General features: G+C 71.7%; 45 protein-coding genes and 1 pseudogene (1 of these 46 cut by a window edge). 24 read left to right on the forward strand and 22 right to left on the reverse strand.

All coding sequences use genetic code 11. The features are described 5' to 3' along the window. Positions 1–179 precede the first annotated feature (179 nt). From AC07CM_RS00315 to AC07CM_RS00325, 3 genes are all read left to right on the forward strand, one after another. A complete protein-coding gene (locus AC07CM_RS00315; RefSeq protein WP_478874051.1) occupies positions 180–1,544 on the forward strand; it encodes an MFS transporter in 1,365 nt (454 codons plus the stop codon). 1 nt (position 1,545) lies between these two features. Further along, positions 1,546–2,958, forward strand: a complete 1,413-nt coding sequence (locus AC07CM_RS00320) for an OFA family MFS transporter (protein WP_478874052.1) — start codon at positions 1,546–1,548, stop codon at positions 2,956–2,958. A gap of 74 nt (positions 2,959–3,032) precedes the next feature. After that, a complete protein-coding gene (locus AC07CM_RS00325; RefSeq protein WP_478874053.1) occupies positions 3,033–4,220 on the forward strand; it encodes a low temperature requirement protein A in 1,188 nt (395 codons plus the stop codon). A 34-nt stretch (positions 4,221–4,254) separates the two neighbouring features. Here AC07CM_RS00325 and AC07CM_RS00330 read toward each other — a convergent pair whose 3' ends face one another. From AC07CM_RS00330 to AC07CM_RS00345, 4 genes are all read right to left on the reverse strand, one after another. After that, a complete protein-coding gene (locus tag AC07CM_RS00330) occupies positions 4,255–4,932 on the reverse strand; it encodes a GntR family transcriptional regulator (RefSeq protein ID WP_478874054.1) in 678 nt (225 codons plus the stop codon). A gap of 166 nt (positions 4,933–5,098) precedes the next feature. After that, on the reverse strand, positions 5,099–6,046 hold the full coding sequence (locus AC07CM_RS00335) for a beta-ketoacyl-ACP synthase III (protein WP_478874055.1): 948 nt from the start codon (positions 6,044–6,046) through the stop codon (positions 5,099–5,101). 138 nt (positions 6,047–6,184) lie between these two features. Next, on the reverse strand, positions 6,185–6,313 hold the full coding sequence (locus tag AC07CM_RS00340; protein WP_478874056.1) for an MFS transporter small subunit: 129 nt from the start codon (positions 6,311–6,313) through the stop codon (positions 6,185–6,187). Next, on the reverse strand, positions 6,288–7,616 hold the full coding sequence (locus tag AC07CM_RS00345) for an OFA family MFS transporter (protein ID WP_478874057.1): 1,329 nt from the start codon (positions 7,614–7,616) through the stop codon (positions 6,288–6,290). Before AC07CM_RS00345 ends, AC07CM_RS00340 begins: the two co-directional genes overlap by 26 nt. Before the next feature lie 257 nt (positions 7,617–7,873). On the opposite strand from AC07CM_RS00345, the gene AC07CM_RS00350 reads away from it, so the two are divergent. From AC07CM_RS00350 to fdhD, 5 genes are read left to right on the forward strand one after another with little or no spacing between them, the layout of a single operon-like run. After that, positions 7,874–8,845 (forward strand): 2-dehydropantoate 2-reductase, encoded by a 972-nt coding sequence (locus AC07CM_RS00350; protein ID WP_478874058.1) that lies wholly within the window; start codon positions 7,874–7,876, stop codon positions 8,843–8,845. Continuing rightward, the gene (locus tag AC07CM_RS00355; RefSeq protein ID WP_478874059.1) at positions 8,842–10,761 is read left to right on the forward strand and encodes a molybdopterin oxidoreductase family protein; all 1,920 of its coding nucleotides are present in this window, start codon (positions 8,842–8,844) and stop codon (positions 10,759–10,761) included. The genes AC07CM_RS00350 and AC07CM_RS00355 overlap by 4 nt, the downstream gene beginning before the upstream one ends. A 4-nt stretch (positions 10,762–10,765) precedes the next feature. Next, on the forward strand, positions 10,766–12,589 hold the full coding sequence (locus AC07CM_RS00360; RefSeq protein WP_478874060.1) for an NADH-ubiquinone oxidoreductase-F iron-sulfur binding region domain-containing protein: 1,824 nt from the start codon (positions 10,766–10,768) through the stop codon (positions 12,587–12,589). Continuing rightward, positions 12,586–13,446: a 2Fe-2S iron-sulfur cluster-binding protein gene (locus AC07CM_RS00365; RefSeq protein WP_478874061.1), complete on the forward strand. Its 861-nt coding sequence runs from the start codon at positions 12,586–12,588 to the stop codon at positions 13,444–13,446. Before AC07CM_RS00360 ends, AC07CM_RS00365 begins: the two co-directional genes overlap by 4 nt. Before the next feature lie 7 nt (positions 13,447–13,453). Continuing rightward, a complete protein-coding gene (gene fdhD / locus AC07CM_RS00370) occupies positions 13,454–14,302 on the forward strand; it encodes a formate dehydrogenase accessory sulfurtransferase FdhD (RefSeq protein WP_478874062.1) in 849 nt (282 codons plus the stop codon). Between the two features lie 189 nt (positions 14,303–14,491). On the opposite strand, the gene AC07CM_RS00375 is transcribed toward fdhD, so the two are convergent. Both AC07CM_RS00375 and AC07CM_RS00380 read right to left on the reverse strand, forming a co-directional pair. After that, positions 14,492–15,019: an isochorismatase family protein gene (locus AC07CM_RS00375; protein WP_478874063.1), complete on the reverse strand. Its 528-nt coding sequence runs from the start codon at positions 15,017–15,019 to the stop codon at positions 14,492–14,494. 19 nt (positions 15,020–15,038) lie between these two features. Next, positions 15,039–15,476, reverse strand: coding sequence for a MarR family winged helix-turn-helix transcriptional regulator (locus tag AC07CM_RS00380; protein WP_478874064.1), 438 nt, complete (start codon positions 15,474–15,476; stop codon positions 15,039–15,041). A gap of 121 nt (positions 15,477–15,597) precedes the next feature. Between AC07CM_RS00380 and AC07CM_RS00385 the strand changes: the two genes are divergently transcribed. Both AC07CM_RS00385 and AC07CM_RS00390 read left to right on the forward strand, forming a co-directional pair. Continuing rightward, entirely contained in the window at positions 15,598–16,512 is a 915-nt protein-coding gene (locus tag AC07CM_RS00385) for a quinone oxidoreductase family protein (RefSeq protein ID WP_478874065.1), read from the forward strand. 129 nt (positions 16,513–16,641) lie between these two features. Further along, positions 16,642–18,519, forward strand: a complete 1,878-nt coding sequence (locus tag AC07CM_RS00390) for an exo-alpha-sialidase (RefSeq protein WP_478874066.1) — start codon at positions 16,642–16,644, stop codon at positions 18,517–18,519. 201 nt (positions 18,520–18,720) lie between these two features. On the opposite strand, the gene AC07CM_RS00395 is transcribed toward AC07CM_RS00390, so the two are convergent. Further along, on the reverse strand, positions 18,721–19,755 hold the full coding sequence (locus AC07CM_RS00395; RefSeq protein WP_478874067.1) for a bile acid:sodium symporter family protein: 1,035 nt from the start codon (positions 19,753–19,755) through the stop codon (positions 18,721–18,723). 142 nt (positions 19,756–19,897) lie between these two features. Between AC07CM_RS00395 and AC07CM_RS00400 the strand changes: the two genes are divergently transcribed. Continuing rightward, complete coding sequence (locus AC07CM_RS00400; protein ID WP_478874068.1) at positions 19,898–20,776, forward strand: LysR substrate-binding domain-containing protein; 879 nt, start codon at positions 19,898–19,900, stop codon at positions 20,774–20,776. Positions 20,777–21,255: 479 nt separating this feature from the next. After that, complete coding sequence (locus AC07CM_RS00405; RefSeq protein ID WP_478874442.1) at positions 21,256–23,082, forward strand: AMP-dependent synthetase/ligase; 1,827 nt, start codon at positions 21,256–21,258, stop codon at positions 23,080–23,082. Between the two features lie 3 nt (positions 23,083–23,085). Here the strand turns inward: AC07CM_RS00405 and AC07CM_RS00410 are convergent, their stop codons facing one another. The 7 genes from AC07CM_RS00410 to pqqA are packed head-to-tail and all read right to left on the reverse strand — an operon-like array spanning position 23,086 to position 33,164. Further along, positions 23,086–25,116, reverse strand: a complete 2,031-nt coding sequence (locus AC07CM_RS00410; protein WP_478874069.1) for a PQQ-dependent sugar dehydrogenase — start codon at positions 25,114–25,116, stop codon at positions 23,086–23,088. Next, on the reverse strand, positions 25,113–29,648 hold the full coding sequence (locus AC07CM_RS00415; RefSeq protein WP_478874070.1) for a glycosyl hydrolase family 28 protein: 4,536 nt from the start codon (positions 29,646–29,648) through the stop codon (positions 25,113–25,115). Before AC07CM_RS00415 ends, AC07CM_RS00410 begins: the two co-directional genes overlap by 4 nt. Before the next feature lie 4 nt (positions 29,649–29,652). After that, positions 29,653–30,837: a glycoside hydrolase family 88/105 protein gene (locus AC07CM_RS00420; RefSeq protein ID WP_478874071.1), complete on the reverse strand. Its 1,185-nt coding sequence runs from the start codon at positions 30,835–30,837 to the stop codon at positions 29,653–29,655. Beyond that, on the reverse strand, positions 30,834–31,922 hold the full coding sequence (gene pqqE / locus AC07CM_RS00425) for a pyrroloquinoline quinone biosynthesis protein PqqE (protein WP_478874072.1): 1,089 nt from the start codon (positions 31,920–31,922) through the stop codon (positions 30,834–30,836). The genes AC07CM_RS00420 and pqqE overlap by 4 nt, the downstream gene beginning before the upstream one ends. Further along, a complete protein-coding gene (pqqD, locus tag AC07CM_RS00430) occupies positions 31,919–32,209 on the reverse strand; it encodes a pyrroloquinoline quinone biosynthesis peptide chaperone PqqD (RefSeq protein WP_478874073.1) in 291 nt (96 codons plus the stop codon). Before pqqD ends, pqqE begins: the two co-directional genes overlap by 4 nt. Further along, positions 32,206–33,000, reverse strand: a complete 795-nt coding sequence (gene pqqC, locus AC07CM_RS00435) for a pyrroloquinoline-quinone synthase PqqC (RefSeq protein WP_478874074.1) — start codon at positions 32,998–33,000, stop codon at positions 32,206–32,208. Before pqqC ends, pqqD begins: the two co-directional genes overlap by 4 nt. Further along, entirely contained in the window at positions 32,997–33,164 is a 168-nt protein-coding gene (gene pqqA, locus AC07CM_RS00440) for a pyrroloquinoline quinone precursor peptide PqqA (RefSeq protein WP_478874075.1), read from the reverse strand. The genes pqqC and pqqA overlap by 4 nt, the downstream gene beginning before the upstream one ends. Positions 33,165–33,471: 307 nt before the next feature. Here pqqA and AC07CM_RS00445 point away from each other — a divergent pair, with 307 nt between their 5' ends. Beyond that, positions 33,472–34,308 (forward strand): aldo/keto reductase, encoded by an 837-nt coding sequence (locus AC07CM_RS00445; protein ID WP_478874076.1) that lies wholly within the window; start codon positions 33,472–33,474, stop codon positions 34,306–34,308. A gap of 100 nt (positions 34,309–34,408) precedes the next feature. Here the strand turns inward: AC07CM_RS00445 and AC07CM_RS00450 are convergent, their stop codons facing one another. Beyond that, positions 34,409–35,020, reverse strand: a complete 612-nt coding sequence (locus AC07CM_RS00450) for a hypothetical protein (RefSeq protein ID WP_478874077.1) — start codon at positions 35,018–35,020, stop codon at positions 34,409–34,411. Between the two features lie 167 nt (positions 35,021–35,187). On the opposite strand from AC07CM_RS00450, the gene AC07CM_RS00455 reads away from it, so the two are divergent. Then, the gene (locus AC07CM_RS00455) at positions 35,188–35,883 is read left to right on the forward strand and encodes a glycoside hydrolase family 75 protein (RefSeq protein WP_478874078.1); all 696 of its coding nucleotides are present in this window, start codon (positions 35,188–35,190) and stop codon (positions 35,881–35,883) included. 13 nt (positions 35,884–35,896) lie between these two features. Here AC07CM_RS00455 and AC07CM_RS00460 read toward each other — a convergent pair whose 3' ends face one another. The 3 genes and pseudogenes from AC07CM_RS00460 to AC07CM_RS00470 form a co-directional block, all read right to left on the reverse strand. Next, positions 35,897–36,598 carry an SDR family oxidoreductase gene (locus AC07CM_RS00460; RefSeq protein WP_478874079.1) on the reverse strand — a complete coding sequence of 234 codons (702 nt, stop codon included), beginning with the start codon at positions 36,596–36,598 and terminating at the stop codon, positions 35,897–35,899. 805 nt (positions 36,599–37,403) lie between these two features. Then, the gene (locus AC07CM_RS00465) at positions 37,404–38,318 is read right to left on the reverse strand and encodes a class I SAM-dependent methyltransferase (RefSeq protein ID WP_478874080.1); all 915 of its coding nucleotides are present in this window, start codon (positions 38,316–38,318) and stop codon (positions 37,404–37,406) included. A gap of 190 nt (positions 38,319–38,508) precedes the next feature. Continuing rightward, positions 38,509–39,099: pseudogene (locus tag AC07CM_RS00470) on the reverse strand (glycoside hydrolase family 6 protein); the annotation flags it as partial. Positions 39,100–39,241: 142 nt separating this feature from the next. On the opposite strand from AC07CM_RS00470, the gene AC07CM_RS00475 reads away from it, so the two are divergent. The 3 genes from AC07CM_RS00475 to AC07CM_RS00485 all read left to right on the forward strand — a co-directional run bounded on the left by AC07CM_RS00475 (position 39,242) and on the right by AC07CM_RS00485 (position 45,063). Next, positions 39,242–39,586, forward strand: a complete 345-nt coding sequence (locus AC07CM_RS00475) for a hypothetical protein (protein ID WP_478874081.1) — start codon at positions 39,242–39,244, stop codon at positions 39,584–39,586. A 198-nt stretch (positions 39,587–39,784) separates the two neighbouring features. Next, the gene (locus AC07CM_RS00480) at positions 39,785–44,044 is read left to right on the forward strand and encodes a molybdopterin-dependent oxidoreductase (protein ID WP_478874082.1); all 4,260 of its coding nucleotides are present in this window, start codon (positions 39,785–39,787) and stop codon (positions 44,042–44,044) included. A 56-nt stretch (positions 44,045–44,100) separates the two neighbouring features. Next, entirely contained in the window at positions 44,101–45,063 is a 963-nt protein-coding gene (locus tag AC07CM_RS00485; RefSeq protein WP_478874083.1) for an alpha/beta fold hydrolase, read from the forward strand. 39 nt (positions 45,064–45,102) lie between these two features. On the opposite strand, the gene AC07CM_RS00490 is transcribed toward AC07CM_RS00485, so the two are convergent. The 3 genes from AC07CM_RS00490 to AC07CM_RS00500 are packed head-to-tail and all read right to left on the reverse strand — an operon-like array spanning position 45,103 to position 47,295. Beyond that, the gene (locus AC07CM_RS00490) at positions 45,103–45,852 is read right to left on the reverse strand and encodes a class I SAM-dependent methyltransferase (RefSeq protein ID WP_478874084.1); all 750 of its coding nucleotides are present in this window, start codon (positions 45,850–45,852) and stop codon (positions 45,103–45,105) included. A gap of 5 nt (positions 45,853–45,857) precedes the next feature. After that, positions 45,858–46,163, reverse strand: a complete 306-nt coding sequence (locus tag AC07CM_RS00495) for a 4a-hydroxytetrahydrobiopterin dehydratase (protein ID WP_478874085.1) — start codon at positions 46,161–46,163, stop codon at positions 45,858–45,860. Between the two features lie 49 nt (positions 46,164–46,212). Continuing rightward, positions 46,213–47,295 carry an ADP-ribosylglycohydrolase family protein gene (locus AC07CM_RS00500; protein WP_478874086.1) on the reverse strand — a complete coding sequence of 361 codons (1,083 nt, stop codon included), beginning with the start codon at positions 47,293–47,295 and terminating at the stop codon, positions 46,213–46,215. A 68-nt stretch (positions 47,296–47,363) separates the two neighbouring features. Between AC07CM_RS00500 and AC07CM_RS00505 the strand changes: the two genes are divergently transcribed. The 7 genes from AC07CM_RS00505 to narI all read left to right on the forward strand — a co-directional run bounded on the left by AC07CM_RS00505 (position 47,364) and on the right by narI (position 56,612). Continuing rightward, positions 47,364–48,194, forward strand: coding sequence for a helix-turn-helix domain-containing protein (locus AC07CM_RS00505; RefSeq protein ID WP_478874087.1), 831 nt, complete (start codon positions 47,364–47,366; stop codon positions 48,192–48,194). 100 nt (positions 48,195–48,294) lie between these two features. Continuing rightward, positions 48,295–49,158 carry a helix-turn-helix domain-containing protein gene (locus AC07CM_RS00510; protein ID WP_478874088.1) on the forward strand — a complete coding sequence of 288 codons (864 nt, stop codon included), beginning with the start codon at positions 48,295–48,297 and terminating at the stop codon, positions 49,156–49,158. 33 nt (positions 49,159–49,191) lie between these two features. Next, on the forward strand, positions 49,192–50,019 hold the full coding sequence (locus tag AC07CM_RS00515) for an SAM-dependent methyltransferase (RefSeq protein WP_478874089.1): 828 nt from the start codon (positions 49,192–49,194) through the stop codon (positions 50,017–50,019). 80 nt (positions 50,020–50,099) lie between these two features. Then, positions 50,100–53,795: a nitrate reductase subunit alpha gene (locus tag AC07CM_RS00520; protein WP_478874090.1), complete on the forward strand. Its 3,696-nt coding sequence runs from the start codon at positions 50,100–50,102 to the stop codon at positions 53,793–53,795. After that, positions 53,795–55,399: a nitrate reductase subunit beta gene (gene narH / locus AC07CM_RS00525; RefSeq protein WP_478874091.1), complete on the forward strand. Its 1,605-nt coding sequence runs from the start codon at positions 53,795–53,797 to the stop codon at positions 55,397–55,399. Before AC07CM_RS00520 ends, narH begins: the two co-directional genes overlap by 1 nt. Continuing rightward, positions 55,399–55,893 (forward strand): nitrate reductase molybdenum cofactor assembly chaperone, encoded by a 495-nt coding sequence (gene narJ / locus AC07CM_RS00530; protein ID WP_478874092.1) that lies wholly within the window; start codon positions 55,399–55,401, stop codon positions 55,891–55,893. Before narH ends, narJ begins: the two co-directional genes overlap by 1 nt. Then, entirely contained in the window at positions 55,890–56,612 is a 723-nt protein-coding gene (gene narI, locus AC07CM_RS00535; RefSeq protein WP_478874093.1) for a respiratory nitrate reductase subunit gamma, read from the forward strand. The genes narJ and narI overlap by 4 nt, the downstream gene beginning before the upstream one ends. Before the next feature lie 30 nt (positions 56,613–56,642). Here narI and dnaK read toward each other — a convergent pair whose 3' ends face one another. After that, positions 56,643–57,671, reverse strand: partial view of a molecular chaperone DnaK gene (gene dnaK / locus AC07CM_RS00540; protein ID WP_478874094.1) — the 3' portion only. It continues 852 nt past the right edge of the window; only the last 1,029 of its 1,881 coding nucleotides appear in the window; its start codon lies beyond the right edge, outside the window — the gene reads right to left on this strand; the stop codon is at positions 56,643–56,645.

Here is a 57,671-nt window from a genome sequence, read left to right on the forward strand (position 1 = left end):
TGGGGGGGGGGGAGGTGGGGGGGGGGGGGGGGGGGGGGGGGGGGGGGGGTGGGGGGGGTGGGGGGGGGGGGGGGGGGGGGGGGGCGCCCCCCCCCCCCCCCCCGGGACCCGTGCGCGCACGAAAGGCATTGGACAGGGGGCGCTGGCCAGAACTTTCGACGCAAGGGGTGCAGCCGCGTATGGAAACCATCGATCCACCCGCCTTCCCGCTGTGCAGGGAGGTGAGGGACCGCAGGGGCCGCGTCTACAGGGTCGGCGAGAGCGACGTCGAGCTCATGGGCCGTGGCCGGATCTGGATGGCCGTCCTGCCCTGGGTGGGCATGACGGGCATCGGTTGTGCCGCGTACGCGTTCGTCGCGGCGCGGAACGGTCTCGGTGACGCCCACCCGTGGGGCGGAGACCACTACTGGCCGGCGGGGCTGTGGGCGCTGTCCCAGGCGGCCGTCGCCTTCCCGGCCGGGCGGCTGCGGGAGAGCGGCCGGCTCTCCGCCCGCGCGGCCATGACGGCCGGAGCGTCCGGCACCCTGCTGGGGTGGCTCGCGCTCGCCTGGGCGCCGGGTCTCGTGGCCGCCTGGCTCTGGTTCGGGGTGATCGGCGGTGCCGGGGCCGGACTGGTGCACGCGACCTGTCTGACGCTGCCGGGCAAGTGGTATCCGGAGCGCCGGGGCGGCCCGACGGGGCTCGTGGCGAGCGGCCTCGCGTTCGGGGCCGTGCCTTTCCTGTTCGGTCCGGTCGCGGGAGCCGATCCACGGACCCTGCTCGCGGCGACGGGTGCCGGGGCGAGCCTGGCCGCGGCGGGGGCCGGGTGGTTCTTCCGGGATCCGCCGAGGAACTGGTGGCCGCCGCGCCCCGACCCGCTGGCGGTGCCGCTAGGTCCCGTGGCCCGGCGCGCGCGGGCCAAGAATCCGCCCGCCGTACGCCAGTACGGCGCCGAAGAGGCCGCCCGTACGCCGGTGCTGTGGTCGCTGTGGCTCCTCGTACTGTGCTCGGCCGGCGTCACCGTGCTCGGCGTCCGCCTGGCGGCGCCGTACGGCCGGGAGCTGGGGCTCACCCACGGCTCGGTGATGTCCGCGACGGTCGCGGGCGGCGCGGTGTCGGCCGCGGCCGGCGTGCTCTCGGACCGTCTGGGGCGGCGTGCCGTCCTGATCGCGGCCGGTTCGGTGCTGGGCGCCGCCCAGTTCGGGGTGCTGCTGGCCGGCCGGACGGGCAGCGGTCCGCTCCTGCTCGGCTGTGCCGCGGCCGGCGGAGCCGCCGGCGTGGCGGTCCTCGGGCTGGTCACCGCGCTGACCGCCGACCACTTCGGTGAGAACCACAGTGCGAGCGTCCACGGGCTGCTCGCCGCCGCCTGGCTCCTCCCGGTCGCCGTCGGCTGCGGCACGACAGCCGCCGCTGCCGCCGTCCGGGACCCCCACGGAGCCTCCCTCCTGGCGGGCTGCACCGGGCTCGTCTGCGCCGTGCTGGCGCTGTTCCTCAGGGCTCCGGGCCGACCGAGCGCCCGGCGCATCGTTCCCAATCCCCACCCTCTCGGCGAGGAGATGGCCTGACATGACGGCTGATCCCATGGCAACAAGGAACACGCCGGCCGATCCCGGCGCGGCGAACCCTTCCTACCGCGAAGTCACCGACGCCCGGGGCCGGGTGTACCGCATCGGTGAGACGGACCGCGACATACTGGGCCACTCACGCAGGTTCATGGTGTATCTGCCGTGGATATCCATGATGGCCATCAGCGTCTCGGAGTACGCCTACGGCTCCGCCGAGGACACCCTGTCCGAGGCGCACGGCTGGACGCAGAGCAACACCTTCTGGATCCTCAGCGTCTGGGTGTTCTTCCAGGCGGGCATCGCCTTCCCGGCGGGCTGGCTGCGCGAGCGCGGGCATCTCACGGCGCGGCGGGCCATGTACCTGGGGTCCGCGATGTGCCTGCTCGGCTTCCTGGCCCTCTCCCATCTCGACAACGTGCTGCTGGCCGTCGTCGGCTTCGGTGTCGTGGGCGGTGTCGGCTCGGGGCTGATCTACGCGACGTGCATCAACATGGTCGGCAAGTGGTTCCCGGAGCGGCGCGGCGCGAAGACGGGCTTCGTCAACGGCGGCTTCGCCTACGGCTCGCTGCCCTTCATCTTCATCTTCAACTACGCCTTCGACACCGGGAACTACAACGAGGTGCTCGACCTGATCGGCGTCTACGTGCTGGTCGTGGTCGCGGTGTGCGCGTTCTTCTTCAAGGACCCGCCGAAGAACTGGTGGCCGGCCGACATCGACCCGCTGTCGCACTCCGGGAACGGCAAGAGCGCCGCGAGCCTGGCGAAGAACCCCCCGGCGGTACGTCAGTTCACGCCCAGGGAGGCCATCCGCACCGGCATGCTGCCGCTTATGTGGATCACGGTCGTCATGACCGCCGGTGTGTCGATCTTCGGGATCTCCTTCCAGGTCGACTTCGCCAAGGACATCGGCTTCGGCCCGCTGGTCGCGGCGTCCTCGATGGGTGTCATGGCCGTCATCAACGGCGTCGGCCGCGCGGTGGTCGGCTGGCTGTCGGACCTGTGGGGCCGCAAGTCGACGCTGGTGTTCGTCATCGTGGTCCTGGGGCTCGCCCAGTTCGGCGTCATCTGGGCCGGTGACATGAAGAACGAGTGGCTGTTCCTGTTCTTCGCCTTCCTCTCCGGCTTCGGCGGCGGCGCCTTCTACCCGATGTTCGCGGCACTGACCCCGGACTACTTCGGGGAGAACTACAACGCCACCAACTACGGCCTCGTCTACAGCGGCAAGCTGATCAGCGGGCTGTTCGGCGGCGGTCTCGGCTCCATGGTGGTGGGCGCCTGGGGCTACAACGGCGCCTACGCGCTGGCGGGCGGCGTGTCGATGGTGGCGGCGGCACTCGCGCTGCTGCTGCGCCAGCCGGGGCGGCACGGACGGACCGAGGCGGCACCGGCCACGGCCCCGCAACCCGTCGCCTGAGAGCAACTGCTCACCGTCCGTGCGGTGTTCCCCCTCTACGATCGGCTCACCGATCACCGGAGGGGGAACACCGCATGGACACCGCACCCGAGGACGGAGCGGCCGAGGAGCCCGGGCGCCGGGTCACCACCCTGGAACTCTTCTTCGACCTGGTCTTCGTCTTCACGCTGACCCAGCTCACCGTGCTGCTCGCGCACGACCTGTCGTTCGCCACGGCCGGCCGGGTCGCGCTGATCCTCGTCGTGCTGTTCTGGATGTACGGCGCCTACGCCTACCTCACCAACCAGGTGCCGCCCGACCGACCTTCGCGGCGGCTGCTGCTGATGCTCGGCATGACCGGGTTCCTGGTGTGCGCGCTGGCGATCCCGCGGGTCTTCGACGACTCCGGCGTGGTCTTCGGGCTGGGATTCCTGCTCGTGGTGATCGTGCACACGGCGCTGTACACGCGCAGCCACGGCTGGGACTCCGTCTGGTACGGCGTTCCGAACGCGTCGGCGGCACTGGCCGTGACGGCCGCGGGCGGCATCGACGGGATCGCGGCGGACGGGCTGTGGCTGCTCGCGATCGCCCTGCAGTTCGTGACCCCGTTCGTCGCCGAGCACGGCCCCGGCCGCCGGGACGGGCGCAGCGCGGCGACGCTCAGGGTGCAGTTGGGCACCCTGGACCCGGCGCACTTCGTGGAGCGGCACGGGCTGCTGCTGATCATCGCCTTCGGCGAGTCCGTGATCTCCATCGGTGTCGGCATCGGCGATCTGCCGCTCACCGTGGGGCTGTTCGGCGGTGCGTTCCTGGCGCTCGCCCTCGCGGTCGCCCTGTGGTGGACGTACTTCGTGCGCGACGAGGAGGGCGCGGAGGCCGCGTTCCGCGCCACCCCGGCGCCGCGGCGGTGGCGGCTGGCGATGAACGCGTACTACTACGCCTTCCTGCCCATGCTGCTCGGCATCGCCTACCTCGCCGCCGGCGTGAAGAAGACCCTCGGCCACCTCGGCGCCCCTCCGCACGCGGGCCCGGCGCTGGCCCTGGCGGGCGGCGTGGCCCTCTTCCTGGCGGGCGACGCCGCCTTTCGGACCGCCCTGGCGCTGCGTCCGGTCCGCTACCGGGCCGGCACGGCGGCACTGGCCCTGCTCACGGCCGGGCCGGCCGTCCGGCTGCCCGCGTACGCCGAACTGCTGTCGCTGGTGGCCCTGTTGACGGCCATGCTGGCGGTGGAGGCGCGGTTCCGCACGACGGCACCGGCCGCCCGGGAACTGGCCGAGGCGTAGCGGGCGCCGGCCGGAAGCCGCTCGGGGGCCCGGCTCAGCCGGTGTTCCGCTCGTGGTACGAGCGGCGTGTGTGCTCGGTGTGTTCGCGCATCAGGCGGGTTGCCCGCTGCTCGTCGCGGGCCGCGATCGCGGCGATCAGCTCACGGTGCTCGATCCACGACTGCCGGCCGCGCTGGCGGGCCACCGGCGTGTAGTACCAGCGCACCCGGCGGTCGACCTGGGCCGCCAGTTCGGCGAGGACCGCGTTGCCGGCCAGTTCCATGACCTTGGCGTGGAAGGCCGCGTTGAGGGCGACCGCGTGGTCCACGTCCTCGGCCTCGACCGCCTTCTCGCCCTCGGCGCACAGCTCCTCCAGCGCGGCGATGCCGGGGCTGCCCGCGTGGGCGGCGGCCAGCCGGGCCGCCTCCGCCTCCAGGAGGGTGCGGACCGTCAGGAGCTGGTCGGCCTCCTCCTCGGTGGGCTCGTGGACGAACGCGCCCTGCGCGGGCCGCAGATCGACCCAGCCCTCGGTGTTCAGCCGCTGCAGCGCCTCGCGCACCGGCTGCCGGGAGACGCCGAGGTGCCCGGCGAGTTCGCTCTCCACCAGGTGCTGGCCGGGCTGCAGGGCGCGGGTCGTGATCAGCTCCAGCAGCGCCTCGTAGACCCGGTCGCGCAGCGGCCCGGGCCGTTCCAGCTTGGGCACGGCTCCCTGTGGCAGTCCGGTCGACAGCATGACGGTCCCCCTCCTGGGCGGGCAGCCGTGACACGGCGGTCTGGGTGCGGTGCACGGTGGACTGCCCACTATGGATTGTTTTTCGTCTACAGTCTACGGCGCACAATGGCTGGAGGAGGCGGGAGTTGGACGTGTCACGTCGTCCCGCGCGCCCGGACGGAGGGCCTCACGGGCACCGTACGACCTGCCCCGCGTACGACAGGTTGCCGCCGAAGCCGAACAGCAGGACCGGGTCGCCGCTGCGGACCGCGCCCTGTTCGATCAGCTTGGACAGGGCCAGGGGAATGCTCGCCGCGGAGGTGTTGCCGGACTCGACGACGTCGCGCGCGATCACCGCGTCGACGGCGCCGATCTTCTCGGCGAGGGGCTCGATGATGCGCAGGTTGGCCTGGTGCAGGACGACGCCCGCGAGGTCGGCGGGGTCGATGCCGGCCTTCTCGCAGGCGCGCCGGGCGATGGGCGGCAGCTGGGTGGTGGCCCAGCGGTAGACGCTCTGCCCCTCCTGCGCGAACCGGGGCGGCGTGCCCTCGATGCGCACAGCGTTGCCCATCTCCGGCACCGATCCCCACAGCACCGGCCCGATCCCCGGCTCCTGGCCCGCTGCGCACGCCTCGACCACGGCGGCCCCGGCCCCGTCGCCGACCAGGACACAGGTGGTGCGGTCGCTCCAGTCGGCGACCTCGGACATCTTGTCGGCGCCGATGACCAGCGCCCTGGTCGCCGCGCCCGCCCGGACCGTGTGGTCGGCGGTGGCGAGGGCATGGGTGAAGCCGGCGCAGACGACGTTGACGTCCATGGCGGCGGGCCGCGGGATCCCGAGGCGGGCCGCCACCCGGGCGGCGGTGTTCGGGGAGCGGTCGATCGCGGTGGAGGTGGCCACCAGCACGAGGTCGATGTCCTGGGGCGTGAGCCCGGCCCCGGCGAGGGCCTTGGCGGCGGCGTGCGCGGCGAGCTCGTCGACCGGTTCGTCGGGGCCGGCGATGTGCCGGGTTCTGATGCCCACCCGGCTGCGGATCCACGCGTCACTGGTGTCGACCAGGCCGGCCAGGTCGTCGTTGGTGAGCACCTGCGCGGGCTGGTAGTGACCGATGGCGGCGATGCGCGAGCCGTTCATGGCGGGGTCCCCCTCGTTGCCGTGGGTAGCGGGATCCACCAGTCTGATCAGTGACTCGCGGGTACGGCGGCAGGTGAAGCCACAGGATTCGGGCGCCCGAGTTGTCGGCTTCCCTCAGACCCTCGGACGCCCGAGTACTCATCCGGTGAACAGCTGAGTCGCCTTCTGGACGAGTTCGTAGACGCCGTACGCCAGCGGTGCTCCCACCCACAGCCAGGCGAGGGCGATGAGGGGGCGGCGGCTAGGCGGGCTGCTGTCGCTGGTCATCGGCGGCCTCCCTCTGGGGCAGGACGTGGTGTCGGGTGTGGACGGGGCGGACGAGTTCGTTGGCGGCGAATCCGACGACGAGCAGGCCAATCATGATGCCGAACGACAGCCCGTACAGCGCCGGGCCGTGCTTGCCGGCCGCCTCCTGCCGGTCGGCGATCCAGTTGACGATCAGCGGGCCGAGGACGCCGGCCGTGGACCAGGCGGTGAGCAGCCGGCCGTGGATCGCGCCGACCTGGTACGCGCCGAAGAGGTCCTTCAGGTAGGCGGGGACCGTGGCGAAGCCGCCGCCGTAGAAGGAGAGGATCACCAGCGCGCACAGCACGAACAGGGGCTTCGCCGAGTCCCCGAACAGTGCGATCAGCAGGTACATCAGGGCGCCGACGCCGAGGTAGACGCGGTAGATGTTCTTGCGCCCGATCAGGTCGGAGGTGGACGACCAGCCGATCCGGCCGGCCATGTTGGCGGCCGACAGCAGCGCGACGAATCCGGCGGCCGCGGAGGCCGAGACGGGGGTGGAGCTGTCGGCGAAGAAGTCCGTGATCATCGGTGCGGCCTTCTCCAGGATTCCGATGCCCGCGGTCACGTTCGTGCAGAGCACAACCCACAGGCACCAGAACTGCGGGGTGCGCACCGCGCTGCGGGCGGACACCTGCACGCCGTCGACGGCGCTCGGCCCGCTGTCCACCGGCTTCTCGGTGCGGGGCACGCGCACCAGCAGGACGCCGAGCGCCATGAAGACGGCGTACGACAGACCGTGCACGAGGAAGGCGAGGGCGATCCCGGAGTGGTCGGTACCGAAGGACTCGAGCATCTGCGCCGACCAGGGCGAGGCGATCAGCGCGCCGCCGCCGAAGCCCATGATGGCGATGCCGGTGGCCATGCCGGGCCGGTCGGGGAACCACTTGATCAGGGTGGAGACGGGCGAGATGTAGCCGATGCCCAGGCCGATCCCGCCGACGAAGCCGTAGCCGAGAACGATCAGCCAGTACTGCTTCGTCTGTGCGCCGAGCGCTGAGATCAGGAAGCCGGAGGCGAAGCAGACGAGGGCCACGGTCATCGCCCAGCGCGGCCCGTTGCGCTCGACGAGCGTGCCGCCGAAAGCGGCCGACAGCCCGAGCATCACGATCGCCAGCTGGAAGGGCAGGGCGCTCTGGGTGCCGTCGAGGTGCAGGGCGGACTCGAGGGGCGGCTTGAAGACGCTCCAGGCGTAGGCCTGGCCGATGGACAGGTGGACGGAGAGGGCGGCGGGCGGAACGAGCCAGCGGCTCCAGCCCGGGGGTGCGAGAGGGGGGCTGCTCATGCTGCCGGACGGTAGGGCGGGGCACGGGAGTTGAGAAGGCGGCGGGTCGACCGTATGCGGTGAACGGTATGCGGGATGCGACGGACGGTCGACGCGGGAAGTCGTCGCCGCGCGAACCCTTGCTGAGGATTCCTCCATACTGTAGACAATATTTCGTCGACAGGATTCAACCCGTCAGGATCCAGCCCGGCCGGTTCCGGCTCCCTCCTTTCCTCCCCCACCTCCGCGGTATCCCTCAAACCGAACGGAGCGTTGCCTTGAAAGTCGCAGTCCTCGGCGCCGGTGCGATCGGCGCCTACGTCGGTGCCGCGCTCCACCGCGCGGGCGCCGATGTGCACCTCATCGCCCGTGGACCGCATCTGGCGGCCATGAGGCAGTACGGGGTACGGGTGCTCACCCCGCGCGGCGACTTCACCGCGCACCCCCACGCCACCGACGACCCGGCCGAGGTCGGCCCGGCGGACTTCGTCTTCCTGGGCCTGAAGGCCAACGCGTACGCGGCGTGCGGGCCGCTGATCGAGCCGCTGCTGCACGAGCGCACGGCGGTGGTGGCCGCCCAGAACGGCATCCCGTGGTGGTACTTCCACCGGCACGGCGGCCCCTACGACGGCCACCGCGTCGAGAGCGTGGATCCGGGCGGCGCGGTCAGCGCCGTCCTCGCGCCCGAACGGGCCGTCGGGTGTGTCGTCTACGCCGCGACCGAACTCCAGGCCCCCGGCGTCGTACGGCACTTGGAGGGCACCCGGTTCTCCGTCGGCGAGCCCGACCGCAGCGTCTCCGCCCGCTGTCTCGACTTCAGCGAGGCCATGAGGACCGGCGGTCTGAAGTGCCCGGTGGAGCGGGACCTGCGCGGCGACATCTGGGTCAAGCTGCTCGGCAACATCTCCTTCAACCCGATCAGCGCGCTCGCCCGGGCCACGATGCGGCAGATGTGCCTGCACGGCGGCACCCGCCGGGTCATCGAGACCATGATGCGCGAGACCCTCGCCGTCGCCGAGGCGCTCGGCTGCGAGGTCGGCGTCTCCGTCGAACGGCGGCTCGCGGGCGCGGAACGCGTCGGCGACCACCGCACCTCCACGCTCCAGGATCTGGAGCGCGGCAAGCCGCTGGAACTCGACGTGCTGCTCGCGGCCGTCGTGGAGCTGGCGGAGATCACCGGCGTCGAGGTGCCCACCCTGCGCACCGTGCACGCCATCTCGGACCTGCTCGCGCTGAGGAGCGCCGCATGAGGAAACGGCAACCGAGGACCTACACCCGGCTCACCCGTCCGCTCGTCAGGGACGGCCGCGACGAGCCGTTGCGGCCCGCGAGCTGGCAGGAGGCACTGGACCGCGCCGCGCGGGGACTGCGGCGCAACCGGGGCGCGTTCGGGATGTTCTCCTGCGCCCGCGCCACGAACGAGATGAACTACGTGGCGCAGAAGTTCGCCCGGGTGGTGATGGGCACCAACAACGTCGACTCCTGCAACCGGACGTGTCACGCGCCCAGCGTCGCCGGTCTGTCGGCCGCCTTCGGCTCCGGCGGCGGCACCTCGTCGTACGAGGAGGTCGAGCACACCGACCTCATCGTGATGTGGGGCTCCAACGCCCGCTTCGCGCACCCGATCTTCTTCCAGCACGTGCTCAGGGGGATCAGGAACGGCGCCCGGATGTACGCCGTCGACCCGCGCCGCACCTCCACCGCCGAGTGGGCGGAGAGCTGGCTCGGGCTGAACGTCGGCACCGACATCCCGATGGCGCACGCGATCGGCCGGGAGATCATCCACGCGGGCCTGGTCAACGAGGCGTTCGTCGAGCGGGCGACCTCGGGCTTCGAGGAGTACCGCAAGCTGGTCGAGCCGTGGACGTTGTCCCTGGCGGAGAAGGTGACGGGCGTACCGGCCCGGGCGATACGGGAGTTGGCGCACGCCTACGCCCGCGCGGAACGTGCCCAGCTGTGCTGGACGCTCGGCATCACCGAGCACCACAACGGCACCGACAACGTGCGGTCGCTGATCAACCTGTCCCTGCTCACCGGTCATGTCGGCCGCTACGGCTCCGGGCTGCAGCCGCTGCGCGGGCAGAACAACGTGCAGGGCGGCGGCGACATGGGCGCGATCCCCAACCGGCTGCCCGGCTTCCAGGACATCCTCGACCCCGAGATCCGGCTGAAGTTCGAGTCGGCCTGGGACACCGTCGTCCAGCCGCACTACGGGCTGAACCTGACGGAGATGTTCGAGGCGATGGAGGAGGGCTCACTGCGGGCCGTGTACTGCGTCGGGGAGAACCCGGCACAGTCGGAGGCCGACAGCGAGCAGGCCGTACGGCGGCTGAGGGCGCTGGACTTCCTCGTCGTGCAGGACATCTTTCTGACGAAGACGGCCGAGCTGGCGGACGTGGTGCTGCCGGCGACCGCCGGGTGGGCGGAGACGGAGGGCACGACCACCAACAGCGAACGCCGGGTGCAGCGGGTGCGCCGGGCCGTCACCCCGCCCGGCGAGGCCCGTGAGGACATCGACATCATCTGCGAGCTGGCCGCCCGGCTCGGCCACGACTGGAAGTACGCGGACGCGGAGGCCGTCTGGAACGAGCTGCGCTCGGTGTCGCCGGACCACTACGGGATGACGTACGAGCGGCTGGCGGAGCACCAGGGCATCCAGTGGCCCTGCCCCAGCACCGATCGGCTCGAACCCACGTACCTGCACGGGAGGTTGTGGGACACCGACCCGGAAAGGCGGGGCCTGCGAGCGCCGTTCGGGCTGGTCCAGCACGACCCGCCGGTGGACCTCACGGACGAGGAGTACCCGATCCGGCTCACCACCGGCCGGCGTCTGGACTCGTACAACACCGGTGTGCAGAGCGGGGGTTTCGCCTCACCGCTGCGCCGGGGCGAGTACGTCGAGCTGTGCCCGGAGGACGCCGAGCGGTTCGGGGTCGTGGTCGGCGAGGAGGTGCGGGTGTCCTCGCGGCGCGGGTCGGTGGTGGCGCCGGTGTGGGTCGACACCGCGCTGAGGCCCGGGCTGGCCTTCATGACCATGCACTTTCCCGACGAGGTGGACACCAACCGGCTGACGATCGAGGCGAACTGCCCGATCGCGGGGACGGCGGAGTTCAAGGCCTCGGCGATCCGCATCGAGAAGCTCCCGGTAACGACGTACGTGAGGTGAGGGCGTGGATCTGCACTTCGGCGACAGCAAGCCCACCGACGAGGAACGCGCGGCCGTCGACGCGCTGTTGGGTCCCCCGGAGTCCTCCTGGGAGGGCGCCGACCGTACGGACGCCGACCTCAGGTGGGCGCGCGGCGGCCGTGCGGCCCGCGACCGGCGCGACCTGCTGCTGCCGGGGCTGCACGCCGTCAACGACCGCGTCGGCTGGATCAGCGAGGGAGCCCTCGGCTACCTGTGCCGGCGGCTGACCGTGCCGCCGGCGGAGGCGTACGGCGTGGCCACGTTCTACGCCATGTTCTCGCTCCGGCCGCGCCCGGCGACCGTGCTGCACGTCTGCACGGATCTGGCCTGCACGGCCGCCGGGGCGGGCGAGTTGTGCGCGGGGATCGAGGCGCGGCTCGGCCCCGCCGGCGGGGTGGGCGTCGAGCGCAGCCCCTGCCTGGGGCTGTGCGAGCGCGCCCCGGCGACGCTCGCGGTCAGGGCCGGGGACCCGGTGCGTACGGCCGTGGCGGCGCCGGCCACCGTCGAGTCGGCCGTGGGCGCCGCGAGCGCGCCCGACTCGGCGCCCGAGGAGCCGTCGGCCGCCGGGGCCGTGCCACAGGCGGGGCAGGAGGACCTCGTCCTGTTGCGCCGGGTCGGAGTCGTCGATCCCGAGTCGCTGGACGACTACCGTGCCCACGGCGGCTACACGGCCCTGCGCCGCGCCTTCGAGCTGGGCCCCGCGGGGGTGATCCGGGAGGTCACCGAGTCGGGTCTGGTCGGGCGCGGCGGCGCCGCCTTCCCGACCGGCCGCAAGTGGCAGGCGACCGCGTCCCAGCCGGACCGTCCGCACTACCTGGTGTGCAACGCGGACGAGTCGGAGCCGGGCACCTTCAAGGACCGGGTGCTGATGGAGGGCGACCCCTACGCGCTCGTGGAGGCGATCACGATCGCCTCGTACGCGACATCGGCACGCCGCGCCTTCGTCTACCTCCGCGGTGAGTATCCGCGTGCCCTGCGGCGGCTGCGGCACGCGATCGAGCAGGCCCGCGCCCGCGGGCTGCTCGGCGACGACATCCTCGGCCAGGGCTACAGCCTGGACATCGAGATCCGGCGCGGCGCGGGCGCGTACGTATGCGGTGAGGAGACGGCCCTGTTCAACTCCATCGAGGGCTACCGGGGCGAGCCCCGCTCCAAGCCGCCGTTCCCGGTGGAGAAGGGGCTGTTCGGCAAGCCGACGGCCGAGAACAACGTCGAGACGCTGGTCAACGTGCTGCCGGTCCTGACCATGGGGGCGGCGGCGTACGCGGCGATCGGCACCGGACGGTCCACCGGCCCCAAGCTGTTCTGCGTGTCGGGCAGCGTGGAACGACCCGGCGTGTACGAACTGCCGTTCGGCGCGACCCTGGGCGAGCTGCTGGAGCGCGCCGGGGTGCGGGACCGGCTGCGGGCGGTGCTGCTCGGCGGGGCGGCCGGCGGCTTCGTACGGCCCGACGAACTCGGCATCCCGCTCACCTTCGAAGGCACCCGGGAGGCCGGGACGACGCTCGGCTCCGGTGTGGTGATGGCCTTCGACGACACCGTCCCGCTCCCCCGCCTGCTGCTGCGCATCGCCGAGTTCTTCCGCGACGAGTCCTGCGGGCAGTGCGTGCCGTGCCGGGTCGGGACGGTCCGGCAGGAGGAGGCGCTGCGCCGGATCGTGGACCGCACGGGGGCCGGGGCCGCCGACGACGTGGCGCTGCTGCGTGACGTGGGCCGGGCGATGCGGGACGCCTCGATCTGCGGTCTGGGCCAGACCGCGTGGAACGCCGTCGAATCCGCCATCGACCGTCTGGGGGCGTACGAATGACCGTCACACCGCTGGGGATCCCGCGCCGGCTGCTGGAGTTCACCGTCGACGGTGAGCCGGCCCGGGTTCCGGAGGGCTCGACCGTCCTCGACGCCTGCCGGGCCGCCGGGAAGGACATCCCGACCCTGTGCCAGGGCGACACGCTGCGCCCGAAGAACGCGTGCCGGGTGTGCGTGGTGGAGGTGGAGGGGTCGCGGACGCTGGTGCCGGCCTGCTCGCGCCGGGCCGAGCCCGGCATGGAGGTGCGCACCGACACCGAGCGGGCCCGGCACAGCCGCAAGGTCGTCCTGGAGCTGCTCGCCTCCTCGGTCGACTTGTCGACCACTCCGAAGGCAACCGAGTGGATCAAGGAGTACGAGGCGAAGCCGGACCGCTTCGGCCCCGGCGCCGCCCGCCTGAACGAGGAGCCGAGGGTCGACAACGAGCTGTACGTGCGCGACTACGACAAGTGCATCCTGTGCTACAAGTGCGTCGACGCCTGCGGCGACCAGTGGCAGAACACCTTCGCGATCTCCGTGACCGGACGCGGCTTCGACGCGCGCATCGCCGTGGAACACGACGCGCCGCTGACCGACTCGGCGTGCGTGTACTGCGGGAACTGCATCGAGGTGTGCCCGACGGGGGCGCTGTCGTTCAAGTCGGAGTTCGACATGCGCGCGGCGGGTACGTGGGACGAGTCCGGGCAGACGGAGACGACCACCGTCTGCGCGTACTGCGGAGTGGGCTGCAACCTCACGCTCCATGTGCAGGACAATGAGATCGTCAAGGTCACCTCACCGCACGACAACCCGGTGACCCACGGCAATCTCTGCATCAAGGGCCGTTTCGGCTACCAGCACGTACAGAACCGGGGCTGATCAGGACATGGGACGAGTCACGGAACGACGCAAGGTCCTCCGCATCCGGGACGGGGCGGTCTCCAGCCGGCCGGACACGCTCGTCGCCGAGGAACCGCTGGAGATCCGGCTCGACGGCAAGTCCCTCGCGATCACCATGCGCACGCCGGGCGACGACTTCGCGCTGGCTGCGGGGTTCCTGGTGAGCGAGGGTGTACTGGCCACCGCGTCCGACCTGCGGAACATCGTGTACTGCGGCGGGGCCACGGTGGACGGTTCGAACACCTACAACGTGGTCGACGTGAAGACCGCCCCGGGCGTCACGCTGCCCGACTTCACCCTGGAGCGGAACGTCTACACGACGTCCTCGTGCGGGCTGTGCGGCAAGGCGAGCCTGGACGCCGTACGCACGACCGCGCGCTGGCCGATCGCCGACACTCCCCCGGTCCGGGTCACCCCGGAGCTGCTGGCGGGCCTCCCCGACCGGCTGCGGGCGGCCCAGCGGGTGTTCGACCGGACCGGGGGCCTGCACGCGGCCGCCCTGTTCACCGAGGACGGGGAGCTGCTGGACATACGGGAGGACGTCGGCCGGCACAACGCCGTCGACAAGCTGGTCGGGCGGGCGCTGCAGAACGGCGACCTGCCGCTCTCCCGGACGATCCTGCTGGTCTCGGGCCGGGCCTCCTTCGAGCTGGCGCAGAAGGCCGTGATGGCGGGCATCCCGGTGCTGGCGGCGGTGTCGGCGCCCTCGTCGCTGGCGGTGGACCTGGCCGCCGAGACCGGTCTGACGCTGGTGGGGTTCCTGCGGGGCAGCTCGATGAACGTGTACGCGGGCGAGGACCGCGTCGCCCTGCGGGCCGCGGCCGCCCAGGGCTGAGCGGTTCCCCGCGGCACGACGGCGGGACCCCGACCGGCGGGGAGCGCCCCCTGCGCCTTCGGGGTCCCGCCTTTTTGGCTTCGTTCGCCTTCGGGGGCGCCTGTGCCGGCTGCGGCTCTCTTCGCGGCCGACGCGTGAGGACTGCGGGCGTCGGTGGGCCCTTGCCCGGTCTCGGGGAAGCGCTGCCGGTCAGCCGTCGGTGAAGGTCAGGTCCGCCGCCGCCGTCACCGTTCCCAGCCTCGGGAAGTCCAGCCGGACGGACGCCTCGTGCTCCGCCGCGGTCAGCGCGGCCATGGCGTCCTCGACGAACACCACGTCGTAGCCGAGGTCGGCGGCGGCGCGGGCGGTGGACTCGACGCCGAGGTTGGTGGCGATGCCGCCGAGGACCAGGGTGCGGATGCCCCGTTCGCGCAGCCGTTCGTCGAGACCCGTGCCCTGGAAGCCGCCGATGGTGCGCTTGACCACCTCCAGGTCGCCCTCCGCGCGCAGCCCCGCCACCAGCCCGCTGCCGGGCGGCTGTTCGGCCACGGAGGGGCGTTCGACCCGGATCAGGACGACGGGCGCGCCGGCCCTGCGGAAGGCGGCCGCCAACCCCTCGGCGGTGACGAGCACGTCGGTGCCTTTGCGGGGTTCCAGGGGCAGCGCGACGATGCGGTCCATCAGGTCGACGAGGACGAGGGCGGTGCGCCGTGGATCGAGCACGGGAGCTGCGGTCATGACGGAACGTTAGCCGCCGTCAGCCGTCCGTGCCGGAAATCCGGATCAACAGGCCCATGAACTGATCGCGTTCGGCCGTGGACAGCGGGGCCAGCAGCTCGTCGTTCGCCTCTCGGGCGGCCTTCTCGCAGCGGGTGAGCATTCGGTCGCCGTCGTCGGTGAGGTACACGGCGTTCTTGCGCCGGTCCGTGGGATCGGGGGCGCGCACGACGAGGCCGGCGGACTGCAGGTCGTTGAGCACGCCGACCAGGTCCTTGGGGTCGAGGCCGACACTGCGGCCGAGGTCGGCCTGGGCGACGGGGGCGAGGTCGCGGACGGCGGAGAGGACGACGTGGTGCCACATCTTCATGCCCTCGGCCGCGAGGGCGTGGGCGACCAGGGCACGGCCGCGCGCGGCGGCCCGGCCCAGGAGCCAGCTGGGCAGCGAGCGGATGGCGGGGAGGGGTGCTTCTGCCATGTCCGCAGCCTACCGAAGAATCATTGGACTTCCCAACGAATCCTCAGTACCGTTGGGATTCCCAACGAATTCATGGGGTTTTCCAATGAACTGCCGGTGCGTCCGGCGTCCGGAGGTTGCGATGCGTCGCGTGCGGTACGAGTCCACCGGCGGCCCCCTTTTCCAGGAGGAGGTGCCCGTCCCGGAGCCCGGCGCCGGCGAACTGCTGGTGCGCTGCGAGGCGGTCGGGGTCACCCTGCCCGTCGTGCGCAAGGTCACCGAGGCCGCCGAGCCGATCGCGCTGGGCGGTGAACTCGCCGGGGAGGTGGTCGCCGTCGGCGAGGGCGTGACCCGGTTCCGGGCCGGCGACCGGGTCACCGGGCTCTGCTTCGGCCACGGGTACGCCGACTACGCCCTGCTGCACGAGACCATGGCCTCCGCGGTGCCCGACGACGCGACCTGCGTCGACGCGGTCGCGCTGGTGCGCAGCGGGCTGGTGGCGTTCGGCGCCCTGGAGGCGGCGCGGCCCGTGCCGGGCGAGGCGGTGCTGGTCACGGCCGCGGCCGGCGGGGTCGGGCATCTTGCGGTGCAGCTGGCGCGGGCCCGGGGCGCGGGCCGGGTGGTGGGGGCCGTCTCCGGTCCGGCCAAGGCGGACTTCGTGCGCTCGCTCGGCGCGGACTGTGTTCTGTACGGCGACGACGGCTGGGGCGAGCCCGTCGACTGCGTCCTGGACGCGGTCGGCGGCGATCTGCTCACCCCCGCCCTGGCCGCGCTCGCCCCGCACGGCCGGCTGGTCGCCTACAGCTCGGGCGGCGGCACGATCCGGGCGTACGACCTGCTGGTCGGCGCCAAGTCGGTGATCGGTTTCCAGATGGCACTGATCGCCCGCGGCCGGCCGGAGGTGTACGAACGGTGGCGGCAGGAGCTGTGGCAGCTGTTCGCCGACGGCACCCTGCGGCCCGCCGTGCACGGCGAGTTCGCACTCGGGGACGCCGCGAAGGCGCACGAGGTGATCGAGACGCGGACCAACCTCGGCAAGGTCGTCCTGCGCCCGTGAGTCCGCGCGCTTCTCGTGCTGCACGCTTCTTGTGAGGCGCCCGGGCCCCAACTACCGTCAGTGGGACGCACGTTGGACATGGGATGTCCGGATGTCCGGATGTCCGCCCGACGAAGGGCAGGTCGCTCCATGCCGTCAGGTCTTCGCGTCCGTCTCAGAGCCGTTCTGGCCACCGCCCTCAGCGTGGCGGCACTGCTCGTGCTGCCGCTCACCTCCTCCCACCCGGCCCACGCCCAACCCCTGACCGAAGCACCCGAGTTCGGGCAGCAGATCCTCTTCAAGGCGTCCCAGGACCCCGGCTACGCCTGCTTCCGCATTCCGGCGGTCGTGCGGACGACCGACGGCACGCTGCTGGCGTTCGCCGAGGGCCGGGTCCTCAACTGCGGGGACGCGGCCGACATCGACATCGTGGTCAAGCGCTCCACCGACGGCGGCCGCACCTGGGGCCCGCTGCGGGTGGTCAACGAGGGCGCGGGCGACACCCACGGCAACCCGGCGCCGATCGTCGACCGGGACACCGGCCGGATCTGGCTGGCGGAGACCTACAACACCGGCCGTACGGACAGCGCCAGTTGCTCGGTGCCGTGTGACCGCACGCCGCACCTGCAGTACAGCGACGACGACGGAGAGAGCTGGTCGCAGCCGCGCGACCTGAGCCCGGAGATCCTGCCCGCCGACTGGAACTCCTGGTACGCGACCGGTCCGGTGCACGGCATCCAGCTCGGCCGCGGCCGGTACGCGGGGCGGCTGGTCTTCGGCGTCAACACCGAGACGTGGGACGGCAGCCGGGTCACCGCCAACCACGCCGCGCTCGTCGTCAGCGACGACCACGGCGGCCACTGGCGGATCGGCGCCACCGACACCTGGCCGATCGCCGCCGACGGGACCTTCCGGCAGAAGCCCTCCGAACTCACCCTCGCCGAGCGAACGGACGGCTCGATCCTGGTCAGCGGGCGGGAGCAGGACGGCACCGATCTGGGCCACCGCACCCAGGCCGTCAGCCGTGACGGCGGCAGCAGCTTCGTCGCGCCCTTCCGCGACCTCCCGGATCTCTACACCCCGCAGGTGCAGGGCTCGATCCTGCGCCTGGGCGACCGCATCCTGCTGGCCTGCCCGGCCGATCCCGACCGGCGCCGCACCATGATGATCCGCTCCTCCTACGACGGCGGCCGCACCTGGGACAGCGTGGACCGCGGCACGCTCGTCACCACGGACTGGTCCGGGTACTCCGACCTGGTGCGCGTCGACCACGACACGGTGGGGCTGATGTACGAGGGCGGGGCGGTCGACGCGCGCGACGAGATCCGTTTCGCCCGCTTCGATGAGGACTGGCTCGCCCCGCGCCGCGGACCCGACCCGCAGACCGCCGACCTCGCCCCGCACGCCCGCCCGGCCGCGGTGCTCGGCGGCGCCGAGGAGACGGACGGCGTGCTGGGCGGCGCGCTGGAGTTCGACGGCACCGACGACGCCGTACGCCTGCCGTACCGCCCCGGGCTTCCGCTCGGCAGCGGGGACTTCACCGCGTCCCTGTGGTTCCGGTACACCGCGACCACGGGCGAGCAGCCGCTGCTGTGGATGGGCGGCGTCGGCACCAGTCAGCCGCAGGTGTGGGTGCGCGGTGAGCCGGCGAGCAACCGGCTGCAGGGCCTGATCACCGTGCGCAACGGTGCGGCCGCTCCGCAGACCGCGTACGTGCGCACGGCCGGCGGGTACAACGACGGCCAGTGGCACCACCTGGTGCTGCGCCGGGGCGCCGGCGAGCTGTCGTTGTCCGTCGACGGCGTACGGTCCGCCGTCGCCGATGTGCCGGGGTCGGTCAGCCGCAACTCCCCCTTCGGCGTGCACGTCGGCCAGCGCGTGGACAGCCGCGCCTTCTTCACCGGCACCCTCGACGAGGTCCGAGTCTGGAACCGCACCCTGACCGACGAGGAACTGTCCGACCCGAAGGTACTGCGCTCCCGCAAGGACACGGTGCTGTGGCTGCCTCTGGACGGGGTGAACGGCTAGGGACGCCCTGCGGGCCGGGGTGGTGGCAAGAGAGCGCATCTCCGAGTCGGGCCTGCCGGCGGTGGACGCCCCCGATCGAACCGACGGCCGGGGCCCCGGACTCGCTCTCCGGCTAGGGCACGTCCTCCGGATCGGAGTCGTGACAAGGGGCGTCCCCTCGAGCGGAGCGGTCGAGCCGATGCCCACCGGCCTCGGTGGGTTTCAGCGGGAGGCTGTGCCGACCGCCGGGCGGGGGGCCCTGGTCGGCTCGGGCGGTTCCGCGGGGGCCTCCGGGTCGCGGGAGCGGCGTTTGGCGATGACCGCGCAGACCATCAGCTGCATCTGGTGGAAGAGCATCAGCGGCAGCACGGCCAGGGAGGCGTGGGCCCCGAAGAGGACGCTCGCCATGGGCAGCCCGGAGGCCAGGGACTTCTTCGACCCGGCGAACTGGATGGCGATCCGGTCCTCCCGGCCGAAGCCGAGCGCCCGGCCGCCGTACCAGGTCAGGAGCAGCATCACGGCCAGCAGGACGGCCTCGACGACGAGCAGGGCGCCCAGCCGGACGGGGCTGACCTGATGCCAGATGCCCCGGGTCATGCCCTCGCTGAACGCGGTGTATACGACCAGCAGGATCGAGCCGCGGTCGACCAGGCCGAGGACCTTCCTGTGCCGGGCGACGAAGCCGCCGATCCACCGGCGCAGCACCTGCCCGGCGAGGAACGGCACCAGCAGCTGGAGCACGATCTTGACCACGGAGTCGGCGGAGAACCCGCCGCCGCTGTTGCCCAGCAGCCCGGCCGCGAGCAGCGGGCTGACGAGGATCCCGACCAGCGAGGAGAACGAGCCGGCGCAGATGGCGGCAGGGACGTTCCCGCGGGCGATCGAGGTGAACGCGATCGACGACTGGATGGTGGAGGGCACCAGGGTCAGGAACAGCAGCCCCTGGTACAGCGGCTGGGTCAGCACCACCGGCACCAGTCCCCGTGCGGCCAGGCCCAGCACCGGGAAGATGACGAAGGTGCAGGCCAGGACGGTGCCGTGGAGCCGCCAGTGCCGGAGCCCGTCCAGGGCCTGGCGGGTGGAGAGCCGTGCGCCGTAGAGGAAGAACAGGAAGGCGATCGCCACGGTGGACGCGCCGGAGGCCACGTCGGCGCCGGTGCCGTGGGCCGGGAGGAGCGCCGCGAGACCCACCGTGCCGAGCAACAGCACGATGTACGGGTCGATCGGCATCCAGCTCGGCCAGCGCAGGCGTTTCACGGTGCTCCACTTGCTGTTCGTCAGGTTCGTACGGGCCCGGAGGGGCCCTCTCCATCGTCCTCCTCGCCCGACCGATCGGGAATCCGGCATACCACTCTGACTGTCATCGCATAACGCGATAGCCGGGAGTTACACTCGGGCCATGTACGACCCCACGCACCTGCGCACGTTCCTCGCGGTGGCGCAGACGCTCAGCTTCACCCAGGCGGCCCGGCGCCTCGGCCTGCGCCAGTCGACGGTCAGCCAGCATGTGCGCCGGCTCGAGGACGCCACCGGCCGCCAGCTGTTCTCCCGGGACACGCACTCCGTGGAGCTGACCGAGGACGGCGAGGCGATGCTGGGCTTCGCCCGGCGGCTGCTGGAGGTGCACGAGCAGGCGACGGCGTTCTTCACCGGCACCCGGGTGCGGGGCCGACTGCGCTTCGGCGCCTCGGAGGACTTCGTGCTCACCCGCCTGCCGGAGATCCTGGAGGGCTTCCGCCACGACCACCCCGAGGTCGATCTGGAGCTGACCGTGGAGCTGTCCGGCACCCTGCACGAGCAGCTGGCGGCCGGGAAGCTCGACCTGGTGCTGGCCAAGCGGCGCCCCGAGGATCCGCGGGGCGAGCTGGTGTGGCGCGACGACCTGGTGTGGGTCGGCTCCGAGCAGTTACGCCTCGACCCCGACCGCCCGGTGCCGCTCATCGTGTACCCGCCGCCGGGCATCACCCGTGCCCGGGCCCTGGAGGTCCTGGAGGAGCAGGGGCGGGAGTGGCGGATCGTGTGCACCAGCGGCAGCCTCAACGGCCTGATCGCCGCCGCGCGCGCCGGTCTCGGGGTGATGGCCCACTCCCGGCGGCTGATCCCGCCGGGGCTGTTCCGGGTGCCGGACCGCTGGGGGCTGCCCGAGCTGGGCAAGGTCGACTTCGTCCTGGTCCACGGGCGGCGCCGGGGCGCGGCGGAAGGGGCGGCGAACGCGCTGGCGGCCGCGATCCTGGCGGGCGGGGACCGGTTGCACCGGCGTCAGCGGGCGGGGCGCTGATACGTCAGCTGTTTCACCCGCCGCAGGAACGGCGGGGTCTCCACGTGCCGCACCCCCTCCAGCCGGCCGAGGGCCTGGCCGGCACCGCCGCGGGCGTGCTGGTGCTGGTCCGGCCGCCACGGCCCGCGGCGGCCGGTGCGGTGCGACGGACGGAGGCGGCGGTGCCGCGCGGGTACGGCCCAGGCGAAGGCGGTCCCGGAGCGTCGGGGGCCGCCCTTCTGCCTGCGCGGACAGGGGCGTACCCGGTAACCCTGTCGTACAGATTCGGTGGAGATTACGGCGCCGAAACTTACTGACCCGTCAGTATTGTGTCCGGCCCTTCCCCATGTGAGGGCATTTTCCGGACGTCGTCCGGGAAGAAGGCGCGGTTTGCTAGGTTTCCACACCCCTCCCGCCCGGCGGAGGTGTGGGGTAGCTTTCACGGCGCTGAGCGGAGCATCGCGGGCGTGACCGAAGAGCGAGGAAACGGGGAGCGAGGTTTGCGCGAGTTCACCACCCCTCCGTTGACGTCGGCACCGCCGGTGGGCGGTCTGGCCGACGCCGTTTTCGAGCATGCCCGGACGGACCCCCTGCACATCGCGCTCGGCCGCAAGGACGAGTCGGGGCAGTGGCGTGACGTGACCTCCGCCGAGTTCCGCGACGAGGTGCTGGCCCTCGCCAAGGGGCTCCTGGCCCGGGGTATCCGCTTCGGCGACCGGGTCGCGATCATGTCCCGCACCCGCTACGAGTGGACCCTGTTCGACTTCGCGCTGTGGGCGATCGGCGCCCAGGTGGTCCCGATCTACCCGACCTCCTCCGCCGAGCAGTGCTTCTGGATGCTGTACGACGCCGAGGTGTCGGCGGCGATCGTGGAGCACGAGGACCACGCGATGACGATCGCCACCGTCATCGACCGGCTCCCGCAGCTGCGCGAGCTGTGGCAGCTGGACTCGGGCTGTGTGCGGGAGCTGTACGACGCCGGCGCGCATCTGGACGACGAGCTGGTGCACCGGCACCGGCAGGCGGTCACCCCTGATTCCATCGCCACGATCATCTACACCTCCGGCACCACCGGCCGCCCCAAGGGCTGCGTCCTGTCGCACGCGAACTTCATGTACGAGTCGGACACGATGATCCAGCGCTGGGAACCGGTGTTCCACACGAAGAAGGACGCCGAGGCCTCCACGCTGCTGTTCCTGCCGCTCGCGCACGTCTTCGGGCGGATGGTGGAGGTCGCCGCGTTCCGCGGCCGGGTGCGCTTCGGGCACCAGCCGCAGCTGCACGCGGCCGCGCTGCTGCCGGACCTGGCCGCGTTCCGGCCGACGTTCATCCTCGCCGTGCCGTACATCTTCGAGAAGGTGTTCAACGCGGCCCGGCGCAAGGCGGAGAAGGACGGCAAGTCAGGGCCGTTCGAAAAGGCGGTCGAGGTGGCCGTGAAGTACGCGGACGCCGTGGAGGCGAAGGCCTGGGGCACCGGGCCGGGCCCGTCGGCGGCCCTGCGGATGCAGCACCAGCTGTTCGACAAGCTGGTGTACGCCAAGGTGCGCGCGGCGATGGGCGGCCGTATCCGCAACGCCATGTCCGGTGGCTCGGCGATGGACCGCCGGCTGGGGCTGTTCTTCGCGGGCGCGGGTGTGCAGATCTACGAGGGCTACGGCCTGACGGAGTCGACGGCGGCGGCGACCGCCAATCCGCCCGAGCGCACCCGGTACGGCACCGTCGGCCAGGCCATCCCGGGCGTCACCGTGCACATCGCGGACGACGGGGAGATCTGGCTGCACGGCGGCAACGTCTTCCAGGGCTACCTCAACAACCAGAAGGCCACCGACGAGACCCTGCACGACGGCTGGCTCGCCACCGGAGACCTCGGCTCCCTCGACGAGGACGGCTATCTGACCATCACCGGCCGCAAGAAGGAGATCCTGGTGACCTCCGGCGGCAAGAGCCTCTCCCCCGGTGTCCTGGAGGAGCGGGTCCGCGACCACCCGCTGGTCAACCAGTGCATCGTCGTCGGCAACGACCGCCCCTACGTCGCGGCCCTGGTCACCCTCGACCAGGAGGCGGTCGAGCACTGGCTGCAGATGCGCGGCAAACCCCGGCTGAGCCCGGCCGAGCTGGTGCGCGACCCGGACCTGGAGACGGAGGTGCGGCGGGCGGTCGTCGCCGCCAACACCCTCGTCTCCCAGGCCGAGTCGATCCGCACCTTCCGCATCCTGGCACAGCCGTTCACCGAGGAACACGGCCTGCTGACACCGTCGCTGAAGCTGAAGCGGAAGGCGATCGAGAAGGCGTACGAGACCGAGGTCGAGGCCCTCTACCGGGCCTGACGATCAGTTGATCGTCACCCGGAAGATCCTGTCGGATCCGTCCGCCGCTCCTCCGTTGTTGTCGCAGTTCGTGGTGGACAGCCACAGCTGGTCGGTGCCCGGCACCTTGGTGACCGTGCGCAGGCGGCCGTAGGTGCCGACGTAGTAGGCGGTCGGCGTGCCGACGCTCTCGTTGTCACCGTTGATCGGGATGCGCCAGAGGCGCTCGCCACGCAGGGACGCCATGTAGACGACGTTGCGGACGATGGCGATGCCGCTCGGCGAGGCCTCGTTGACGTTCCAGGTGGCCTTGGGGTTGGTCATGCCGGTCACGCTGCAGCTGCCCTCGCAGGTCGGCCAGCCGTAGTTGGCGCCCGGCTTGATCAGGTTGAGTTCGTCCTTGGAGCTGTTGCCGAACTCGGCCTCCCACAGACGCCCGTTGCGGTCGAAGGCCAGGCCCTGGGGGTTGCGGTGGCCGTAGGAGTAGACGTAGTTCCCGAACGGGTTGCCGGGGGCCGGTTTGCCGTCGGTGGTCATGCGCAGGATCTTGCCGTTGAGGGAGTTCTTGTCCTGCGCGAGGTCGGGCGTCTGGGCCTCGCCGGTGGAGACGTAGAGGTAGCCGTCGGGGCCGAAGGCGAGGCGGCCGCCGTTGTGGTAGCGGTTCTTCTTGATGCCCTGGAGCAGGACCTTGTAGTCGGTGAGCTTCGTACCGTCGTAGGTCATGCGGACGACCCGGTTGCCCTCGGCGGCGGTGTGCATGAAGTAGACGTAGTGGTCGCTGTCCCAACCGGGGTCGGCGGCCACCCCGAGCAGACCGCCCTCGCCGTTGGTGGTGACGGCGTTGGGCACGGTGCCGACCTGCGTCTTCGTGCCGTCCTTGGCGACCTTCCAGACGCGGAAGTCGTCCCGCTCGGTGACCAGCGCGGTCTTGCCGTCGGGCATCCAGTAGGTGCCCCAGGGGATCGTCCAGCCGGTGGAGAGCGTGGCGACGGAGGAGGGGACCCCGCCGTCGGTCGCGCACGCCTTGGTCGTGAAGTTCACCGTGTTGCTCTGCTGGGAGACATTGCCCGCAGCGTCACGCGCGACCACGTTCAGCGCGTACGGGCTGTCGCAGGCGAGCCCGGTGAGGGTCGTCGACGTGCCGCCGGCGACGGACTTGTAGACGGTGGTGTCGCTGCGCACGTCGTAGGCGACGACCTTCCGGTCGTCCGTCGAGGCGCCCCAGCTCAGAGCGGCGCTGTTCGCGGTGACGTCGGCGACGGAGAGCGTGCCGGGTCTGGTCGGCGGGGTGGTGTCGGAGCTGGGCCTGGTGGTGCAGTCGACGACCGGGCTGGCCGGCGACGTGTTGCCGGCCGCGTCGCGGGCGATCACGGTCAGGTCGTAGGTGGTGTTCGGGCTCAGCCCGGTCAGCGCCTTCGACGTCGAACTCCCGGGCGCCTCACCGATCTTGTTGCCGTGCTCGTAGAGGTCGTACGCCGTCACGCCGACGTCGTCCGTCGAGGCGCCCCAGCTCAGCGTGAGGCCGTCCTCGCCGATGTCGGAGCAGCTGGGCGGGCCGGGGCGGGTCGGGGCCGTGGCGTCGGCCGGGGCGCCGATGCGGACGCGGTCGAGGTTGGGGCCGCCGTTGGCCGTGCCGGCGGTCGCGCGGATCCTGTTGGAGCCGGCGTTCAGCGTGACGTTCACCGTCTTCTCGGCCCAGGTGTTCCAGTCGGCGGTGGCCGGGAAGGACAGGGCGGGCGAGACGACCGCGCCGTTCACGGAGATGTCCATCGGCCGGTCGGTGGTAGTGCCGTTGGCGTAGCGCAGGGTCAGGGCGGCGGGGCCCGCGGAGGCGGCGCTCACCGTGAACTCCACGTACGAGCCCTTGACGTTGGTGTAGTCGACGAAGCCGGTGCCCGTGTAGCCGGTGTGGTTGGTGGCCACCACGCCCTGGGTGATGGTCGCGTCCTCGGCCTGGTAGTCGGTGGCGGCCTGTGCGGTGCTCGCGGTGAGGCCCGCGAGAGGTAGGGCGAGAGCCAGGGAGAGACCCCGGGCGAGAGCTCTGTCGCGTTTCATGACTGTCCCCTCAGCGCGCTGTTGACTGGGTTCACACGGATCAGCCGGGTCTCACCGGGCCGCAGGGTCGCGCTGTACGAGTCGGCGATCACGCCCTTGTGGGATCCGGACCACAGGTCGGTGACGTCGCCCGAGCCGGTGAAACCGATCTGCGACCAGTTCACGCTGACCGTGCTGGTGCCGGACGTACCGGTGTTGAACAAAGCGACCACGTGGTCACCGCTGTTCTCGCGTTTGCTCCACACCTGCTTGACACCGCTGTTCACCACCCGTTTCGCGGCGACCCCGTCCTGGTCCACGCCGATCAGCCGGTCGTTCGTCAGCATCGCCCTGTCGACGGGGTCGAGACGGGTGAGGTCGGTGCCGAGCAGGAGCGGGGAGGCGGCCATCGCCCACAGGGTGAAGTGGGAGCGTCGCTGGTCGGCGGTGAGGCCTGCCTGGTCGCCGTTGCCGATCTCCAGCGAGTCCAGGTCGTTCCAGCCGCCCGGGCCCGCGTACGGCTGCCAGGAGGCGGCCGAGTCGAAGCGCCTGGAGACGTGGGACCAGTCGGTGAGCGGATAGCCGCTGCCGTTGGATCCCGGGCCGCAGTAGCACTCCACGTCGCCCTGGGTGCGCCAGCTGTTCGCCAGTTGACGCCACGTGCCGGCGTCGGCGATCGGAAGGTTGTTCGACAGCGCGAAGGTGATGGGCCGGCCGGTCGCCCGCAGCGCCTTGTCCCACGCCCGGACGTCGGCGATGTCCTGGCTGCCGACGCCGTCGATCTTCAGGTAGTCGACTCCCCAGGAGGCGAACTGCCGCGCCCAGGAGTCGACGAACTCCTGCGCGCCCGGCTTCCCGTAGTCGATGTAGTACATGTTCTTGCAGTTGTAGTTCTTCTCCGTCCGCGAGGTGTCCGCGATGTCCTTCGCGTGGTACGAGGTCCCCTCGATCGGTGTGTTCTTCAGGACGGCGTTCTTCGCGATGCCGGGCGTGACGTAGACGCCGAACTTCAGCCCCCTGGCGTGGACGTGGTCGGCCAGCGCCTTGATGCCGGACGGGAACTTGGCGGGGTCGACGGCCCAGCGGCCGTAGGAGTCGACCACGAAACCGTTCCCGTCGCACTTCTGCCAGAAGTCGTCCAGGTTGACGTGCACGAAGCCGTGGTCCTTCAGGCCGCTGGACACCAGCGCGTCGGCCTGGGCCTCGATCTTCGCCTCGGTGGGCAGACGTCGCACGAAGCTCCAGCTGCTCCAGCCCATGGAGGGGCGAGAGGACCGCCCGTTGTCGGACGAGGGGCTCGGGGCGGTCACCGGGGTGGCGTAGGACGTGCCGATCCACGCCTCGTCGATCCGCAGCCGCTTGTAGCGGGTGGAGTCGCTGGAGGAGGCCCAGGTGGTGTCGACCTCCAGGCGCACGTAGCGGGCGTTGGCGGAGGACAGGTCGATGCCCTGCATTCCACGGCGACTTGGCAGCTGCCCGGCCTTGACCGCGCTCCCCCAGGTCGAGCCGTCGTTGCTCAGGTACACCTTGTAGTCCTTGATCCGTGCCGACTGCTCGGTGTCCGAGCGGGCGTAGGCGACGGAGTCCTCGCGCTGGTTGAGTCCGATGTAGCGCACCCTCTTGGCCGAGCCGAGGTCGAAGGTGAGGTTCACGGGCAGGGTCTTGCCGTTGTCCCAGTAGGTGAGGTGGTCGCCGTCGCCCGCGGCCGGCCCGGCGTGTCCGCTCGCGGAGGCGCCGGCGGTGACCTTGACGCCGGTCAGGATGCCCTGACGGCCGGCGGTGGTGACCTTGAAGACGGTGTCGTACGGGTCCCAGTCGCCGAGCCCGTCGAGGGTGAGCACTCCTGTGGACTGCGACCAGGAAACCGCCGCTCCCGTACGGAGGTTGGTGACGGCGGCGACACGGTAGCCGTTGTCTCGGATGCGCAGGGTGCCGGTGGTGGGCGGGGTCAGGACGTGGACGTACTGCCTGTCGGGGTCCGTCCTGCTGATCGTCGTGACGCCGTGCGCGCCGTCGTTCCAGAAGCCGGGCTTGAGGCCGCCGTACAGGTAGCCGCCGCCCTCGGTGCCGTGCAGGGACTCCCAGATGGGGTCGAGATAGGAGTCGGCGAATTCGTTGAAGGCGGCCTGGTTGGCCGGGAACTTGCCGTTGACCTGGGCGGTTTCCGCCATCAGTGCCTTCACCGAGGAGCCGGCGTTGGTGACCAGCCGGCCGAGGGTGAGCCTGCGGTCCACGGTCGGGTTCGAGCCGTCGTACCACCAGGCGCCGGTCGAGGGGAGTTTGAAGTCGGCCTCGGTGAGGCGGGGTTGGGCGGTGTAGACGGCCTGCGGGTAGTCGTAGGCCGGCGTCATCCCCGTCTTCTGCTCATTGCTGATCATGTCCATGATCGGCGTGTCCTCGTTGTTGTTGCTGAGGGTGTAGTTCGGGCGCTTCTGGTAGATCTGCGCGTAGAGGTTGTGGCTCTCCCAGTACGCGTTGTCGTTGTCGATCCAGAAGCCGCCGAGGTCGGGGTAGCGGTCCATGACCTCGAAGAAGTTGTCGTAGCTGAACTGCCCGAAGCCGTCCCGGGTGGTCAGGTCGACGTTCCCGCCCTTGTAGGCGGAGTAGCCGGCCGAGTCGAGCCACTCGTGGCCGCCCTCGTCGTGCCACTGGGGGTCGTCGGTCATGTAGAGGATGACCTTCATGCCTTTGGCCTTCGCCGCGTTGATCAGCTCGCCGAGGAAGTCCCGCTTGGTGGAGCAGGAGCCGGGGATCCTCGACGGCCAGGGCCGGGCGTAGCCGAGGCGGCTGTGGAAGGAGGCCAGCACCAGGTACTGCGTGTGCAGTTTGCGGGCCTCGTTCACCCAGTAGCCGGGGCTCCAGCCGCCGTCGGTGACGTCCTTCTCCCAGGCGGTGCAACTGGTGTGCGCGGGTGCGGTGCGCAGCCCCCAGTGCAGGAAGAGACCGCCGACCGAGCCGCGCAGGAAGTCCTGGCGGGGGTTCTCCAGGTCCAGGGGCTTCGCCGCCGTGCCGCAGTTCTCGGTGGAACCGGTGGCGGAGGTCCGCAGCGCGCCGCCCGAGGTGTTGTGGCTGTCGGTGAGGCAGTAGCCGGTGACGTTCTGGAAGCCGGCGTCGTACGGGGAGCCGCTGCCCCGCCGGGCGGTGAAGCGGGTGAGGCGCAGGCCGCTCGCCGCGTTGGCGATGACGGCCGGGCGGCCGTCGTTCGCGGCGAACCTCACCGAGCTGTCGGTGAACCGCACGTTGTCGGCGTTGCGCAGGTACCAGCCGTACGCCGGGCGGGTGCCGATGCTCTTGGGGTTGTAGTCCCCCGGGTCGTTGCCGGGCACGGCGGTGGACATGGTGCCGCTGCCGCCGGGGACCGTGATGTCGACGTGGTTGAAGCTGACGCCGTCGATGCGGTGTCCGTTCTCGCCCCACAGGGTCGGGCTGAACGAGGGGGTGGTGCCGGTGGCCGTGATGTCGTCGTACGTGACGTCGCTGATCGAGCCGACGCCCGGGCTGTTGCCGCACCGTTTGCGGGTGCCGATCTTCTCCATGATCGGGGAGCGGACGCCGGTCATGGTGATGTGGCGGTAGTGGACGTCGGAGATCTTCGCGCCGTCCATGGACACCATGCCGAGGCCCGACTTGTCGGCGCCCTCGATGCGGATGTTCTCGAACCGGTAGTCGGAGAAGTCTCCGCAGGTCTCGGAGCCGAACATCAGGGCGTTGCAGCAGCGGGCGGAGAGCACCGAGTCGCTCACGCGCCCGTGCCCGTTGGGCAGCTTGGCACCGAGGGCGTAGTCGCTCTTGAGGACGAGGGCGTCGTCGTTGGCGCTGATGTGGGCGTTCGTCACCGTGACGTCGGTGGTGGAGATGATGTTCCAGCCGTCGCGGTCGCTCGCGGTGTCGATGGTGAGACGGTCCGAGGCGACGTTCCTGCAGCCGTTGATCAGGGCCGCGAAGTGGCCGCCGCGGCGCAGGGTGAGGCCGCCGCCGAGGCGCAGCCCGTCGCACCGGGTCAGCGAGATGATCTTGTCGGCCTCGCCGGACTTCGGGTTGCCGGTGATCAGGTTGCCGGCGCCGTCGATGACGCCGCCGCCGGTGAAGCCGATGTTCGTCAGCCTGTCCCCGTAGATCATCGCGTCGTGGAAGTGGCTGTGCCCGTAGTCCTGGTACTTGTCGTACGGGTTGGGCTCGGGCGGGTCGTAGGTGTCCGCGGAGGAGCCCTGGATCGTGGCGCCCGTGTCGACCTGGAGCGTCACGTTGCTCTTCATGTGGATGGTGTTCTTGGACTTGTAGGTGCCGGCCGGGAACCGGACGGTACCGCCGCCGGCCGCGTGGGCCGCGGTGACGGCCCGGTCGATGGCCGGGGTGTCGTTGGTGGAGCCGTCACCCTTGGCGCCGTAGTCGCGCACGTCGAACTCGGCCGCCGGCGACGCCGGCCGGGGGGCCGCGAGGGCCGCGGGGTGCGCCAGGCCAAGGACGACGGCGAGGACGAAGAGAACGACGGCCGCCGCACCTCTGTGGTGCCGGGCGCCGGGACGGCCGCGCACTCTGCTGATCATGCCCATGACATCAATCACCTCGCAGTTGCTCGTTCATGATCAGAAAGGCGCCCAGGCCGTGGAAGTCGTCGGTCGCCCGGGTCCGGCCGACGTAGTAGGCGTAGTCGCCGACGTTGGTACCGACGGAGATGCCGGAGAGCTCGGTGCGACCGTCGGAGCCGACCGAGATCCTGGCCAGGACACCCTCGTAGCCACGCCGGGCGACGGACGCGTAGTGCGGGTCGAGGTAGCCCTGCCGCGCTCCGCGCGCGAGGGCGTAGGTGAACATGCTGGAGCAGGACGTCTCGGTCCAGTTGTCGCTCCGGTCGCCCTTGTCCATGACCTGGTACCAGCGGCCGGTGGCCGGGTCCTGGTACTTCTCCAGCCCGGCCGCCAGGCGCCGGAAGACGCCGAGGAGTTGGGGCCGCCGTGGATGGTTCGCCGGGAGCGCGTCGAGGACGTCGACGATCGCCATCGAGTACCAGCCCACCGCGCGGCACCAGTGCTCGGGGGCCAGCCCGGTGTGCGGGTCGGCCCAGCTCGCGGCCCCGGACTCGTCGTAGGCGTGCTTCAGCAGTCCGTTCGCGGCCTGGAGATGCCCGCCGTAGACGGCGAGCTGCCTGGCCGCCTCGTCGTCGGTCGCGGCGCTGTCGCCGAACTCCCCGTCGTACTCGACGAGGAAGGGGTTCACCATGTAGACGCCGTCCGCCCAGAGCTGGTGGGCACGACTGCTGGTGTCCGCGTGCCAGAAGCCCCCGTCGCTCGTGCGCGGGTAGGTGGTGAGCCGGTCCAGGATCTTCTTTGCCGCCTTGCGGTAGCGGTCCTGGCCCGTCTCGTGGTGCAGGATCACCAGGAGGCGGCCGGCTTGCATGCTGTCCAGGCTGTTGAAGGGCTGGCCGATGGAGCCGTCGCCCTTCACGAAGCGGTCGACGTAGCTCCTGATGTAGGTGAGGTAGCGCGCCTCGTGGGTGCGCCGGTAGACGAGGTACTGGCCGTACAGGTAGAGGCCGACCGGGTACGACCAGCCGCCGATGCTCGTCGGCGTGTACCGGGCCATGGTGGAGTCGGCCACGGCCGTGGACCAGTCACGCGCCGCGGCCGGCCCGGGTTCGGCGGGTGCGGCGGCGGCCGGGGGCACGGCGGCGGGGAGCGCGGTCAGGCCGGCGGTGGCGAGCGCGAGTGCCGTCAGGGCCGCCCGCAGGCGTCGGCGTCTCATGTTCCTCCCTCTCGCGGGGATTCTCGGTAGGTGTACGCGGGCCGTCCGGGTCCGCGCACGAGCTCGCGTACGAGGTGGTGGTCCGGGGCGTGCCGGCAGGCGGGGTCGGTGCGGGCGGGGTCGCCGGTGAGCGCGTACGCCTGGCAGCGGCAGCCTCCGTGGTCGGTGGCGCGCAGGGCGCATTCTCGGCAGGGATCGGGCATCCAGGCCTCGCCCCGGAAGGCGTTGAAGGCCTTCGACTGCCGCCAGATCCGGTCGAGTCGCTGATGCCGGACGTTCGGCGGGTCCAGGCCCGGCAGGGTGGCGGCGGCCGGACAGGGCAGGACCGTGCCGTCGGGGGCCACGGTGAGCGAGATCCGGCCCCAGCCGCCCATGCAGGGCTTCGCGGTGGCGTCCACCAGGTCGGGGGCCACCCACACCAGCTCCAGTGAGCCGCCGAGCCGTTCGCGCCACCGGGCGACCCCGGAGCGGGCCCGTTCGACCTGGCCGGGCGTGGGCAGCAGGGCGGCCCGGTTGCGCAGCGCCCAGCCGTGGTACTGGGTGTGGGCCAGTTCCAGACGGTCCGCTCCCCAGGACACCGCCAGCCGGACCAGGTCGTCGAGGCCGTCGAGATTGCCGCGGTGCAGGACGGCGTTGAGCCCGAGGGGCAGCCCCGCTGCGCGGATGAGCCGGGCGGCGCGCTCCTTCGCCGCGAACGACCGTGCGCCCGCGATGCGTTCGGCGGCGGTCGGCTGCGCGTGCTGCACGGACAGTTGGACACTGCGCAGACCGGCCTCGACGAGGCCGGCCAGCCGCCGCCGGCCCAGTCCCACGCCGCTGGTGACGAGCTGGGTGTAGAGGCCCGCGGTGTCGGCGCCGGCCACCAGGTCGGCCAGGTCGCGGCGCAACAGCGGCTCGCCGCCGGACAGATGGGTGTGGACGACACCGAGGGCGCCCGCCTGCCGGAACACGTCCGACCACTGCTCGGTGGTCAACTCTGCTGACCGACCGACCAGTTCGACGGGGTTGGCGCAGTACCCGCAGCGCAGCGGGCACGCATGGGTGAGCTCGGCGAGCAGGGCCCACGGCGGTGCGACGGTCGTCATGCCAGCCAGCCCTCCTTCCGCAAGACGGCCAGGAAGTACGGGACTTCGACGGCGACCGGTGCGCCGGGGAACCGTGCGGACAGCTCGGTGACGACGTCGGCCACCCTCCGGCTGCCGTCGCACAGCCCGAGGACGGCGCCCGCGCGGCCGTGCAGGACGACCACCCGCTCCGGCAGCAGCAACAGGTCCGCGTCCCGCACCCGGTCGTGCCGCAGCGCCACACCCCGGGCCAGGACGGGACGCCAGGCCGTCTCCGGCCGCGCCCGGATCGGACGCCGGTCCGTCATGGTCCGCTCCCGTCCACCGCGTCCAGCAGCGCCCACAGCACCTCGCACTTGAAGGTGAGCGCCCCCACGGCCCGTTCCTGCCGCTCGCGGGTACGGGCACCGGCGAGGACCAGGGTGAGGGCCTCCTCACCGTCGCGGACGCCCTGGGTGACACGGGTGCGGAAGTAGGCGAGACCGGCCGGGTCGACCCACGGATAGTGCCGTTCGAAGGCGGCGATACGGGTCCGCATCAGGTCCGGGGCGGACAGCTCGGTCAGGGAGGCGGCGACGGCGTCCAGGACGGGGCGCGTCCGGCAGAAGGCGACGTACCCCTCGACGGCGAACCGCACTCCTGGCGGCACCCGGGAGGCGTCCCACAGTTCCTCGCGGCCGAGCCCGGCCGCCTCGCCGAGCCGCAGCCAGCGCTCGATGCCGCCCTCGCTCCCGGGGTCGCCGTCCCCCGTGCCGTCGTGGTCGCGGACGCGGCGCAGCCAGAGACGGCGCTGCTCCGGCCGGTCGAGCCCGGCGAGGATCAGGGCGTCCTTGACGGGGATGTGCCGCTGATAGTGGAAGCGGGCGGCGATCCAGCGGCGCAGTTCGGCGGGGGTCAGCTCGCCGCGGTGCATCCGGAGGTTGAAGGGGTGCCGGTCGTGGTACCGGGCTGCCGTGACGGCGCGCAGCCGCCCCGTGAACTCGGCGACCGGCCAGGGAGCGCCGGCGTCCCCGGAGGGGTCGGCGGGCTCGGAGCGGTAGGCGGTCGGGACGGGAGCGGCGGGCGGGACGGGGTCGGTGAGCGGGACGGCCGTGCTCATGAGGCCGGGGGCGGTTCGGGTGAGCGGCGGTCGGCGAGCGCGTAGCCGGTCACCTCCAGAGCGGTCTCCACGACGTGGTAACCAGGGCTTTGCCAGACCTTTTCATCCGATGTCTGGCGGCTCGGGTGGACCGGACGGAGGGTCCTGGACAGGGACTCGTTCATGTGCGCGTACCCGCTTTCCTGAGGCTGGGGGTTCTCAGAGGGGAGACAACGGCCGTGGTCAGTGGCCGTTCACATGCATGCACCGGGTTCAGCGATACGTCCGGTGGCGCGATACAGAGTCCCGGCACAGCCAGCCACGGTCAATGGTCCGGACCGATAACGTCGGATGCATTTCCGGCCAATCTGAACCCAGGCGAACTGACTCGCCGGTCAGTCACCACGGATTCCGCGGTCAGGAATGCATCGCGGCCCGTGATCGTTGACGATGGGAGCACCACTTGTCGACAACCGAAGGATCAAGAAGCTCGTGAGCAGCAAGGTCCCCCCGATCATCCTCAACAACGGCGTCGAGATGCCCCAACTGGGCTACGGCGTCTGGCAGGTGCCGGACGACGAGGCCGAGCGGGCCGTCGCCACGGCGCTCGAGGCCGGGTACCGCAGCATCGACACAGCGGCGATCTACGGCAACGAAGAGGGCACCGGCAAGGCCATCGCCGCCTCCGGCCTGCCTCGTGAGGACATTTTCGTCACCACCAAGCTCTGGAACAGCGACCAGGGGTACGACTCCACGCTGCGCGCGTTCGACGCGTCGCTGGAGAAGCTGGGTCTCGACCACGTGGACCTGTACCTGATCCACTGGCCGCTGCCGTCCCGTGACAAGTACCTCGACACCTACAAGGCGTTCGAGAAGCTGTACGCCGACGGGCGCGTCAAGGCGATCGGCGTGTCCAACTTCCTGCCCGAGCACCTGCGGCGGCTGATCGCGGAGACCTCGGTCGTCCCGGCGGTCAACCAGATCGAGCTGCACCCGCACCTGCAGCAGCGCGAGGCGCGCGAGTACCACGCCGAGCAGGGCATCGCCACCGAGGCCTGGTCGCCGCTCGGCCAGGGCAAGGGCCTGCTGGAGGTGCCGGCGGTCGTCGCCATCGCGCAGAAGCACAACCGCACTCCGGCACAGGTCGTGCTGCGCTGGCACCTGCAGCTCGGCAACGTCGTGATCCCGAAGTCCGTGACGCCGTCGCGGATCAAGGAGAACATCGAGGTGTTCGACTTCAGCCTGGACGGCGAGGACCTCGCGGCGATCAGTGCCCTGAACGAGGACCGGCGCCTCGGCCCGGACCCGGCCACCTTCGACCTGGGCTGACACCCACCCGGCCGGCCTCCGTCCGCCCCGCCCGAGCGGCGGGGCGGACCGACGTGGCCGCCTCCCTGCGCGCCGCGTCAGAACTCCCCTGCGCGCCGGGTCAGTCGAGGCGCACCTGCGAGTGGACGACCTCGAACTCCTCCAGGCCCGTGACGCGCACGTGCGCCTTGGCCGCGCCCTCATGACGGGCGGCCGCCTGGCCCGCTCGCGACGCCGTCATCGAGGCGCGGTCGACGAAGAGGACGCCGACCCGGCCCGTGCCGCGCTCCCGGTCGATGAACAGGTCGGCCCTGACGAGACCGTGCAGGGTTTCGTACCGCGGGACCACGGTCGACCGGAAGGTGTCGGCGAACAGGTCGGCGTCCGCGGGGTCGAACTCCACACGGGTGACGCGCAGTCCACCGCCCACCCTCGGCGCCTGGACGGAGTGGATCACCGCCGCCTCGAAGTTCTCCACCGTGAGCGTGCCCGCGAACGGCTCCAGCAGCGCCTTTCTGTGCTCCCGCATCACGACGTCGCTGTTCTCCCGCGCCGCCGCCGAGTCCCACCAGCTCACCCCCAGCAGCTTGCCGAGCTCCCGGTCCACGAAGACCCCCGCCCCGTGGTAGCCCGGACGCTCCTCCAGCAGTTCCCGCCCTTCGCTGTTCAGGGCCCTGACGGCCGTGTCGATCTTCGCGGGATCGCCGGTCACATAGATGCTGCGCACAAACATGACTTTTCGCCTCCCAGTTCGACATGACCAGTCTTCCCCGAGGGGCAAACCGCCGCAAACAACACGCCTGGCCGAGCTTCCCCACGAGGGCTTGACGGGAACATGCACAAGGGGCCACCTTGTACGGCACCCGGTAAGGAAACTTTCCTAACAGAAGGGTCCCCACAGTGCGTCTTCGAACACTGACCCTCGCCGCGGCCTCCGGGGCCGCCCTCCTCACCGCCGGAGTGCTGCCGGCCCACGCCTCCGGCCCCTCGGCTCCGGCTTCCGCCCAGGAGGGCTCGGTCAGCGCGGCCGACCTGCTCGCCAAGGTGAAGTCCTGTTCGCAGATCTCCAACGGCAAGTACAAGACCGACGACGAGACGTCGGCCACGATCCCCGTGTGCGGCAAGAACGGCGCGGTGTTCTGGAAGGCCGACATGGACATCGACTGCGACGGCCGGCGCACCACGAACTGCAACGAGGACCGCGACCCCTGGTACCAGGACGACACCGCCTTCCACCAGTCCGACGGCAAGCCGCTGAAGGCCGAGTCCCTGCCGTACGTCGTGGTCCCCAGCTCCAGCAGCATCTGGAACTACTCCGGCGCCGGCATCAAGGGCGGCGGCGTGGTCGCGGTCGTCTACAACAACAAGGTCGAGTACGCCGTGGTCGGCGACACCGGACCCACGAAGATCATCGGCGAGGCCTCGTACGCCACCGCCAAGGCGCTCGGGATCGACCCCGACCCGGCCACCGGCGGGGTCGACTCCGGCGTGACGTACATCCTGTTCAAGAACTCCAAGGTCTCCCCCATCGAGAGCCACAGCGCGGCCGTCTCCCTCGGGGACCAGCTGGCCAAGCAGTTCCTGGCGAACAACTGAATTACTGCGTATGTCAGTTGGGCTGACCCAGCGGACGTACCACCACGGTGTTGACGTCGACCCCGGCCGGCTGCCGGATCGCCCAGACCACCGAGTCGGCGATCTGGTCCGCGGTGAGGAGGTGCCCCGGGGGCAGGCTGCCGTAGCTGTCCCAGAACGGGGTCTCCACCCGGCCGGGGGCGACCAGCGTGACTCCGACGCCGAACTCGGTGACCTGGCGCCGGGTGTTCTCGGCGAGACCGGTGACCGCCCACTTGGTGGCGCCGTAGAGGTTGCCCGGCGTGTTGACGAAGCCGGCGACACTGCCGACGAGGACGATCCGGCCGCGGGTCTCCTTCAGCGCGTCGACCGAGGCCCGGACGAGAAGGGCGGGGCCGAGGACGTTGGTGAGGACCATCTCGGTCCAGCCGGCCGGGTCGCCGTCGGCGACGGAGTCGTGGGTGGCGAAGCCCGCGTTGGCGACGACAGTGTCCAGCCGGCCGTACGCCTTGAGCGTGCGGTCGACCGCGTCCCGCACGTCCTCGAACACCGACGCGCTCCCGGCGACCGTCTGCAACTCGGTGGGATTTCCCAGACTGTCGGCGAAGTCCCGCAGCCTGCGCTCCCCACGCCCGGTGACGGTGACCCGGTACCCGGCCTCCAGCAACTGCCTGGCCACGGCGGCACCGATGCCGCTGCCGCCACCGGTGATGAGCGCGACTGAAGAGTCGTTCATGCCTTTCCCCCTGCTTCTTTCGGTGAACGGCACGGAGTCCATCACTTGGAGCACTCTCGAAGTCAAGCGCCGCCGCAGGTACGGCGGTACGGCACCGAGGGGAGGTAGTGGTGCCGGTCGGCTCGGGTGAGCCGCCGTGGGCGCGGGCGCAGACCGTGCCCACGGCACGCGCGGGTGCCAACGGAGCGGTCCGGTCCGGCAGATGTGCGGTCGCGATGTGCAACTCGGCTCCGCCGGTGCCGCATCCGATCGCCAGGACCGGCCCGTCGCCGGCCGGTGCGGTCGCCGGCCGGTGCGGTCGCCGGCCGGTGCGGTCGCCGGCGCGAGGCGTGGCCGCGCCGTCTCCCACACCTGCACGGACCCGTCCGGTGCGGCGGCCGCGAGCAGTGAGCCGGCCCGGGAGAAGGCGAGGGCGGGTTCGGGGCGGGTTCCGCGGCCCCCGGCCCCGCCCCGCGCAGAACTCCGATCCGGCGGTCGTGTACGCACGGCGCGGGCGGTGCTGAGCGCCGAGTGGACGTGGACGCGCGGCGGCAGAGCTGAGCAGCGGGTGGGCATGTACGCGCGGCCGGGGCGGTGCTGCACACAGGCGAGCGCGTACGTCGGCCGGACCGGTACAGAACACCAGGCGAGCGCGTACGCGCGGCCGGACCGGTGCGCCACACCAGCCGGGCGTGTCCGCACGACCGGACCGGTACAGAACACCAGCCGAGCGCGTACGTCGGCCGGACCGGTGCTGCGCACCAGCCGGGCGCGTACGCCAGCCGGGCGTCTTCGCGCGGTCGGACCGGTGCTGAGCCCGGCGGTGCTACACCGGCCGTACCGCCGTGTGGACCGTGTAGGCGCCCAGCACGAACACGTCCGGCCTGCGGTGCACGCTCGCCGGGTCGGCCGGGTCGAGCAGGCGGTCCAGGGTGGCCCGGTCCTCGGTGTCCAGTTCCGCGTCGACGTCATGGCGCAGCCGGGACAGCATTACGGCGACGTAGGCGCGGGCCCGGTCGGTCGCCGGGGCGGGCAGGTCGAGCAGGAAGCTGCGGGTGCGGGTGTGCTTGAGGCCGGCGGAGGTCAGCAGCGCCGGCCAGTCCTCGGTCTCGGCGACCGAGCCGGGCAGGTCGGCCCGCATCCGGGCGAACCACTCCTCCTGCACCACGTCCAGCCGCGCCTGGAGTCCCGGGCGCCCGATGCCGATGTCACGGGGCAGGAAGCGGGAGGGCAGGCCGCCCTCCAGGAGGGCCAGGGTGCCGCCGGGGGCGAGCCGCGCGGCGAACGCGGCGAGCGCGGCCCGCTGGTCGCCGAGGTGGTGCAGGCTGCGGCTGGCCCAGAGCAGGTCCGCCGGATATTCCAACTCGTCCAGCACGCTGGGCAGTTCGCCCGCGAGGATGTCGAAGCGGTCGGCCACGCCCTCGCGGACGGCACGGTCGCGGGCACGCTCCAGCAGCGGCTCGGTGCTGTCCACGGCCACGACCCGCGCCCCGGGGAACATCTCGGCGAACAGACAGGAGACGACACCGGGGCCGCTGCCCGCGTCGACGATCAGCCCGGGTTCGGTCACCTCCTTGCCGAGCCAGGCCATGACCCGCTCGTAGACGGGCGCGAAGAGTTCCGCCTGGGCCTCCAGCTGGGGGCCCAGCTCGTTCCAGTCGATGTCGGTGTCGTGCCCGTGTCCGTGTCCGTGCCCGTGCCGGTGCTCGTGGTGCTCGTGCTCGTGGTGGTCGTGCGCCATGGTGGTCAGCCTCTCCTCGCGATGCCGTCAGAGTGCGACGGCACACCGTGCGGGGGCCAGAGGTGTTGCCGGTACGGCAAAAACGCAAGACCGCAAGACCGCAGAAACGCAGAAACGCAAGACAAGGCGCACCGCGATCCGCCGGGGCCTGCCCGTCGGCGAGGACCGACCCCGGCGGATGCTCACCCGGCTAGGTCAGCGGCGGGTAGGCGTTCTGCATCAGCTGCTGGAACTGGGCGGAGAACCAGTGCCCGGACAGCGGCGCGTTCGGCAGGGCGCCGGACAGGTTGTTGCCGTTGCGGGCGTTGCCCGTGTACGTCGGGTCGCACATCCGGTCGAAGCCCTTGCCCTCGTCGTTCACGATGGCGGAGCTGGAGCCGTCGGACTCGCCCGGGGGCTTCATCCACACATAGGCGTCGATCCCGGCGGCCGGGTCGGCCTGCGGGCGTTCGCCGAGACCGGCGCCGGCCTGGTTGCACCAGTTGCCGATGTGGATCCGGCGGTCGTAGCGGCCGCCGTCGACGTAGCTGTCCACGCTGGTCTTCGTGCCCGGTACGTCCGGGCGGGCGGTGCCGCCCCAGCCGTTGCGGGAGGTGTCGATCAGCATGCCGATGTTCGAGTCGAAGCCGACCGAGACCAGCTGGTTGCGGAAGGCCTGGGCGAAGGACTGTTCGTCGACGTACCGGTTCCAGTCGACCCACTTCGACTGGCGTACGGTGTCGCCGACGGTGAAGTTGTTCTCCTTCAGGGCGCTGTAGTTGGCCGTGTTGGTGATGAAGCCCTGGAACCGAGCTGGCCGCCTCGAAGGCGTACGACGCGCGTTTCCTGGACCTGTACGGGAAGATCACCAACCCGCGAGCGCGGAACGCCGCCCGGGCGTGCGCGGCCGCCTCTCGGGTGGCAGCATCTGAGGCGTGTCCGTCATGAGCAAGCTGCAGATCAAGCCCGGTCAGAGCTTCGTGGTGCTGGGCAAGCCCGACGACGTCCAGCTGGAGGTCGAGGGCGCGGGCGACGCGGCCTCGGCCGATGCGGTGCTCGCCTTCGTGACCGCCTCCGGTGACCTGCTCGGGGCGAATGCGCGGGCGGCGCTCGCCGCCGCGCGGCGCGACGCCCTCGCCTGGGTGGCCTACCCGAAGGGCGGGAAGCTGGGAACGGATCTGAACCGCGACACCCTGGCCGCAGCGCTCTCCGAGCGGGGTGTACGGCCCGTGCGGCAGATCGCCATCGACGACACCTGGTCGGCGCTCCGGTTCCGGCCCGGCGACTGATCCCGGGCGGCGCCGCACAGCGCGGTGGTCGCGCTCCCGCCTCACATGACGTGGTCTTCGTGTGTGCGTGGGGCGTAACCCCGGGCGCGCCCGGCGTGTGACGGGCCGGAAATTCGATCTTCCTACGGTGCTGGTCATGGGGCTGACCGCCACGGCGGTGCGGCCCCGGACGGTGCACGCGCGGCGGGTGGAGTTTCGGTGGCAGCTGGCTCGAAGGACGGCGGCGTCCGCACGGTCTGCTCGTACTGCGGGGTCGGCTGCGGAATCTTGCTCGACGTCACGCGGGACCCCGCCGACGGCCGGCGGCGTGCGGCGAAGGCCTCCGGTGACAAGGCGCACCCCACCAACTTCGGCCGCCTGTGCACCAAGGGGGCGACGAGCGCGGACATGATGGCGGCGCCCGGACGTCTGGCGAGGGCCCTGGTGCGCGCCGAGCGCGGCGCCCAGCCGGCCGAGACCGACGTGGACGAGGCCGTCACGGCGGTCGCCGGGCGGCTGCGGGCGATCCTGGACGAGCACGGGCCCGACGCCCTGTCCTTCTACGTGTCGGGGCAGATGTCCCTGGAGGCGCAGTACCTGGCGAACAAGCTGGCCAAGGGCTTCGTGCGCACCAATCGGATCGAGTCGAACTCACGGCTGTGCATGGCCTCCGCCGGCTCGGGTTACAAGCTGTCGCTGGGCGCGGACGGGCCGCCGGGCTCGTATCAGGACTTCGACCACGCGGACGTGTTCTTCGTCATCGGCGCCAACATGGCCGACTGCCACCCGATCCTCTTCCTGCGCATGATGGACCGGATCAAGTCGGCCGGCGCCAAGCTGATCGTCGTCGACCCGCGCCGCAACGCCACCGCCGACAAGGCCGACCTCTTCCTGCAGATCAGGCCCGGCACCGATCTCGCCCTGCTGAACGGTCTGCTGCACCTGCTGGTCGTGAACGGCCACACCGACGAGGAGTTCATCGCCGAGTTCACCGAGGGCTGGGCGGAGATGCCCGCCTTCCTCGCGGACTACCCGCCCGAGCGGGTCGCGGAGATCACCGGCATCCCCGAGGCCGACATCCGGCGGGCCGCGCGGTGGATCGGCGAGGCCGGCGAGTGGATGAGCTGCTGGACCATGGGCCTGAACCAGTCCACCCACGGCACCTGGAACACCAACGCCCTGGTCAACCTGCACCTCGCCACCGGCGCCCTGTGCCGCCCCGGGTCCGGTCCCTTCTCGCTGACCGGCCAGCCCAACGCCATGGGCGGCCGCGAGATGGGGTACATGGGTCCCGGTCTGCCCGGACAGCGATCCGTGCTCGACGACGCCGAACGCGCCTTCGTCGAGAACCTGTGGAACATCCCCGCGGGGTCCCTGCGCACCGAGGTCGGACGCGGCACCGTCGAGATGTTCGAGCAGCTGGCCGCCGGCGACGTCAAGGCATGCTGGATCATCTGCACCAACCCGGTCGCCTCGGTCGCCAACCGCAGGACCGTGATCGCCGGTCTGGAGGCCGCCGAACTCGTCATCACCCAGGACGTGTTCGCGGAGACCGAGACCAACGCGTACGCCGACGTCGTTCTCCCCGCGACGATGTGGGCGGAGTCCGAGGGCATCATGATCAACTCCGAGCGGAACCTGACCCTCGTGCAGGGAGTCGTGGATCCGCCCGGACAGGCGCTGCCCGACTGGCAGTTGATCGCCCGGGTGGCCTGTGCGATGGGCTTCGCCGAGGGCTTCTCGTACGCCTGCGCGGAGGAGGTGTTCGAGGAACTCAAGCAGGCGTGGAACCCCAGGACGGGCTGGGACCTGCGCGGCGTGACCTACGGGCGGTTGCGCACCACACCCGTCCAGTGGCCGGCCCCGGCCGTCGACGGTCCCGGCCGCAACCCGATCCGCTACCTCAACGACGGCGTCAGCCAGACCCTCCTGGAACGCGAGGACGGCACCCGCCCCCGCCTGGCCTTCCCCACCGCGTCCGGACGCGCCCGGTTCTTCGCCCGCCCGCACCTGCCGGCGGCCGAACTCCCCGACGACGACTACCCGTTCGTCCTCAACACCGGCCGACTCCAGCATCACTGGCACACGATGACCAAGACCGGCAAGGTCGCCAAGCTCAACAGGCTCGACCCAGGCCCGTTCGTGGAGGTCCATCCCGAGGACGCCGGGACGCTGGGCATCGTCGAGGGCGACCACCTGGAAGTCGCCTCCCGCCGCGGCCGGGCGGTACTGCCCGCCGTGGTCACCGACCGGGTCCGGCCGGGCACCTGCTTCGCTCCCTTCCACTGGAACGACCTGTTCGGCGAATACCTCAGCATCAACGCCGTCACCAACGACGCCGTCGACCCGGTCTCCTTCCAGCCCGAGTTCAAGGTCTGCGCCGTCGCCCTCGCCAGGACGGCCGCCCCCGCCAGGACGACCGTCCCCGCTCCGGCGGCCCGCACCGGTGCCCGGCCGGCCACCGTGCCCGCGCCCCGGGCACCCGAGCCGGTGGTCGCAGCCCTGGCGGACTCCCCCGTCCACGCGCTCGCCACGCTGTTCGGCGTCGCCGACCTCGCCCCAGCGCCCCTGGCCGAGCCGGAGCGCCGGTATCTGTCCGGTTTCCTCTCCGGTCTCGCCCTGACACCGCCGGACGGGCGTGTTCCCGTCCTGCCGCCGGGCGCGCCGTTCGCCCCGGAGCACGCCCTGTGGGTCGACGGCGTCCTCGCCGGCATGTTCTCCCGCGCCGCAACCGGCACAACCGCTGCGCCCGACGCGCCCGCCCCGGCGCCGGCCCGGACCGGAGCGCCGGCCGCGGACACGGCCGTACCGAGCCGACGGCTGGTGATCCTGTGGGCTTCCCAGACCGGCAACGCCGAGGAGTTCGCCGCCCGGGCCTCCGCACACCTGACCCGGGCGGGCCGGACTCCCGAACTGCTGCCCATGGCCGACGCGGCCGCGGCCCACCTCGCCACCGACGCCGATGTGCTCCTGGTGACCAGCACCTTCGGCGACGGCGACGCACCCGACAACGGCGCCGGCTTCTGGCAGGCGCTGTCCGCCCCGGACGCGCCACGGCTGGAGGGCGTCCGGTACGCGGTCCTCGCCCTCGGTGACTCCAGCTACGACGACTTCTGCGGCCACGGCCGCCGGCTGGACGAACGCCTCGAAGCACTCGGCGCCACCCGACTGATCCCCCGCACGGACTGCGAACCCGACTTCGAGGCGACCGCCGGGCGATGGCTCGGTGAGGTGGTCACCGCCCTGGCCGGGGCCGACGGCCGGCAGCCCGTGCCCGCCGGTGTGACCGGGACGGCGCCACCCGAGCCCGCCACCGCCTCGGCCGTCGCCACCACGCCACCCGCTCCCGCGCCGGCCCGCCACACCAAGGCGTCACCGTTCGCCACCCTGCTGATCGGCAACAGGCAGCTGAGTCTGCCCGGTTCCGAGAAGGAGGTACGGCAGTTCGCCTTCGACACCCGCGACGGCGAACTCGCCTACGACGCCGGTGACGCCCTCGGCGTCTGGCCGGTCAACGGCGCGGGGCTGGTCGCCGAATGGCTCGCCCTGACCGGACTGGACCCCGACGAGAGCGTCGACCTCGGCGCCGGAGCACCCCTCCCCCTCGAAGAGGCCCTCCGCACCCGCCTGGACATCTCCCGCGTCACCACCGACCTGCTCAGGTTCACGGCGGACCGCACCGGCAGTCACGACCTCAGGCGCCTACTCCGGCCCGACAACAAGGACGCGCTCGCGCAGTGGAGTTGGGGCCGCCAGGCCGCCGACGTCGTGGCCGAGTTCCCCGTCCGCGCCTGCGCCACGGACTGGACGGGCGTGCTCAAGCGCCTCCAGCCCCGCCTGTACTCCATATCCTCCAGCCCGCTCGCGCACCCCGGCGAGGTCCGCCTCACCGTCTCCGTCGTCCGCTACGCCAACGACCGCGGCCGCGACCGCGGGGGCGTGTGCTCCACCTACCTCGCCGACCGCGCCGACGACGGCCCGGTCCAGGTCTTCGTGCAGCGCTCACCGCACTTCCGCCCGCCCGCCGACCCCGCCACCCCCATGATCATGATCGGGCCCGGAACCGGCGTGGCTCCCTTCGTCGGCTTCCTCGAGGACCGCAGGGCCCGTGGCCACACCGGCGCCAACTGGCTCTTCTTCGGTGAACAGCGCCGGGCGACCGACTTCTACTACCGCGAGGACCTCGAGGCACACCGGGCATCCGGCCACCTCGACCGCCTCGACCTCGCCTTCTCCCGCGACCAGCGCAACAAGGTCTACGTCCAGGACCGGATGCGCGAGAACGGCGCCCGCCTGTGGCAGTGGCTCCAGGACGGCGCCCACTTCTACGTCTGCGGGGACGCGGGGCGCATGGCGAAGGACGTCGACCAGGCGCTCAGGGACATCGTCGCCACGCACGGCGGCATGGACACCGACGAGGCCACCGCCTACGTCAGGCGCCTGTCCGCCGACAAGCGCTACGTCCGCGACGTGTACTGAGCCCCTCCCGCCTCGCCTCCCGCCTCGCGGAGATCACGGCGCGTACGCTCCCGCACATGGTTGAGCATCGGATGGTCGACGTGAACGGCGTTCGGCTGCACATCGCCGAACAGGGCGCCGGTCCCCTGGTGGTGCTCCTGCACGGCTTCCCCGAGTCGTGGCACTCCTGGCAGCACCAGTTCGGCCCGCTGGCCGACGCGGGCTTCCGGGTGGTCGCCCCCGACCAGCGTGGCTACGGCCGCAGCGACCACCCCGACGACGTGGCCGCGTACACCATCCTGCACCTGGTCGGTGACGTCGTGGGACTGGTCCAGGCCCTGGGCGAGGAGAGGGCGTTCGTCGTCGGGCACGACTGGGGCGCGCCGGTGGCCTGGCACACTGCGCTGCTGCGACCGGACCTGGTGCTCGGGGTGGCCGGCCTGAGCGTGCCGCCCCCGTTCCGTGGGACACAGCCTCCGCTCGCCACCATGGAGAAGAGGTTCGGCGGCCGCTTCTACTGGAACTACTTCAACCTGCCCGGTGTCGCCGACGCCGAGTTCGCGCGGGACCCGCGCACCGCTCTGCGGAAGTTCTTCTACTGGGCCTCCGGTGACGCGCCCGGCGCCGGTGGGGGCGGGCAGCCACTGGTCGATCCGGAGCGCGGCTGGCTCGCGGACATGCCGGACCCCGAGGTGCTGCCGCCGTGGTTCACCGAGGACGATCTCGACGCGCTCACCGAGAGCTTCTCCGCGGGCTTCACCGGGGCTCTCAACTGGTACCGCAACCTCGACCGGAACTGGGAACTGACCGCCCCGTGGCACGGCGCCGTCGTCAGCCGGCCCGCCCTGTACGTCTACGGCGACCGCGACATCGTCCCCGCCTTCCCCGGTACTCCCGAACTCATCGAGCGCCTCCCCGCCCTGATGCCCAGCCTCTGGCGCAAGCCCCTCGAACTGGCCGGCTGCGGACACTGGACTCAGCAGGAACGCCCGAACGAGGTGAACACGGCGCTCGTCGAGTTCCTCAGGGCCTGTTCCTGACTCCGGCCGCCCGGGGTGGACTCGGCCGGCCGCAGGACTTCAGGCGGCCGGCGGCTTGCTGAAGGCGCGCACGCGGAAGACGGGGTCGGGGCGGCGGCGGTCCTGGTCCGGGAGCCGGGCCAGGCCCGCGGCGAGGTCCTCGGTGCGCGGGTCGCCGGGCGGAAGCATGGTGAACCAGCCGCGGCGCAGGTCGGCGATGGTGACGCGCGGGCTGCGGCCCTGCCCGAGGCCCGGGAAGGAGGCCTGCCCGGCCGGGATCAGTCCCTCCTCGGTGGCGTGGACGGTGACGGTGCCGGCGGCGTCCATCGCGGTGCGGCGGGGGCGCGGGGCGAGGACTGCGTCGATGTCGCTGCCGACGTCGTGCGCGGCGGCCTTGTCGACGGTGGTGACGTAGACCCCGCCGGGCCGCAGCACGCGGGCGCACTCGGCGACGACGGCGCGGACGTCGACGGGCTCGGACAGCAGGTGCAGCAGCCAGACGCTGGTGACCGCCTGGAAGGTGGCGTCGGCGAAGGGCAGGCGGCGGCTGTCGGCCAGCAGGACAGCACCGGGCAGGCGGGCCGCCGCCCTGCGGGTCATGCCGGGGGCGAGGTCGGCGCCGGTCACCCGCAGCCCGGGCCGGGCGGCGGCCAGGCGCCGGGTGACGATCCCGGTGCCGCAGGCGACGTCGAGGAGGCGGCCGGAGCGGCCGGGGATCAGGCCGAGGACGGCGTTCGCGGCCGCCTCGGCGCGCGGCTCGCCGCCGCGGGACGCGTCATAGGCGTCGGCTTCCTCGTCGTAGTCCAGCACGCCCCTCAGTGTGATCCGTGACCTGGGGCGATGTCCTCCACCCTGCGGGCGAGTTCGAAGTCCTTGTCGGTGACGGCGCCGCCCGCGCTGTGGGTGTTCACGCCGAGGGACACGGTGTTGTAGCCGAGGGTGAGGTCGGAGTGGTGGTTCAGCTCGTCCTGGATGCCGGCGATGTGCACGACCAGTGCCGTCGCCGCGAAGTGCGAGCCGAGCCGGTAGGAGCGGGTGAGCCGGTCGCCCTCGAGCGACCAGCCGGGCAGCTCCGCGAGCCGTTCCTCGATCTCCTTCTGGGACAGCGGTTCGACGGCCATGGACGGGGCTCCCTTCGTGGCGGGCTGATACCCGTTCAGCCTGCCACGTTCAGCCGCGTACGCACTCCGCCGCGAGGTCGTCCGCGAGCGCCGCGATCCGGGCGCGGCCCTCCACCCGCTCGACCCAGGCGTGCGGGAGGCCGACGTCGCCGTACCGGGCGCCGAGCAGGTTCCCGCAGATCGAACCGGTGGAGTCACTGTCACCCGAGTGGTTGACGGACAGCAGCAGCGCGTCCGCGACGCGGGGCTCGGCCAGCGCGCAGTAGACGCCGATGGCGAGGGCCTGCTCGGCGACCCAGCCCTCGCCCAGGGTCTCGACCCGCTGCGCCGTCGGCGCCCCCTCCGCCGCCAGGTCGAGGGCCTCGCGCAGGGCGGCCGTCGTCTCCTCGTGGCCGGGGTGGCGTGCCAGCAGCCGCAGGGTGCGCAGCACCGCGCCCTCCAGCGACTCCCCGGCGACCAGATGGGCGACGATCGCGGCCAGCGCGCCGGCCGCGTAGTAGCCGGTGGGGTGGCCGTGGGTGATCTGCGCGCCGCGTGCGGCCATGGCGAAGGCCGCTTCGGCGGTGCCCACCAGGCCGAAGGGGGCCGAGCGCATCACCGTGCCGCAGCCCTTGGAGTCCGGGTTGACCTGGCCCGGACTGCCGTCGAGCGGGAGCAGGGGGTCGGGTGCGTACATCTGGGTGACCCCGGACAGGCAGGCGTTGCCGGGGGCGCGGCGGGCGTACAGCCAGGACTCGGTGACCAGACCGCCCGCCGGGGCGCCGCCGGGCGACGGTGCGGCGGGTCCGGGCTTCGACTGCGTCTCCAGCCACCGCTCGTAGGCCCGGCGCAGCAGCAGGGACCAGCCGCCGCCGATCCCCTTCTCCCGCTCCCGGGCACGGGCCTGGACGAGGGCCTCGGTGGTGAACAGGGTCATCTGCGTGTCGTCGCTGATCAGGCCGACCGCGCCGTGCGCGCCGGGTACGAGACCGGTCACCCCGCGCTCGCCGTGCAGGGAGCGGATCCGGTCGAGGGAGGCGAACTCGACCGGGTAGCCCAGGGCGTCGCCGAGGGCCCCGCCGAGCAGGCAGCCGCGGACCCGGGCGCGGTACACCGCTTCGGCCTCCCAGGACGGCTTCCACGGCTGGTTCATGCGCGCGCTCCTCGACTCCGGTGCCCGCCTGCGGTCGTCGCGCGGGCTCCTCGACTACGGTCGTCCGTATGACCATTGTCGCGACCGGCTCCTCCGCATCCGCAGCCACCCCCGCGGACAAGGGGGTGGGTCCGCTGCTGCGCGCCTGGCGGGAGCGGCGCAGGATCTCGCAGCTGGAGCTGGCGCTGCGCGCCGACTCCTCCGCTCGGCACATCAGCTTCGTCGAGACCGGCCGGTCCCGGCCCAGCGAGGAGATGGTGCTGCGGCTGGCGGAGCACCTGGACGTGCCCGTGCGCGAGCGCAACGCGCTGCTGCTGGCGGCCGGTTACGCCCCGCACTACCCGGAGACCCCGCTGGACGACCCGGCACTGGACGCGCTGCGCGACGGCATGGAGCGGCTCATCCAGGGCTACGAGCCGTATCCGGCGCTGGTGGTCGACGCCGGCTACACGGTGGTCGCCGCCAACCGGGGCATCGCCATGCTGCTGGAGGGCGTCCCCGAGAAGCTGATGACGCCGGCGCCGAACGCGATGCGGCTGACCCTGCATCCGGAGGGGCTCGCGCCGCGCATCCGCAATCTGCGGGAGTGGCGCGGGCATCTGCTGGCGCAGATGGAACGGGAGATCGCCCTGCACCGCTCGGACCAACTGCGGTCCCTGTACGAGGAGGTGGCCGCCTACCCGCTGCCCGAGGACGCGCCCGGTGACGAACCGGCCGAGCCGGTGCCGTACTTCGCGCTGCCGCTGCGGATCGAGCACGACGGCCGGATCCTGTCGTTCGTGTCGTCCATCTCCACCTTCAACACCCCCATGGACGTGACGGTCGCCGAACTCGCCATCGAGGCGTTCCTGCCCGCCGATCCGGCGACCACCAAGTACCTGCACACACTGGCCGGTTGACGCTGGTACACGATTCCACGGTTCTTCTCGACCACGTGTGCGACAGCCGGGTCGCATGACAGACTGCCCGCATGCTTCGGCGCGTAGGGGAGGGCGTGGCGTGAGTGAGCGGCGGGCCGCGCCCACCGTGGGCCAGGTGGTGCTCGGCAAACGGCTGCAGGAGCTGCGGGAGGCGGCCGGTCTCGGCCGCGACGAGGCCGCCCGGGTGCTCCGGGTGGCGTCGGCGACCGTACGGCGGATGGAGATGGCCGAGGTCGCGCTGAAGATCCCGTACGTGCAGGTGCTGCTGTCCACCTACGGGGTGCCCGAGGAGGAGGCGGCCGCGTTCGTGCGGCTGGCCGAGGAGGCGAACGAGCCGGGCTGGTGGCAGCGGTTCCACGACGTGCTGCCGGACTGGTTCAGCCTGTACGTCAGCCTGGAGGGCGCCGCCCGGATCATCCGCTCCTACGAGCCGCACTTCGTGCCCGGCCTGCTGCAGACCGAGGCGTACGCGCGCGAGGTGATGGAGGCCGGGACGATAGGGCAGACCGGCCCGGAGACGGTCGAACGTCATGTGTCGCTGCGCATGGAGCGGCAACGGCTGCTGGAGCGCGACGATCCGCCCCACCTGTGGGTGATCATGGACGAGACGGTGCTCAGGCGCCCGGTGAGCGTCCGGCCCGAGGTGATGCGCGACCAGCTGGACCGGCTGCTGGAGTACGCCGAACGCGACCGGGTCACCCTGCAGCTCGCCGAGTTCGCGGCCGGCCCGCACCCGGGGACCTACGCCCCTTTCACACTGTTCCGGTTCGCCGAGCCGGAGCTGCCGGACATGGTGTTCACCGAGTACCTGACCGGCGCGCTGTACCTGGACTCCCGCCAGGAGGTCGCCGCGCATCTGGAGGTGCTGGACCACATGACGGCCCGGGCCGCCTCCGCGCAGCGCACCCGGAAGATCCTGCGCGAGTACCGCGAGACCCTCTGACACCCCTGTGACCAGCCGAGGAGCACACACCGCATGACCGGATCCGACGCCGCGCCGCCCACCGCGATCGACACCAGCAGGCCGCACCCGGCACGGGTGTACGACTGGTGGCTGGGCGGCAAGGACAACTACCCGGTGGACGAGGAGCTGGCCCGCAGGATCCTGGCCGCGGACGGCACGGCGGTGCGCGGGGCGCGCGCCAACCGCCGGTTCATGCACCGGGCCGTCCGCACGGCGGCCGACGCCGGGATACGCCAGTTCCTGGACATCGGCACCGGCATCCCCACCGAGCCCAACCTGCACCAGGTGGCCCAGGGCGCGGCCGCCGAGTCCCGGGTGGTGTACGCGGACAACGACCCGATCGTGCTCCGGCACGCCGAGGCGCTGCTGCACGGCACGGCGGAGGGCGGCACGGAGTACATCCACGCCGACGTCCGCGACCCGGACACGATCCTGCGGCAGGCCGGGGAGACCCTGGACCTCGACCGGCCGGTCGCGCTGTCCCTGGTGGCGTTGACCCACTACCTGAACGACAAGGCCGACGTGGCCGGCTCCGACGACGTGTACGGCCTGGTGGAGCGCTACGTCGCACGGCTCGCCCCGGGCAGCTACCTGATCCTCTCCCAGGTCACCCAGGACCTCGCCCCCGACGGCGTGGCCCGGGCCGCCGAGCTGTTCCGGCGCAGCGGCACGCCCTTCCACCCGCGCACGCTGCCCGAGTTCCGGCGTTTCTTCGACGGCCTGGAACTCCTCGGTCCCGGGGTGATCCCGGTGCACGGTTGGCGGCCGGAGCCGGAGGACGTGGCGGCCCAGACGGAGGGCGTCGTGCCGGTGTACGCGGGGGTCGCGCGCAAGCCCTGACCCGTACGGGTGGCCTGAAAAGGTGCGCCGCCCGGCCCGCCCCTAGGTTCGGAACCACGGGGTGAGCCAAGGGAGCGCACGTGGCGGACACGCGGACCATACCCAGGGAGCCCGGCGCGGCGCTGCTGAGCGCCGGGCGGTTCTTCCGGCCGGGCACGCCCGCAGCCGACCTGCACAGCGTGACACTGACCGGTGGCCGGGAGGGGGACGCCTTCTACCGGGACCAGTGGAGCCACGACAAGGTGGTGCGCTCCACCCACGGGGTGAACTGCACCGGATCGTGCCGCTGGAAGGTGTACGTCAAGGACGGGATCATCACCTGGGAGACCCAGGAGACGGACTACCCGTCGGTGGGCCCGGACCGCCCCGAGTACGAGCCGCGCGGCTGTCCGCGCGGCGCCGCGTTCTCCTGGTACACCTACTCCCCCACCCGGGTGCGCCACCCGTACGTCCGTGGCGTGCTGCTGGAGCTGTACCGGGAGGCGAAGCAGCGGCTCGGCGATCCGGTGCTCGCATGGGCCGATGTGCAGAACGACCCCGAGCGGCGCCGCCGTTACCAGCAGGCGCGCGGCAAGGGCGGTCTGGTGCGGGCGAGTTGGGACGAGGCCGTGGAGATCGTGGCCGCCGCGCAGGTGCACACCATCAAGACCCACGGTCCCGACCGCATCGCCGGTTTCTCGCCGATCCCGGCGATGTCGATGGTGTCGCACGCGGCCGGCGCCCGCTACCACTCCCTGATCGGCGCGCCGATGCTGTCGTTCTACGACTGGTACGCCGACCTTCCGGTGGCCTCCCCGCAGGTCTTCGGGGACCAGACGGACGTACCGGAGTCGGGCGACTGGTGGGACGCCGCCTATCTGGTGATGTGGGGCTCCAACGTGCCGGTGACGCGCACCCCGGACGCGCACTGGATGGCGGAGGCCCGTTACCGCGGCCAGAAGGTCGTGGTGGTGGCGCCGGACTACGCCGACAACGCCAAGTTCGCCGACGAGTGGCTGCACCCGCACCCCGGCACCGACGGCGCGCTGGCCCTCGCCATGGGCCATGTGGTCCTCAAGGAGTTCTTCGTCGACCGGGAGACGCCGTTCTTCGCGGACTACGTACGGAAGTTCACCGACCTGCCGTTCCTGGTGACGCTCGCCGAGCGGGACGGGGCGTACGTGCCGGACAAGTTCCTGCGCGCGGCCGACATCGGGCAGGACGGCGAGGGCGCGGAGTGGAAGACGGTGGTGCTGGACGGGGCGACCGGCCGCGCGGTCGTCCCGAACGGATCCCTGGGCTTTCGCTGGACCGAGTCCGGCAAGGGCAGATGGAACCTGGAACTGGGCGAGGTGCGGCCGGACCTGACCCTGTACGGCAGGGAGGCAGCGAGCGGCGTCGAGGTGCTGCTGCCGCGGTTCGACACCGAGGGCGGGGAGCACGGGCAGGGGCGCGGGGAGGTACTGCGGCGCGGTGTGCCGGCGACGCGGCTGGGCGGGGCGGACGGCCCGCTCGTGACGACCGTCTTCGATCTGCTGCTCGCGCACTACGGTGTCCTGCGTCCCGGTATGCCGGGCAGCTGGCCCGCCTCCTACGACGACGCGCGCACCCCGGCGACGCCCGCCTGGCAGGAGGCGCACACGTCCGTCCCGGCCGCCAAGTGCGTCAAGATCGCCCGGGAGTTCGCGCGGACCGCCGAGCGGTCCGGCGGCCGCTGCATGATCCTGATGGGCGCGGGCACCAACCACTGGTTCCACTCGGAGACGATCTACCGGTCCTTCCTGGCGCTGCTGCAGCTCACCGGCTGCCAGGGCCGCAACGGCGGCGGCTGGGCGCACTACGTCGGCCAGGAGAAGTGCCGTCCGGTGACCGGCTGGGCGACGCTGGCCGCCGCCTCGGACTGGTCCCGGCCGCCCCGGCAGATGATCGGCACGGCGTACTGGTTCCTCGGCACCGACCAGTGGCGGTACGACCGTTTCGGCGCCGACGTGCTGGCCTCGCCGCTCGGCGAGGGCAGGTTCGCGGGGATGACGGCAGCGGACTGTCTCGCCCTGTCGGCCCGCTCGGGCTGGATGCCGTCGTACCCGACCTTCGACCGCAACCCGCTGCGGCTCGGCGAGGCGTTCGGCGACCCGGTGGCGAGGGCGGTGGCCGAACTGCGGGCGGGAACACTCAAGTTCGCCTGCGAGGACCCGGACGCGCCGGAGAACTGGCCGCGGGTGCTCACGCTGTGGCGGGCCAACCTGCTCGGCTCCTCGGCGAAGGGCGCCGAGTACTTCACGAAGCACCTGCTCGGCACCCACTCCTCGCTGCGCGCCGAGGAGGCCGCTCCCGGCGAACGGCCCCGTGACGTGACCTGGCGGGACCCGGCCCCGGAGGGCAAGCTCGACCTGCTGCTGTCGCTGGACTTCCGGCAGACCTCCTCCACGCTGCTGTCGGACGTGGTGCTGCCCGCGGCCACCTGGTACGAGAAGCACGACCTGTCCTCCACGGACATGCACCCCTATGTGCACGCCTTCGCCCCGGCCGTGGACCCGCCCTGGCAGGCCCGCACCGACTTCGACACGTTCAAGGCGCTCGCCGAGAAGCTGAGCGAGCTGGCCGTGGACCATCTGGGCGTGTGCCGGGACCTGGTGGCCACCCCGCTCCAGCACGACACCCCGGGCGAGACCGCCCAGCCCGGCGGGGTGGTCCTGGACTGGCGGCGCGGCGACTGCGACCCGGTGCCCGGCAGCACGCTGCCGAACCTGAAGGTCGTGGAGCGCGACTACACGGCGGTCGGCGCCCGGTTCGCCGCGCTCGGCCCGCTGGTGGAGGAACTCGGGCTGCCGGCCAAGGGGATCGTGCTCACACCGGACGTAGAGGTGACACGGCTGCGGCAGCTGAACGGGGCGGTGCGCGGTGGTCCGGCCGACGGCCGCCCGTCCCTGGACACGGCTGTGAAGGCGGCCAACGCGATCCTGGCCCTGTCCGGCACCACCAACGGACGGCTGGCCACCCAGGGGTTCCGCACCCTCGAGGAGCGCACCGGGCAGGAGATGGCGCAGTTGGCCGCCGAACACGAGGGCAGGCGGGTCACGTACGCCGACACACAGGCGGCGCCGGTGCCGGTGATCACGTCCCCGGAGTGGTCGGGCAGCGAGGCGGGCGGGCGCCGGTACACCGCGTTCACGCTGAACACCGAGCACAGCAAGCCGTGGCACACGCTCACCGGGCGCCAGCACTTCTTCCTCGACCACGACTGGATACACGAACTCGGCGAGGCGCTGCCGGTGTACCGGCCGCCGCTGGACATGCACAGACTGTTCGGCGAGCCGCGGCTCGGCCCGCACGGGCAGCGGGAGGTGACGGTGCGTTACCTCACCCCGCACAACAAGTGGTCGATCCACTCCGAGTACCAGGACAACCTGTTCATGCTGGCCCTGTCCCGGGGTGGGCAGAGCATCTGGATGTCCCCGCAGGACGCCGACGCCATCGGGGTGCGGGACGACGACTGGATCGAGGCGGTCAACCGCAACGGCGTGGTCGTGGCCCGCGCGATCGTCTCCCACCGCATGCCGGCCGGCACCGTGTACATGCACCACGCGCAGGAGCGAACGGTGAACGTGCCCCGGACGGAGACCACCGGGAAGCGCGGCGGCATCCACAACTCGCTGACCCGGCTGCTCCTCAAGCCGTCCCATCTGGTCGGCGGCTACGCCCAGCTCTCCTGGGCGTTCAACTACCTGGGGCCGACCGGCAACCAGCGCGACGAGGTGACGGTGATCCGCCGTCGCGGCCAGGAGGTGGAGTTCTGATGCGTCCGATGGCCCAGATCGCGATGGTGATGAACCTCGACAAGTGCATCGGCTGCCACACCTGTTCCGTCACCTGCAAGCAGACGTGGACCAACCGGCGCGGCATGGAGTACGTCTGGTTCAACAACGTCGAGACCCGGCCGGGGCAGGGCTATCCGCGCCGCTACGAGGACCAGGAGAAGTGGCGCGGCGGCTGGGAGCTGAACCGGCGCGGGTCCCTGAGGCCGAAGGCGGGCGGCCGGGTGCGCAAGCTCGCCGGGATCTTCTCCAACCCCCGGCTCCCGGAGATCAAGGACTACTACGAGCCCTGGACCTACGACTACCGGAACCTCACCGACGCGCCCCTCGGCGACGACTACCCGGTCGCGCGGCCGGTGTCGTCCCTCGACGGCAGGCCGATGAGGATCGAGTGGTCCTCGAACTGGGACGACAACCTCGGCGGCGCCCCCGACCACGCCGACCTCGACCCCATGGTCCAGCGCACCAGACAACGGGCCGCGGAGAAGGTTCGGTTCGCCTACGAGCAGACCTTCATGTTCTATCTGCCACGCATCTGCGAGCACTGCCTGAACCCGTCGTGCGTGGCCTCCTGCCCGTCGGGGGCGATGTACAAGCGGGCCGAGGACGGCATCGTGCTGGTGGACCAGGACCGCTGCCGGGGCTGGCGGATGTGCGTGACCGGATGCCCGTACAAGAAGGTGTACTTCAACCACTCCACCGGCAAGGCCGAGAAGTGCACCCTGTGCTATCCGCGCATCGAGGTGGGCCTGCCGACGGTCTGCTCGGAGACCTGCGTGGGCCGGCTGCGCTACCTGGGGGTGATCCTCTACGACGCCGACCGGGTGACCCGGGCCGCTTCGGTGCGCGAGGAACAGGATCTGTACGAAGCCCAGTTGGGCGTCTTCCTCGACCCCGAGGACCCCGAGGTGCGGCGCGCCTGCGAGGCGGCGGGCATCGCGCACGACTGGATCGAGGCCGCGGGCCGCTCCCCCGTGCACGCGCTGATCAGCAGGTACCGGGTGGCGCTGCCGCTGCATCCCGAGTACCGGACGATGCCGATGGTCTGGTACATCCCGCCGCTGTCCCCGGTGGTGGACGCGCTCACCGAGACCGGGCACGACGGGGAGGACGCGCAGAACCTGTTCGGCGCGATCGACACCCTGCGTATCCCGCTGGAGTACCTGGCGGAGCTGTTCACCGCGGGCGACACCGGGCCGGTGCGGGCCTCGCTGGAGAAGCTCGCCGCGATGCGCTCCCACATGCGCTCGATCAACCTCGGTGAGGAGCCGGACGGCGCGGTCGCCGCCGCGGTCGGCATGCGGGCGTCCGAGATCGAGGAGATGTACAGGCTGCTCGCGATCGCCAAGTACGAGGACCGGTACGTCATCCCGACCGCCGCCGTCGGCGACGCACGCCGGCTGGAGGAGTCGGCGCTGCCCCAGGGGTGCAGTCTCGAGTACCCGGGCGGGCCCGGCATGGGCGGTGACGGCCCGTTCGGACAGGACTCCGGGCGCAGGTTGCTGCCGCTGGTGTCCGTGGAGAACCGCCACCGGCTGCACAAGCGGCAGACCTCGGACGACCCGGCCGACGCGAAGGAGACCTGATGCCCTCGGACGCGGTGCTCTACCAGGCGGCGGCACTCTGCCTGACCTATCCGGACGACGACTTCTTCGCCCGGTTGCCGCTGCTGCGCGAAGCCGCCCCGCAGCTGCGGTCGTTCACCGGCCGCGCGGCCGTCACCCCGCGGCAGGAGCTGGCCGCGCACTATGCGCAGGTCTTCGACTTCGAGAGCCGGCACAGCCTGTACCTGAGCTGGTGGCGCGACGGCGACACCAGGCGACGGGGCATGTCCCTGGTCCGTTTCAAGGACGTCTACCGGGAGCACGGGCTCGAGTTCAGCGGTGAGGAGCTGCCCGACTTCCTGCCGGCGGTCCTGGAGTTCACCGCCCGCACCGGCAACACCGATCTGCTCATCGAGCACCGCGAGGCCCTGGAGCAGCTGCGCTCCCGGCTGACCGAGTACGGCACTCCCTACGCGGGGGTTCTGGACGCGGTGTGCGCCACGCTGCCGACGGCGGCCGGCGGGGTGCGCCCATGAGCACGCTCCTGTGGGGCGCCCTGCCCTACATCGCCTTCGCCCTGCTGGTCGCCGGCCTCGTCTGGCGGCACCGCTACGACAAGTACGGCTGGACGACGCGCTCCTCGCAGGTGTACGAGTCGAAGCTGCTGAACATCGCCTCTCCCGCGTTCCACTACGGCATCCTGTTCGTGCTCGCCGGGCATCTGGTGGGCCTGTTCGTGCCGGCGTCCTGGACGGACGCGATGGGCGTGAGCGAGCACACGTACCACCTGTTCTCGCTGTACGGCGGGACGGCGGCCGGACTGCTGACGGTCGCCGGGATCCTGCTGCTCGTCTACCGCCGCCGGACCCGCTCCCCGGTGTTCCGGGCCACCACGGTCAACGACAAGGTCATGTACGTCGTCCTGCTCGGGGCGATCGTGCTGGGCATGGTCGCCAAGCTCGCTCACGTCTCCGGCGACGGGTACGACTACCGGCGGACGATCGCGCCGTGGGCGCGCAGCCTGTTCACGCTCCGGCCGAGGACGGACCTGATGGCGGGCGTGCCGGTGCTGTACCAGGCGCACGCGGTGATCGGCATGCTGCTGATCGCGCTCGTGCCGTACAGCCGGCTGGTGCACATGTTCAGCGCTCCGGTGCAGTATCTGTTCCGGCCGTACGTCGTGTACCGGACACGGGATCCGGGGCAGCTGGGTCCGCGGCCGGAGCGACGCGGCTGGGAGACGCCCCGCCGCTGAGCGCACCGCCCGCGGCCACCGCCCCTGGCCCTAGGCCGCCCCGCCCTTCTCCTCCCTTTCGTCGTCCACGATCTCCGCGTCCACCACGCCCTCGTCGTCCGGTGCGCCCTGCTCCCCGGCCGCGCCGGCCGACGCGTCCGGACCGCCGGAGGCCGAGGGCTGGGCCTGGCTGTACATCGCCTGGCCCATCTTCTGGCTGACCGTGGCGAGCTTCTCGGCTCCCGTGCGCAGGGCGGTGGTCTCGGCGTTCTGCTCGAGCAGCGTCTTTAGTTCCGTGACGGCCGTCTCCACCTCGGTGCGGGTGTCGGCGGGCACCCGGTCCCGGTTGTCGGCCAGGAACCTCTCGGTCTGGTAGACGAGTTGTTCGGCCTGGTTGCGGGTCTCGGCGGACTCGCGGCGTTTGCGGTCCTCCTCGGCGTACTGCTCGGCCTCCCGCATCATGCGGTCGATGTCGTCCTTGGGCAGCGCGGAGCCGCCGGTGACGGTCATCTTCTGTTCCCGGCCGGTCGCGAGGTCCTTCGCGGAGACGTGCATGATGCCGTTGGCGTCGATGTCGAAGGCCACCTCGATCTGCGGCACCCCGCGCGGGGCCGGCGGCAGGCCGGTGAGGTCGAAGACGCCGAGCTTCTTGTTGTAGGCGGCGATCTCGCGTTCGCCCTGGTAGACCTGGATGCCGACCGAGGGCTGGTTGTCGGTGGCGGTGGTGAAGATCTCCGAACGGCGCGTCGGGATCGTGGTGTTGCGTTCGATCAGTTTGGTCATGATGCCGCCCTTGGTCTCGATGCCCAGGGACAGCGGGGTGACGTCCAGCAGCAGCACGTCCTTGACGTCGCCGCGGATGACGCCGGCCTGGAGGGCGGCGCCGACGGCGACCACCTCGTCGGGGTTGACGCCCTTGTGCGGGTCCTTGCCGGTGAGTTCCTTGACCAGGTCGGTGACGGCGGGCATCCGGGTCGAGCCGCCGACCAGGATGACGTGGTCGATCGCGGCCAGCTGCACACCGGCGTCCTTGACCGCCTGGTGGAAGGGCTTCTTGCAGCGGTCCAGCAGGTCCGCCGT

The sequence above is a fragment of the Streptomyces sp. NPDC044061 genome, from assembly GCF_056434305.1.

What these genes read in the sequence shown, in the direction of transcription:
- AC07CM_RS00315 (WP_478874051.1), top strand. Translation starts at nt 180, where the DNA reads ATGGAAACCATCGATCCACCCGCCTTCCCGCTGTGCAGGGAGGTGAGG.
- AC07CM_RS00320 (WP_478874052.1), top strand. Translation starts at nt 1,546, where the DNA reads ATGACGGCTGATCCCATGGCAACAAGGAACACGCCGGCCGATCCCGGC.
- AC07CM_RS00325 (WP_478874053.1), top strand. Translation starts at nt 3,033, where the DNA reads ATGGACACCGCACCCGAGGACGGAGCGGCCGAGGAGCCCGGGCGCCGG.
- AC07CM_RS00330 (WP_478874054.1), bottom strand. Translation starts at nt 4,932, where the DNA reads ATGCTGTCGACCGGACTGCCACAGGGAGCCGTGCCCAAGCTGGAACGG.
- AC07CM_RS00335 (WP_478874055.1), bottom strand. Translation starts at nt 6,046, where the DNA reads ATGAACGGCTCGCGCATCGCCGCCATCGGTCACTACCAGCCCGCGCAG.
- AC07CM_RS00340 (WP_478874056.1), bottom strand. Translation starts at nt 6,313, where the DNA reads ATGACCAGCGACAGCAGCCCGCCTAGCCGCCGCCCCCTCATCGCCCTC.
- AC07CM_RS00345 (WP_478874057.1), bottom strand. Translation starts at nt 7,616, where the DNA reads ATGAGCAGCCCCCCTCTCGCACCCCCGGGCTGGAGCCGCTGGCTCGTT.
- AC07CM_RS00355 (WP_478874059.1), top strand. Translation starts at nt 8,842, where the DNA reads ATGAGGAAACGGCAACCGAGGACCTACACCCGGCTCACCCGTCCGCTC.
- AC07CM_RS00365 (WP_478874061.1), top strand. Translation starts at nt 12,586, where the DNA reads ATGACCGTCACACCGCTGGGGATCCCGCGCCGGCTGCTGGAGTTCACC.
- fdhD (WP_478874062.1), top strand. Translation starts at nt 13,454, where the DNA reads ATGGGACGAGTCACGGAACGACGCAAGGTCCTCCGCATCCGGGACGGG.
- AC07CM_RS00375 (WP_478874063.1), bottom strand. Translation starts at nt 15,019, where the DNA reads ATGACCGCAGCTCCCGTGCTCGATCCACGGCGCACCGCCCTCGTCCTC.
- AC07CM_RS00380 (WP_478874064.1), bottom strand. Translation starts at nt 15,476, where the DNA reads ATGGCAGAAGCACCCCTCCCCGCCATCCGCTCGCTGCCCAGCTGGCTC.
- AC07CM_RS00385 (WP_478874065.1), top strand. Translation starts at nt 15,598, where the DNA reads ATGCGTCGCGTGCGGTACGAGTCCACCGGCGGCCCCCTTTTCCAGGAG.
- AC07CM_RS00390 (WP_478874066.1), top strand. Translation starts at nt 16,642, where the DNA reads ATGCCGTCAGGTCTTCGCGTCCGTCTCAGAGCCGTTCTGGCCACCGCC.
- AC07CM_RS00400 (WP_478874068.1), top strand. Translation starts at nt 19,898, where the DNA reads ATGTACGACCCCACGCACCTGCGCACGTTCCTCGCGGTGGCGCAGACG.
- AC07CM_RS00410 (WP_478874069.1), bottom strand. Translation starts at nt 25,116, where the DNA reads ATGAAACGCGACAGAGCTCTCGCCCGGGGTCTCTCCCTGGCTCTCGCC.
- AC07CM_RS00415 (WP_478874070.1), bottom strand. Translation starts at nt 29,648, where the DNA reads ATGGGCATGATCAGCAGAGTGCGCGGCCGTCCCGGCGCCCGGCACCAC.
- AC07CM_RS00420 (WP_478874071.1), bottom strand. Translation starts at nt 30,837, where the DNA reads ATGAGACGCCGACGCCTGCGGGCGGCCCTGACGGCACTCGCGCTCGCC.
- pqqE (WP_478874072.1), bottom strand. Translation starts at nt 31,922, where the DNA reads ATGACGACCGTCGCACCGCCGTGGGCCCTGCTCGCCGAGCTCACCCAT.
- pqqD (WP_478874073.1), bottom strand. Translation starts at nt 32,209, where the DNA reads ATGACGGACCGGCGTCCGATCCGGGCGCGGCCGGAGACGGCCTGGCGT.
- pqqC (WP_478874074.1), bottom strand. Translation starts at nt 33,000, where the DNA reads ATGAGCACGGCCGTCCCGCTCACCGACCCCGTCCCGCCCGCCGCTCCC.
- pqqA (WP_478874075.1), bottom strand. Translation starts at nt 33,164, where the DNA reads ATGAACGAGTCCCTGTCCAGGACCCTCCGTCCGGTCCACCCGAGCCGC.
- AC07CM_RS00450 (WP_478874077.1), bottom strand. Translation starts at nt 35,020, where the DNA reads ATGTTTGTGCGCAGCATCTATGTGACCGGCGATCCCGCGAAGATCGAC.
- AC07CM_RS00460 (WP_478874079.1), bottom strand. Translation starts at nt 36,598, where the DNA reads ATGAACGACTCTTCAGTCGCGCTCATCACCGGTGGCGGCAGCGGCATC.
- AC07CM_RS00465 (WP_478874080.1), bottom strand. Translation starts at nt 38,318, where the DNA reads ATGGCGCACGACCACCACGAGCACGAGCACCACGAGCACCGGCACGGG.
- AC07CM_RS00475 (WP_478874081.1), top strand. Translation starts at nt 39,242, where the DNA reads ATGAGCAAGCTGCAGATCAAGCCCGGTCAGAGCTTCGTGGTGCTGGGC.
- AC07CM_RS00485 (WP_478874083.1), top strand. Translation starts at nt 44,101, where the DNA reads ATGGTTGAGCATCGGATGGTCGACGTGAACGGCGTTCGGCTGCACATC.
- AC07CM_RS00495 (WP_478874085.1), bottom strand. Translation starts at nt 46,163, where the DNA reads ATGGCCGTCGAACCGCTGTCCCAGAAGGAGATCGAGGAACGGCTCGCG.
- AC07CM_RS00500 (WP_478874086.1), bottom strand. Translation starts at nt 47,295, where the DNA reads ATGAACCAGCCGTGGAAGCCGTCCTGGGAGGCCGAAGCGGTGTACCGC.
- AC07CM_RS00505 (WP_478874087.1), top strand. Translation starts at nt 47,364, where the DNA reads ATGACCATTGTCGCGACCGGCTCCTCCGCATCCGCAGCCACCCCCGCG.
- AC07CM_RS00515 (WP_478874089.1), top strand. Translation starts at nt 49,192, where the DNA reads ATGACCGGATCCGACGCCGCGCCGCCCACCGCGATCGACACCAGCAGG.
- narH (WP_478874091.1), top strand. Translation starts at nt 53,795, where the DNA reads ATGCGTCCGATGGCCCAGATCGCGATGGTGATGAACCTCGACAAGTGC.
- narJ (WP_478874092.1), top strand. Translation starts at nt 55,399, where the DNA reads ATGCCCTCGGACGCGGTGCTCTACCAGGCGGCGGCACTCTGCCTGACC.
- narI (WP_478874093.1), top strand. Translation starts at nt 55,890, where the DNA reads ATGAGCACGCTCCTGTGGGGCGCCCTGCCCTACATCGCCTTCGCCCTG.